The organism is Kitasatospora sp. NPDC036993 (assembly GCF_055607525.1).
On the sequence record NZ_JBVJRP010000002.1, the window covers coordinates 114,537 to 171,699 of the forward strand.

The window sequence follows — 57,163 nt, forward strand, 5'->3', positions numbered from 1 at the left end:
CCACGGCACCCGGAACATCAGCTGCCGCTCGGGCTCGCAGATCCGCTCGATGATCCGGGCGTCGAGGAGTTCGGGGCGGTGGGCGAGCACCGGGGCCAGGGTCTCCAGCACCTCGTGGACGGCCTGGTGGAACTCGTTCTCGCCCTGGTTGCGGCGGATCACGTCCGCGTAGAGCGCCGCTATCGCGCGCTGCTCGGCGGCGAAGTCTGCGGACGAGGAGGCGGGGGTGGCGGGGGTCGTCGGCATCTGATCAGGACCCTTCCGTGGTCGTCGATGGACTTGCGCAGTGCTCCCGTGGGCCGGGGGGACGTGCCCAGGGAACGGTGGAAGTCTCGCAGTGTCCACACCCCGGTTTCCGCACCATCCACATGCTGGAAGCCCTGGTGGGAACGGACGGGGCTGGTGGGGCCCTGTGGACCTCCGCAGTCGGGCCCGGTCCCACCGGCCCCTAGTTGTTCAAATTGGAACTACCTAGTACGGTCGATCTCCGACCCACCACGATCCGTCCGGGTCCGATCGACCCCACCTCGATCCGGTACGCCCCGGTCCGGCTCACATCCGACCGTTCGCCCCGGTTCGTCCACCACCGATCCACGGAGGCCCACCCATGCCGCAGCCCGGCTCCGCCACGGTGCGCTCGCGTGTGCGCATCCCGCTGACCTTCCCCGACGGCTTCCGCGCCGAGGCGGAGGTCTTCACCTTCCGCGGCCTCGCCGACGGCGCCGAGCACCTGGCGCTCGCGCTCGGTACGGCCCCCGAGGGCGGGACGCCACTGGTCCGGCTGCACTCCGAGTGCCTGACCGGCGACGTCTTCGGCTCGGACCGCTGCGACTGCGGGCCGCAGCTGCGCGAGTCGGTGGAGCGGATCAGCGAGGCCGGCGGGTACTTGCTCTACCTGCGGCAGGAGGGCCGCGGCATCGGGCTCTACAACAAGCTGGACGCGTACGCCCTCCAGGACTCCGGCCTTGACACGTACGACGCCAACACCGCGCTCGGCCTGCCCGAGGACGGCCGGGACTACACCGCCGCCGCCCAGATGCTCGCCGCGCTCGGCGCCACGGACATCGACCTGCTGAGCAACAACCCCGACAAGGCGGCGCAGCTGGCCGAGCTGGGGGTGGCGGTGCGGCACCGGGTGCCGACGGGCGTGCACCTGTCGGCGAGCAACATCCGCTACCTGCGGGCGAAGGCGGAGCGGACGGGGCACACGATCGAGCTCTCCCGGCTGGTCGGCTGAGCGGTCGTACGGTCCCGCGGCCGGCGGACCGCACGGTCGGCCGACCGCTGCCGGACGTCCGACGGCAAGCGACGGCTGACAGATGTCAACCAACAGATAACAGCTGACAGATTTCGAAATCTGTCAGCTGTCAGCTGTTATCTGATACCTGTCAGCCGCCCGCCGTCACCCGCGCCCGGCCCGCCCCCACACCGTCCGCAGCCCCCCGTACACCGCCAGCGGCAGGGCCACCAGCAGCGCGGCCCAGAACGCCCCGTGCCCCCACACCTCGGCGATCGCCCGGAACAGTCCCTCGAACACCGGGATCCGCAGCGCCTCGACCGGCCCGAGCGGGCCCGGCCACGCCCCGAGGAACAGGGTGGCCGGGATCCAGAGCACGAACAGGACCCGGGCCGTGGCCGGCGTCCCGAGGGTGCTCACCAGCGACACCACCGCCAGCAGGAGGACGAACCCGGCCTGGTAGGCCGCACCGGTCTGCCCCGTCCCCCAGGAGTCGGGCGTCCGGTGCACCCCGGTGGCCGCCAGCCGGACCTCGACCGCCGCCCACAGCAGCAGCACCAGCACCGCCGTCGTCCCGAGCGCGAACCGCACCCGGTCGCGCGCCCCCGCACCGCCCGTCCCCCACCGGCCGGACGAGCTGCTCCGCACCCGCTCAGCCCCGACCCCGGCACCAGCCCCCGCGCCGGCGGACGCGGACGACCGCGCCACGTTGCGCGCGTCCAGCCGCCGCCAGGCCTCCCGGACCTCCCTGCGGGCCTCCTGGGCGGGCTTCAGCAGCCGCCCGGCTCCCCGCTCGATCAGCGCGAGCCCCGCCACGATCGCCACCACCGCCGCGATGCCGGCCCAACTCCCCATCCCGCCCTCGAACATGACCACCCGCTCGGCCACCGGCTGCGGCGTCTCCAGCGCCGTCATCGGCGGTCCGAGCCGCAGGTAGCCGATCGCGAAGGCCCCGGCCCCGGTCAGCAGCACCGTGCCGACGCCCACCCGGGCGGGGAAGAAGGCGAGCACGGCGGCCGCGACGAAGCCCGCACCGAGCTGGCCGACCACCTGCCGGGCCGCCTGGTCGCCGGCCGTGCGCAGGTGGCCCCCGAAGGCACCGGTGGGCGAGATGTCGAGCTTCTCCCCCGCCTGGACCGGATGGCGGAGCACCGCCCCCGCCCACGACAGCAGCCCGAAGGCGAGGAGCAGCAGCACGACGGCCCCGGCCCGGCGTGGCAGCGCGGTGCGGGCGTGCGGCCACCAGGCCGCCAGCCGGCCCCGCCAGTCCACCGGCGGCCGGCGGCGCCGGTTGAGCCACAGCCGGGCCAGCCTCCCCTCCCGCCGTACCCCGGGCTCGGCCCCGGACCCGACACCGGGCTCGGCCCCGGGCTCGGAGCGTTCGGGCCGTCCCCGGCCACGCCGCCGCAGCGCCTCCGCCGCGACCAGGGCCGCCCGCCCGCCCGGCTGCGCCGGGTCGGCGCCCACCGCCCGGCGCCGGAGCGCGGACCAGCGGCGCCGCACCACGTCCCGGGGCGTGGCGGCCGCCGGGTCGGGGGCCGGTCGGCGGGCCACCGTCCGTACGGCACCGCGGGCGCCCGTGCCCGCCGTGAGCGCCCCGTCCACCACGGTGGCCGCGACCACGGCGGCGAGTTCCGACACCCGCGCGGGCAGCGGCAGCCGGTGCAGCGCGGCGGGCAGCGGTGAGAGCCGGCCGAGCAGCCGCCGGCGCTCCTCGGGCCGGATGCTCAGCCAGACCGCCTGCCGGTGCGCCTCCTCGCGCTCCTCCGGGCTGAGCCCGTCACCGCCGCGCCGGCCGCCGCCGACGGTGCGGGCCAGCCGGTCCACCTCGACCAGCACCTCGGGCAGTCCGGCCAGCGCGAGCAGCCGCGAGCAGTGCTCGCCCGCGCACTCGGGGTGGAAGCAGTCGTAGCGGGCGGCCACGGCAGGTCCCCCGCCCCGGACGAGTTCGTCGATGAACTCGGCACCGTCCGGCTCGGTGACCACGCGTTCCAGCCCGGTGGTGTCGATCGGACGGTCGCGGTAGTGCGGGACGGCGGACGGCGCGAAGGCGGCGCCGAGGGCGAGCACCGCGACCGCCGCCACGGACTCGCGCCGGGAGCCCGGCGACCTGGCCACGTCGGAGAGGTAGTGCAGATCGAAGCTGGTGTCCTCGACCTCGTCCCGCAGCCAGTCGCGCAGCCGCTCCGCTCCCCCGGTGGCGAGCCAGCGCGCCGCCGCGGCGGAGTTCCTGAGCAGCCCCTCGGTCAGCCGGACCGGATCGGTGAAGGGGTTGCCCAGGAAGGTGACCGGCCGGTGCACCCTGGCCTGGGTCTGCGGCCGGCGGCGGACCACCTCGGGGGTGCCGCCGGCCAGCCAGCTGCGGACCTGCGGCGCGGTCCAGCGGTCCTCCGGCATCTTGGTGAACAGCCCCTGGAGGAGCAGCAGTTGGCGCGGGTCGCGGACGGCGCCGAGGTCCACCTCCTCGCCCATGACCAGTTCCAGCTCCAGCTCCTGGTCGGCCGGGCGCTCGCCGTCCGCGCCGACGAAGCGGGGGCGGCCGACGAACAGTTCGTACAGCACGTTGCCGAGCCCCCACCAGGGCCCGGCCTGGTGGTTCTTGCCGGCCAGCTGCTCGGGGGCCATGTAGGCGACGGTCACCATCATCGCCGAGGTGAACCGGCGGCTGTCGGTGAGCCGGTCGACGCCGCCGAAGTCGGCGATCACGAACTCGCCGGACCCACGGCCGGGGCGCACCAGGATGTTGGCGGGCTTGAAGTCCAGCGGGTTGCGCTTGATCCGCTGCTGCCAGAAGTCGAGCAGGGCGACGAGCTCGTAGACGATCTGCTCGGTGGTCCGCCGGTCACCGTGCCCGCCCTCCCGCCACAGCGCGGCGACGTACGCGGCGAGGGTGGTCGGCAGGTACTCCATGGCCACCCAGTCGACCTGGGCGCCGTGGTGCCGGACCCGCCCGAAGTCGATCAGGTGCGGGACGTGCCGGCGGAAGCCGTCGTTGCGCAGGTGGACGAGCAGCTCGTGGTCCATCGGCTGACCTGCGACGGCGACCTTGACGGCCGCGTCGCCGTGCCCGTCGGTGCGCCGGACGTACCAGACGGTGCCCTCGGAGCCGGCCCCGGCCCGGCCGAGCGGGATGAAGCGGTCCCGCAGGGCGTCCGGGAAGACTCCCTCGAAGGGGCCCTCGGCGCCGGGGAAGTCGCCGAACCCGGCCTCAGGGCCGCCCGGCCCTGCGTGGACTCCCCCGCCGGACCCTGCGTCTGGGCCACCGGCCGGGCCCGGGCTGCCGACCGGAGCGGGGCCGCCGGGCCCGATGCTGTCCTGCCAGGAGGACGAGCCCGCCCCCGCCCCGGGCCGGACGACCTCGGTCGCCGCCTCCGGGCCGACGCCTCCCGGAGGGCCGGGGCGTGCCGGCCGGACCGCCGTCGGAGCCTGCGGGTCGAAGCGCGGCCCGGAATCGGGCCTGCGCCGCGTGGCCGCCGCCGGGTCGAAACGCGGCGCGGCCGCGGGCACCCGCCGGGTCGCGGCCTCCGGGTCCACCCGGGCCGGCGGGACGGAACCGAGCCGGGACGACCGGCCCGGTACGGCGTCGGACGCCCGCCACCGCCCCCGCGACCACCGCTCCACCCTGCTCCGCGGCAGGTCGCCCGGCTCGGCCCCGGCGACCGACCGGGGTCTCGGCCCGCCCCGGCCGCCCTCCGCCGGATCCGCGCCCTCCGTCGTGCCCATGCGACGCTCTCCTCCCCCGCTGCCCGGACCGGCGCGGGGGCCGCGACCACGGGCGCGCCGGTGCCGGGGTGGTGTTCGACGCGCCATCATCCCCCATGGCGGGCACGGGTGTCGGCCGCTTTCCCGGATCAGGACCGACCTGCCGCAGGACCGATACCGAAGGCCCCGTCCGCGACGGGGGACGAGGCCTGAGCAGGACCCGAGCGGGAGCACGGGCAGGCCTTCAGCGCTCCTCGACCGGGCGCCCCTTCGGCTCCTCCACGACGCGCCGGGCGATCTCGTCCGGCCGCACCGGGCGGCCGAAGTGCCAGCCCTGCGCCCAGTCGCAGCCCATGGTCCGCAGCCGCTGGGCGTCCCGGTGGGTCTCCACGCCCTCGGCGGTGACGGTCAGACCGAGTGCGTGCGCCATCGACACCAGTCCGCTGACGATCCGCCACCCGGTGGACTCGTCCTTGCCCGGTTCGTGCAGGTCGCCGACGAAGGAGCCGGCGATCTTCAGCCCGGAGACCGGCAGGTCACGCAGGTAGGCGAGGTTGGACCAGCCGGTGCCGAAGTCGTCCACGGCCAGCGACACGCCGAGGTCGACCAGCCCGTGCAGGGTGCGCAGCGCCTCGTCCTCGGGCCCGACCACGGTCGACTCGGTGATCTCCAGCTGCAACCGGGCCGGGTCCAGCCCGGTGTCGTCGAGGATTCGGGCGAGGTCGGTGACCAGCGCGGCGCTGCGGGCCTGCCGGACCGCCAGGTTGACGTTGAGCTGCGGGGCGGCGTCCCCGAACCGCTTGATCCAGTCCGCGGCCTGGCCGCAGGCCTGTTCCAGCACCCAGCGGCCGAGCGGCATGATCAGCCCGGTCTCCTCGGCGGTGGTGACGAACTCGTCCGGGCCGAGCACGCCGAGCTGCGGGTGGCGCCAGCGCACCAGCGCCTCCACGGCGGCCAGCCGGCCGTCCGCGAGGCGGTAGAGCGGCTGGTAGTCGATGAAGAACTCGCCGCGGTCCAGGGCCGCCGGCATCCGCACCGACACCGCGTAGCGGCTGACGGCGCGGGCGTTCTCCTTGGGGTCGAACAGCGTCCAGCGGCCGCGCCCGGCCTCCTTGGCCCGGTACAGCGTGAGGTCCGCGGCCCGTACGGCGGCGCCCGGGGTGGTGGTGGACACCCGCCGCTCCAGCACGCCGACGCTGGCGCCGACGGCGAGCTTGTGGTCACCGATCAGCACCGGCCCTGACAGGGCCTTGAGCACGGTCTTCGCGGCGGCCACCGCCTCCTGCTCGCCCCGGCACTTCTCCAGCAGGACGACGAACTCGTCGCCGCCGAGCCTGGCCACCAGGTGGCCGAGCGGGGTGAGGGCGGCCTTGAGCCGGGCGGCGACGGCGGCCAGCAGCTGGTCGCCCATGTCGTGGCCGAGGCTGTCGTTGACCACCTTGAAGCCGTCGAGGTCGACGTAGCAGAGGCCGAAACGGGCGCCCGGCTCGGGCTCCTCGAACAGCTTCTCCAGCCGCTCGAAGAAGGCCGAGCGGTTGGGCAGGCCGGTCAGCGGGTCGTGGGTGGCCTGGTAGCGCAGCCGCTCCTGGAGCCGGTACCGGTCGGTGACGTCCTCCAGCATCGCGACCTGGTACTGCGGGATGCCGTCGTCGTCGCGGATCAGCGAGACGGTCAGGTGGGTCCAGACCACCTCGCCGTCCTGGCGGTAGTACGGCTTGTCGAACTGGAAGTAGTCCCGTTTGCCACTGATCAGCTCCTCGTACGCCTCCCACACGCCCGGGGCGTCCTCGGGGTGCACGAGATCGCCGACCCGGCGGCCGATCATGTCCTCCGGGCCCGCGCCGAACAGCTCCTGGAGGGCCTTGTTGACCGCCATGATGTTGCCGTCGGTGTCGCCGATGCCGATGCCGATCGCGGCGCTCTCGAACAGTGCCCTGAACCGGGCCTCGGACGCGCGCAGCGCCCGTTCGGCCTCCTTGCGGGCGGCGTCGGCGGCGGTGCGGATCGCCTCCTGCTCGTTCAGCGTGCGCTCGCGCAGGGCGCCCGCCCAGCCGGCCGCGAAGGCGCCGGTCAGGGCGGGGCCGCGGTCGTCGTGGACGGGCTGCGCCTGGAGCAGCTCGACCGCCCTGGCCAGCAGCACCGGGTCGGTGAAGTGCGCGTCGACCAGTTCGGCGCCGGCCTGTGCGGCCAGCCGGGGCTCGAACGGGTCGTCCTCCTGGGCCCGGTGCAGCAGCGCGGCGGTGCGCGCGACCAGCCGGCCGAGCAGGCCGGGGTGGACGGCGATGCCGTGGTCGGCGGAGAGCAGCCGGGCCCAGTCCTCGTGGAACCGCTCCGCGTCGCCGCGCACCGGGGTGGTACTCATCTGCTGAACCTGGTTCCTCTGGTGCACGCGCCGGTTCCGGCGGCCGCCGCGCGGGGCGTGCGGCCGTCGGTGCCTCGTCCGTCGCGTCCGCTCAAGGGCGGATCCCCACGCCAGCCACCCCGGTCATCCGCTCGGGGTGCTCGCCGACCGTACCGGGCTGGTCCGGGCGCCACTGCGGCAGGTAGACCACGCCCGGTTCGACCAGCTCGAAGCCGGAGAACATCGCGGTGATCTGCTCGTGGGTGCGCATGGTCAGCGGGGTGGGCGTCATCCGGTAGAGCTTCTGGTGGTCCTCGGCCTGGTCGGGGCGGCCCTCCAGGGAGGCGTGCGAGAGGACCAGCGCGCTGCCGGGCGGGAGGGCGTCGCGGATCGTCCCGATCAGCTTCCACGGGTCCTCGTCGTCGCTGACGAAGTGCGCGACGGCGACCAGCAGCACGGCCACCGGCTCCCCGGCCGCGAGCAGCTCGGTGACCTCGGGGCGGGCCATCAGGTCGGCGACGTCGCGCAGGTCCGCCTGGACGACGTCGCTGTCCGGGTCGTCCTCCAGCAGCAGGCGGCTGTGCGCGACGGCGACCGGGTCGCGGTCCACGTAGACGACCTTCGACTCGGGGCGGATCGCGCGGGCGATGTCGTGCAACGCGCCGAAGGTCGGGATGCCCGAGCCGATGTCCAGGAAGCGGGTGATGCCCTGCTCGGCGAGGAAGGTCACGGCGCGACGCAGGAAGGCGCGGTTGGAGCGCATGATCTGGGGCAGCTCGGGCCACAGGGAGATCGCCTTGCGGGCCATCTCCCGGTCGACCTCGAAGTTGTGTGAGCCCCCCAGGTAGTAGTCGTAGACCCGCGCGGCGTTCGGTTTGTCCAGGTCCGTACCCTCCGGTACCCAGTTCGGTCGCCGCATGCCTGTGACTCCTTCACTCCGGTTTATGGGGCCGCAGCGCCCTGAGGGTGCTGCTGTGACTGATGAGACTACAAGCACAGAAGATCCTCCTCCGCACCCCGAACGGGTGCAAGCGGAGTGCACCCTTCCTGGCGGGCGGGCGTTTCCGGAACGTTCACCTCCGCTCCGGGCCCGGGTCGCGGACCAACTCGGCAACGGCCCACCAGCGTTCGGGCCTCGGTCCGGCCGGGCCGGACTAGGGTGGGGACGTGGACCCGAACCACTACCGATTCCGGGGCGTCTGGCGGCTCGCGGCTCCGGCATCCGCCGTGTACGCGGCGCTGGAGGACGTGCAGGGCTATCCGCGGTGGTGGCCGGAGATCCGCGAGGTCCGGCGGACCGGCGCGGACTCCGGGGACGTGGTGGTGCGCGCGCTGCTGCCGTACCGGCTGGTGATCGGACTGACGGCGACCCGGCGTGACCCGGCCGCCGGAGTGCTGGAGGTGGCCATGCGGGGCGACCTGGACGGATGGTCGCGGTTCACCGTGACGGCGGACGGACAGCCGGGCGGGGCGGGCGGGACGGGCCGCGGGGGCAGTCGGGTGCTGTTCGAGGAGGACACCCGGCCCGGCAAGCCACTGCTGCGCCGGCTGGCCCTGCCGCTGCACCCGCTGTTCCGGGCCAACCACGCGGTGATGATGTGCCGGGGACGGCGGGGGCTCGCGGCGCACCTGGCGGAGCGGGGTGACAGATGAGCGGGGTGACAGATGACAGACGACAACTTTCAGCGAACAGATGACAGATTTCGAAATCTGTCATCTGTTCGCGGCGCACCCCGACCCGCCCCCGGACCCGCCCCCGCCCCTGCCGTCCCTGCCGGCACCCCCGCCGGCACCCCCGACTTCGGCTTCGACGCCCCCTTCGACCGCACCGGCACCGGCAGCAGCAAGTGGGCCCGCGCGGACGCCCCCGGGGTGATCCCGATGGGCCTCGCCGACATGGACCTGCCCGGCCCGCCCGCCGTCGCCGAGGCACTGGAGCACCGCGCCCGCCACCGCGCGTACGGCTACACGGTCTGCGACCCGGCCGGCCGCTTGCTGGTGGCCGACTGGTACCGCACCCGGCACGGCGCCGCGGTGGACCCGGACTGGGTCCTGCTGCTGCCCTGCGGCCCGCGCACCGCCCTGCGCGTCCTGCTGGAGGCCGTACGGCCGCAGGCCCCCGTCCTCTTCCCCACTCCCGAGTGGGGCGGCTTCGCCCAGCTCTGCCGCGCGGCCCGCCTCCCGTACCGCGACCTGCCGCTGCACCTCGGCCCCGGCGGGTACCGGCTCCCGCCCGGTCCGCTCCCCCGCCCGGCCGCGGCCCTGCTGCTGAGCAGTCCGCACAACCCCTCCGGCCGGGTGTGGCCGACCGGATCGGTGCGCGACCTCGCCGCGCGGGCGGCGGAGAGCGGCACGCTGCTGGTCTCGGACGAGGTGCACGGCGACCTCACCCACCCCGGCCACCCGCACCCCGTCGCCGTCACCACCGCCGACCCGGCGCACCGCCACCTCGTCGTCACCCTGAGCTCCGTCGGCAAGACCTTCAACTGCTCCGGCATCCCCAGCAGTTTCGCGCTCGTCCCCGACCCCGGGCTGCGGGCCCGGTTCGCCGAGGCACTGGCCGGCTACGGCCTCTGGGAGGGCGGCCTGCTGGAACAGACCGTGCAGCAGGCGGCGCTGCGCGAGGGCGGCCCCTGGCTGAACGCGCTGCTCGCCCACCTCTCCGCAGCCCGCACCCGCCTGACCGACCGGCTGGGGCCCGCTGTCCGCTCCGCCCCGCAGGCCTCCTACCTGCTCTGGCTGGACGCCTCCGCACTCGGCCTGCCGCCCGCCGACGCCCGCCGGGCACTGTTGGAGCGCTGCGGCCTGGAGGCCTCCGACGGCGCCGACTTCGGCCCCGGCGGCCGGGGCTCGCTGCGCCTGAACTACGCCCTCCCCGGCCCGGCGCTGACGACCGTCCTGGCGCGCCTGGAGCGCCTGTGACCCCGGCACATGCCCCGGCCGGACGCCGCCCGTTCCCCACCCGCCGACCGCCGGAAAATCCCCGTTCTCACCCGTTCGCCACACCCCTGACCTGCAAGAACGAACGTTCACACGATTTTTGCGGGGCGCCCCCGCATGCTCCGTAGCAGACTGGGCAGGAAGACCGGGCCGCAATCGTGATCCCGAGGATGGTGAGTCCGGTGATACCGGTATCCCGCACCACTCCGCCCGACCGGCAGAGCACGCCACCACCCCCCGCGGGGGTGACCCCGTTGACCGAATCGGGGGCGCGCAGCCACGTGTCGGGCGTCTGTTTCAAGATCGGACCTCCCCGCCTGGTCGGGGTGGAGGTCGAGTGGTTCGTCCACGACGACCGATGTCCGACCCGACCCGTACGGCCCGAACTGCTCCACGCCGCACTGGAGTCGCTGCCCCTCGGCGGCTCGGACGGCACCTCGCTCCCCTCCGGTTCGCGTCTCACGCTCGAACCCGGCGGACAGGTAGAGCTCAGCTCCCCGCCCGCCACCGGCCTCGTGGCCTGCGTCGAGGACACCCGACGCGATCTGACCGCCCTGCGGGCCGCCTTCGCGGCGCAGGGCCTGCGACTCACCGGCACCGGGACGGACCCACTGGCCCGCCCCCGAGAGATGGTGCTGGACCACCCCCGCTACCTCGCGATGGAGCGTTTCTTCGACTCCGCCGGGCCCTGGGGCCGGATCATGATGACCGGTACCGCGTCCGTGCAGGTGTGTCTGGACGCCGGTGAGGCCGACGGCGCGCACGCGGTCGAGCGCCGCTGGCGGCTGGTCCACCGGCTCGGCCCGGTACTGGTCGCCGCCTTCGCCAACTCCCCCGTCCTGGACGGCCGTCCGACCGGCTACCGGTCCACCCGGCAGACCGTCTGGTCCCGGATGGATCCGACCCGCACCCTCGCACCCGAGCCCGACCACGGCGATCCGCGCGAGGCCTGGGCACAGTACGTGCTGGATGCCCAAGTGCTGTGCGTACGACGGCCCGAGGGCCTGCCCTGGACGGTGCCGGCCGGACTGACCTTCCGCGACTGGATCCGCGGCGGAGGCGAACGCCCGCCCACGCTCGACGACTTGGACTACCACCGCACCACCCTCTTCCCGCCGGTGCGCCCACACGGCCACCTGGAGCTGCGGATGATCGACGCCCAGCCCGGGGACGGCTGGACGGTGGTCACCGCGCTGGTCACCGCGCTGCTGGACGACCCGGTGGCCGCCGACGCCGCGCTGGCCGCGGTGGAGCCGCTGGAGTGCGCGGGCGGTCCACGCCCACCGCGCAGCGAGGCCTGGCACCGGGCCGCCACCCTCGCGATGGCCGACCCCGAGCTGCGCCGGGCCACCCTCGCCTGCTTCGCCGCCGCCGACGCCGCGCTGGGCCGCCTGCCCGGTGCCGGGCGGCTGCGCGCCGCCGTCGCCGACTTCGCCGAGCGCTACCCCGCGCGCGGCCGCTGCCCGGCCGACGACCAGCTGGACGCCCTGCGCTCCGGCGTCCGACCCACGCCCCCGGAGGAGGCCTCATCATGACCGACGTCCGACCCCACGGGGGTGCCGGGGCAGGCAGCACGGACCGCACCGGCGCCACCAGCGCCACCGGGTCGATCGGGTCGATCGGGTCGATCAGCGACATCGACGGCATCAGCGACATCGGCGGCCTCGACAGTGTCGGCACCGAGGCCCTGCGCGAGAGCATCGCCGCCGAGCTGCTGGCCGCCCGCGCCCGGACCGCCGCGCTGACCGACTGCGTCGACGAGGGCGATCTCACCGCCCAGCACTCCCCGCTGATGTCCCCGCTGGTCTGGGACCTCGCGCACATCGGCAACCAGGAGGAACTCTGGCTGCTGCGCAACGTCGGCGGCCGCGATCCGATGCACCCGGAGATCGACCCGCTGTACGACGCGTTCCAGCACCCGCGCGCCGAGCGCCCCAGCCTGCCGCTGCTGCCGCCCGCCGAGGCCCGCGCCTACGCCCACGACGTCCGCGGCCGGGTGCTGGACCTGCTGGCCGCCAGCCCGCTGGAGGGCGCGCCACTGCTGGAGGCCGGGTTCGCGTTCGGGATGATCGCCCAGCACGAGCAGCAGCACGACGAGACCATGCTGATCACCCACCAGCTCCGCAAGGGGGAGCCGGCCCTGGCCGCGCCCCCGCCACCGCCCGCACCCGCCGACGCCGCCACCCTGCCCACCGAAGTCCTCATCCCCGCGGGCCCGTTCACCATGGGCACGGACACCGAACCGTGGGCGCTGGACAACGAGCGCCCGGCGCACGCCGTCGACCTGCCGGCCTTCCTGCTGGACACCACCCCGGTCACCAACGCCGCCTACCAGCGCTTCATCGCGGACGGCGGCTACGACGACCCGCGCTGGTGGAAGCCGGAGGGCTGGGAGCACCGCCGGCGCGCCGACCTGACCGCCCCGCTGTTCTGGCACCTCCAGGACGGCCAGTGGCTCCGCCGCCGCTTCGGCACGGTCGAGCCGGTCGAGCCGAACGAACCGGTGCTGCACGTCAGTTGGTACGAGGCGGACGCGTACGCCCGGTGGGCCGGGCGGCGGCTTCCCACCGAGGCGGAGTGGGAGAAGGCCGCCCGGTACGACCCGGCCACCGGCCGTTCCCGCCGCTACCCCTGGGGCGACGGGCCGCCCGGTCCCGAGCACGCCAACCTCGGCCAGCGGCACCTGCGCCCGGCCGGTGCCGGAAGCTATCCGAAGGGCCAGTCCCCGTACGGTGTCCGGCAGTTGATCGGTGACGTGTGGGAGTGGACGGCGAGCGACCTCCGCGCCTACCCGGGCTTCCTGGCCTGGCCGTACCGGGAGTACTCGGAGGTGTTCTTCGGACCCGAGTACAAGGTGCTGCGCGGCGGCTGCTTCGCGGTGGCGCCGGTCGCCTGCCGGGGCACCTTCCGCAACTGGGACTACCCGGTCCGACGGCAGATCTTCGCCGGGTTCCGCACCGCGCGCGACCTGGAGACCAGCTGATGTGCCGTCATATCGCCTACCTGGGCGTGCCAGTGGCGCCCAGGGAGCTTCTGGTGCATCCGCCGCACGGGCTGTACCGGCAGTCCTGGGCGCCCCGGGTCCAGCAGTACGGAACGGTCAACGTGGACGGCTTCGGCCTCGGCTGGTACGCGGACGGGGACGAGGTGCCCGCCCGCTACCGCCGGACCGGACCGATCTGGGCCGACGAGACCTTCGCCGACCTGGCCCGGGTGGTCCGGACCCGGGCACTGCTGGCCGCCGTCCGCTCCGCCACCGAGGGCTGCGCGGCGGGCGAGAGCGCGGCCGCGCCGTTCACCGCCGACCGCTGGCTGTTCAGCCACAACGGAGCGGTGACCGGCTGGCCGGGCAAGCTGGACGCACTGGCCGCCCTGCTGCCCCCGGCCGAACTGCTGGACCTGGAGGCGCGCACCGACTCGGCGCTGCTGTGGGCGCTCACCCTGCACCGGCTGCGGGCCGGCGCCGGACTCGGCGAGGCACTGGCGGGCACCGTCGCGGACGTCGCCGCGCACACCACCGGGCGGCTCAACCTGCTGCTCACCGACGGCACCGCGATCGCCGCGACCACCTGGGGCGACACCCTCCACCACCGCACCCTGCCCGGCCTGGGCACGGTGGTGGCCTCCGAGCCGTACGACGACGCACCGGGCTGGACGCCGGTGCCGGACGGTTCGCTGCTGCTCGTGGACTCGCGAGGCGTCACCACGGGCCGGATTCCCGGCCGCGACTGACCTCACTCTCCCTTCAACTCCTGAACAGAGGAACCACCCCGTCATGGAAACCTTCGATCTCACCCGACTGCTGCCCGCCGACCACTTCAGCACCGCGCTGCGCCACGACGTGCAGCTCGGACTGACCTCCGAGCCCAAGTGGCTGCCGCCGAAGTGGTTCTACGACGCGAGGGGCAGCGAGCTGTTCGAGGAGATCACCCGACTGCCCGAGTACTACCCGACCCGCGCGGAACGGGCCATCCTGACCGCCGGGGCCGGCGAGATCGCCGCGGCCACCGGGGCCCGCACCCTGGTCGAGCTGGGCTCCGGCTCCTCCGAGAAGACCCGGCTGCTGCTGGACGCCCTGCGCGCGCTCGGCACCCTGGAGACGTACGTCCCGGTGGACGTCAGCGAGAGCGCGCTGACCGCGGCCGGCGCCGCGCTCGCCGCCGAGTACCCCGGGCTCGCGGTGCACGGCGTGCTCGCCGACTTCACCGCCAGGCTCGGCCTGCCCCCGGAGGGCGGCCCGCGCCTGGTCGCCTTCCTCGGCGGGACCCTCGGCAACCTGCTGCCCCACGAGCGCGCGGTCTTCCTGCGCGGCCTGCGCGCCGCCCTCGACCCGGGCGACTTCCTGCTCCTCGGAACCGACCTGGTCAAGGACCCGGCGGTGCTGGTCGCCGCCTACGACGACGCCTCCGGGGTGACCGCCGAGTTCAACCGGAACGTGCTGAACGTGCTCAACCGCGAGCTGGGGGCCGACTTCGACCCGGACGCCTTCGAGCACGTCGCGCGCTGGGACGCCGAGCAGGAGTGGATCGAGATGCGGCTGCGCTCGCTGCGCTCGCAGACCGTGAAGATCCCGGCCCTGGACCTGCCGGTGCACTTCGCCGGGGGCGAGGAGCTGCGCACCGAGGTGTCGGCCAAGTTCCGCCGGGAGCGGGTGGCCGGGGAGCTGGCGGCGGCCGGGCTGCGGCTGAGCCACTGGTGGACCGACCCGGAGGGCCGGTTCGGGCTCTCGCTCGCGGTGCCGGCCTGACCGCCCCGCCCGGGAAGCCCGCCCGGACGGTCCGGCCGGGCTGCCCGGGTGGGCTGCCCGGGCGGGGCGAGCCACCCCAGCCGTCCACTCGTTCGGACCGTCCACCCGCCGGGAGAGCCCTCGGGCAACCCAATTTGCTTGTTCACCTTACGAATTCTCAGAGCAAAACTTGAGCATCCTGGTGTACAAGTCTTAAACGAATAGGGGTTACGATCTCGGCGACCGAGCTCAGCGTTGAGTACCAGGAGTCAGATCGTGAGCGTCACCCAGAAGCCCTCCGGGGCGGTCGAGGCCCCCGCGCCCGGCCGCCTCGGCTTCGTCGTCTTCATCGCCGCGGCAGCGGCCCTCGGTGGCTTCCTGTTCGGCTACGACAGCTCCGTGATCAACGGCGCCGTCTCCGGAATCCAGGAGAAGTTCGCCGTCGGCAGCGGCGTGACCGGTCTGATCGTCTCCTCCGCCCTGCTCGGCTCGGCGATCGGCGCCGCGGTGGCCGGGCGGTTCGCCGACCGCTACGGCCGCATCAAGGTCATGAAGGCGGGCGCGCTGCTGTTCGCGATCAGCGCCGTCGGCTCGATGCTGCCGTTCTCCGCCTGGGACCTGGCCCTCTGGCGCGTCCTCGGCGGCGCGGCCATCGGCATCGCCTCGGTGATCGCCCCGACCTACATCGCCGAGGTCGCGCCGACCAGGTACCGGGGCCGGCTGGCCTCCTTCCAGCAGGCCGCGATCGTGCTCGGCATCGCGATATCCCAGCTGGTCAACTGGGCGCTGGCGCGGGCCGCCGGTGGCGACACCCGGGGGCAGCTGCTCGGCCTGGAGGCCTGGCAGTGGATGCTCGGCATCTGCGTCGTCCCGGCCGCGGTCTACTTCGTGCTCTCCTCGGTCATCCCCGAGTCCCCGCGCTACCTGATCCAGGCGGGACGCCTGGACGAGGCCAGGAAGGTGCTCGCCGCGGTCGAGGGCGAGGGCGTGGACGGCGACGCCCGGATCGCCGAGGTCCAGGCGCTGATCGCCTCCGACCACCGGCCCCGCTTCCGCGACCTGCTCGGCGGCCGCTTCGGCCTGCTCCCGATCGTCTGGGTCGGCATCGGCCTGTCGGTCTTCCAGCAGCTGGTCGGCATCAACGTGATCTTCTACTACTCGTCGATCCTGTGGCAGTCGGTCGGCATCGACCAGAGCAACTCGCTGCTGATCAGCTTCGTCGGCTCGGTGATCAACATCCTCGGCACCGTGATCGCGATCGTGCTGGTCGACCGGATCGGCCGCAAGCCGCTCGCCCTGATCGGCTCGGCAGGCATGGCGGTCGCGCTCGGCGCGGCCGGCTGGGCCTTCTCCTCGGCCACCGGCAGCGGCGACAACCTCACCCTGCCCGACCTCCAGGGCACCGTCGCGCTGGTCGCCGCCAACGCCTTCGTGCTGTTCTTCGCGATGTCCTGGGGCGTGGTCGTCTGGGTGATGCTCGGCGAGATGTTCCCGAACCGGATCCGCGCCGCCGCGCTCTCCGTCGCCGCCTCCGCGCAGTGGATCGCGAACTGGGTGATCACCGTCTCGTTCCCGTCCATGTCGCGCTGGAACCTGTCGGCGACCTACCTGATCTACGCCGCCTTCGCGGCGCTGTCCATCCTCTTCGTGGCGAAGTTCATGAAGGAGACCAAGGGCATCCGGCTGGAGGACATGGGCTGATCCGCCCGTCGGACCACCGGCCCCCGCACCCCGGCGCCATCGGCGCGCGGGTGCGGGGGCCGAATCGTTTCCGCAGGGCCTTGCCCGCGGAACCTTGCCCGCGGGGCACCGGTCCGTTTCGACGGGGACCGGGCCCGTACGACCCCGCCCCGCGTCAGGAACGTTCCGCCTCGCTTCGGGGCCGCTCCGCCTCGGTTCCGCGCTGTTCGGCGAGCCTGGCGTAGCGCAGCGCGAGTCCGTCGAGCAGCGCCTCCAGGCCGGTCTCGAAGGCGCCCTCGTCCACCGCCCCCCGGTGCCCGGACAGCCGGTGCGCCTCGCCGAGGTGCGGGTAGTCGGCCGCGTCGTAGACCTCGGCGTCCGCCGGGAAGCCGGCCGCGAAGGAGGCGAGGGCCGAGCCGGTGACGAAGTAGCGCATCAGCGCGCCGATCCTGGTCGCCTGGCCCCGCGGCCACCCGGCCTCGACCAGGTGGCCGAAGACCGCGTCGGCCAGCCGCAGCGCGTTCGGCCGACGCCCGGGCCCCTGGGCGAGCACCGGGACGATGTTGGGGTGGGCGGCCAGCGCGGCGCGGTAGGAGCGGGCCCAGTCGCGCAGCGCCCGCGGCCAGGGGTTCGTCACGCTCCCGAACATCGACAGGTCGACTTCGCCGATGACGCTGTCCACCACGGCGTCCAGCAGTTCGTCCTTGGTGGCGAAGTGGTTGTAGAGCGAGGGCCCGCTGACCGAGAGCTCGGTGGCGAGGCGGCGGGTGGAGAGGGCGTCCAGTCCCTCGTCGTCGATCAGCCGCAGGGCGGCGGCGACGATGCGCTCGCGGCTGAGCAGCGGGGTGCGTGGACGGGCCATCGCGGCGGGGTCCTCCGATCCTCCGGATTCATCCGGATCATCCGGCCGGGTGTGCTGGGGCCGATTCTGGCAGGTCCCCCTTCCCAGCACCGGCCGGGCGGGGCTACAGTCCCCCATAAAACTTGCAGCGCTAGTTTAATGGGTCCGGGCCTCGCCCCCAGGCCCTGGACACCGGATTCGGGAGCCGCCGTGAACCTGGAGTTGTCCGAGGAGCAGAGCGCCGTCCGGGACCTCGCCGCCTCCTTCGCCGACCGCGAGATCGTGCCGTACGCCGCCGGGTGGGACCGCGCCGAGTCCGTCGACCGCGCGATCATCGGCAAGCTGGCGAAGGTCGGCTTCCTCGGGCTGACCATCCCCGAGGAGTACGGCGGCAGCGGCGGCGACCACCTCGCGTACTGCCTCGTCCTGGAGGAACTCGGGCGCGGCGACTCGGCCGTGCGCGGGATCGTCTCGGTCTCGCTCGGCCTGGTCGGCAAGTCGGTCAACGCCTTCGGCACCGAGGAGCAGAAGCGGCACTGGCTGCCCCGGCTCACCTCCGGCGCGGCATTCGCCTGCTTCGCGCTCACCGAGCCCGGCACCGGATCCGACGCCGCCAACCTCACCACCCGGGCCGTCCGGGACGGCGACAGCTGGCTGATCAGCGGCGCCAAGACGTTCATCACCAACGGCACCTGGGCCGACGTCGCCCTGGTCTTCGCCCGCACCGGCGGCGGCGAGCCCGAACAGCGGGGCCACCGGGGCATCACCGCCTTCCTGGTCCCGACCGGCCTGCCCGGATTCACCCGCACCGAGATCCACGGCAAGCTCGGCCTGCGCGGCCAGGCCACCGCCGAACTCGGCTTCGACGGCGTCCGGGTGCCGGACGGCGCCCGGCTCGGCGAGGTCGGCAAGGGGTTCACGGTGGCGATGGCCGCGCTGGCCAAGGGCCGGATGTCGGTGGCTGCCGGCTGCGTCGGCATCGCCCGGGCCTGCCTGGAGGCCGCGGTCCGCTACGCCGGCGAGCGCGAGCAGTTCGGCAAGCCGATCGCCTCGCACCAGCTCGTCCAGGAGCTGCTGGCCGGCATCGCCGTGGACGTCGAGGCGGCCCGGCTGCTCACCTGGAAGGTCGCCGACCACATCGAGCGCGGCCTGCCGTTCGCCACCGAGTCCTCCGTCGCCAAGCTGTACGCCAGCGAGGCCGCCGTCCGGGCCGCCAACAGCGCGCTCCAGGTCTTCGGCGGCTACGGGTTCATCGACGAGTACCCGGTCGGCAAGTACCTGCGCGACGCGCGGGTGATGACCCTCTACGAGGGCACCAGCCAGATCCACCAGCTGCTCATCGGACGCGCCCTCACCGGCGTCAACGCCTTCTGACGTCGACGAGAGCGTCCTGCGCAAGAGCATCCCCGCCACCCGACAAGGAGCCCGACGACGTGCGCCCCGTCTACTTCGCCGCCGCCCGCCGCACACCCATCGGCCGGTTGCGCGGCGCGCTCGCCACGGTCCGCCCGGACGACCTCTCGGCCACCGTGCTGCGCGCCCTGCTGGCCGACGTGCCCGCCCTCGACCCGGCCCGGATCGACGACGTCTACTGGGGCGCCGCCAACCAGGCCGGCGAGGACAATCGCAACGCCGCCCGGATGGCCGTCCTGCTGGCCGGGCTGCCTGAAACCGTCCCCGGTGCCACCGTCAACCGGCTCTGCGCCTCCGGCCTGGAGGCCGTCACCCTCGCCGCCCGGGCCATCGGCTCCGGCGAGGCGGACGTGGTGCTGGCCGGCGGCTGCGAGTCGATGACCCGCGCCCCCTTCGTGCTGCCCCGGCCCGACGAGGCGCTGCCGCACCGGATGGAGACCTTCGACACCCGGCTCGGCTGGCGGCTGACCAACCCTCGGATGGCCGAACTGCACGGCGTACTCGGCATGGGAGAGACCGCCGAGGAGGTGGCCACCCGGTACGGCATCGGCCGGGAGCGCCAGGACGCCTTCGCGCTGCGCAGCCACCGGCGGGCCGGCGCCGCCCGCAAGGACGGGCACTTCGACGCCGAGCTGATCCCGGTCGAGCGACCGGACGGGGTGACGGTGAGCCGGGACGAGGGCATCCGCGAGGACACCAGCCTGGCGAAGCTCGCCGGGCTCAAGCCGGTGTTCCGCCCCGGGGGCACGGTCACCGCCGGGAACGCCTCGCCGATGAACGACGGCGCGGCCGGACTGGTCCTGGTCGGTGAGGAGGCGCTGCGCGACCTCGGGCTCCAGCCGCTCGGCCGGTACGTGGCGGGCGCCTCGGCCGGGGTGCACCCGGACGTCATGGGCATCGGCCCGGTGCCGGCGACGGCGAAGGTGCTCGCCAGGGCCGGCTGGTCGCTCGCCGACCTGGACACCGCCGAGCTGAACGAGGCCTTCGCCGCCCAGGCGCTCGCCTCCGCCGACGGCCTCGGGTTCGGCCCGGAGCAGGCCGAGGAGGTGGTCAACCCGAGCGGCGGCGCGATCGCGCTCGGTCACCCGCTGGGCGGCTCCGGCGCCCGTATCCTCACCACCCTGCTGCACCGGATGCGCCGTACCGGAGCCCGGCGCGGCCTGGCCACCATGTGCGTGGGCGTGGGGCAGGGTACGGCCGTGCTGGTCGAGAACGTCTGACGAACCGGTGGCGGGCCACCCGCCCGCCGCCGCTGATCCCGACTTCCGAGGAGTGAAGCATGACGCGGTTCGCTGGGAAGGTCGCCGTGGTGACCGGCGCTGCGCAGGGCATCGGGGCGGCCACCGCCCGCCGGCTGGCGGAGGAGGGCGCGGCGGTCGCCGTGGTCGACCTCACCGCCGAACGGGCGGCCGGGACGGTCGCCGAGATCGCCGCCAAGGGCGGCACCGCCCGGGCGTACGGCTGCGACGTGGCCGACTACGACGCGGTGGAGGCGGTGTTCGCCCGGGTCGCGGAGGATCTCGGCGGCGTGCACATCCTGGTCAACAACGCCGGGATCACCCGGGACAACCTGTTCTTCAAGATGCCCAAGTCCGACTGGGACGCGGTGCTGACGGTCAACCTGACCAGCGCGTACAACTGCAGCCACGTCGCGCAGAAGTACATGGTGGCGCAGCGGTACGGGAAGATCGTCTCGCTCAGCTCGCGCTCCGCCCTCGGCAACCGGGGCCAGGCCAACTACGCGGCCGCCAAGGCCGGCATCCAGGGCCTCACCGCGACCCTGGCGATCGAGCTCGGGCCGTACAACGTCAACGTCAACGCCGTCGCCCCCGGGTACATCGCCACCGCGATGACCGCCGCCACCGCCGAGCGGGTCGGCAGCAGCGCCGAGGACCACCAGACCGAGGTCGCCGCCCGGACGCCGCTGCGCCGGGTCGGGCAGCCGGAGGAGATCGCCTCCGTGGTGGCCTTCCTGGCCAGCGAGGACGCCTCCTACGTCAGCGGGCAGACGCTGTACGTCAACGGCGGGGCGCGCTAGCGAGCCCACTGACGGATCGTCACCGGGTCGTCCCAGGCGGGAGGTTACTTTCCCCTGGGGCGGCCTTTACCTTTTCGCGTGGCCGAGCATGACCACGACCTTGATCACATGACCCCTCCAAATGACTATGGCATGATCATGCAGCTCTCGATGGGATGGCCGGACCGACCCGACCGGACCAGGTCGGGCCCTGCGTCCCAAGGAGTCCCATGGGCAGCCCCGCCACCCTCCGTCGCGCCCTGGCTCTGCTCGCCGTGGGGGCCACCGCCCTCACGGCCGGCACCGTCGCCGTACCGGCCGCCGGCACCGCGACCGCCGCCCCCTCGCACAACCTCTCGGGCGTCCACGTCCGCCCCGCCTCCTTCGGGCACCACAACGCCCAGGGCCGCGTCGCCCCGCTGAGCACCACCCAGTGCGTCAGCCAGATCGGCATCCACTGCTACTCGCCGCTGCAGTACCGGAACGCCTACAACCTGAACCCGCTGTACCAGGAGGGCATCACCGGCAAGGGCCGCACGATCGTCATCGTCGACTCCTTCGGCTCGCCGACCATCCAGCACGACCTGGAGGTCTTCGACAAGCAGTGGGGCATCCCGGACACCAACGTCGAGGTGGTCAAGTGGGGCAACGTCCCCGCCTTCGACCCGAAGAACCCCGACCACACCGGCTGGGCCGGCGAGACCACCCTGGACGTCGAGTACGCCCACGCGATCGCCCCCGACGCGCACATCGTCCTGGTCGAGACCGGTGTCGCCGAGACCGAGGGCACCACCGGCCTGCCCGAGATGATGGACGCCGAGAAGAGCCTCGTCCAGCAGGGTCGCGGCGACGTCATCTCGCAGAGCTTCGGCGCCACCGAGAACACCTTCCCGGGCTTCGAGAAGGGCGACTTCACGTCGCTCACCGACCTGCGCTACGCCTTCAAGGCCGCCGCCGACCGCAACGTGACCGTGCTCGCCGCCTCCGGCGACAACGGCGCCACCGACGCCAAGGAGAACGGCTCCGACCTGTACCCGTACAAGGTCAACTCCTGGCCGTCCTCGGACCCGCTGGTCACCTCCATCGGCGGCACCCAGCTCACCCTGGACGACAACGGCAACCGCACCGCGGACGACAAGGTGTGGCACGACAAGTCCGGCGCCGGCGGCGGTGGCGTGTCCGGCGTCTTCGAGCGTCCGTGGTACCAGGCCAGTGTCGCCGGGACCACCGGCAACCACCGCGGCACGCCGGACATCAGCATGAGCGCGGCCGTGGACGGCGCCGCCTGGACGTACGAGTCCTACGACCCGACCTCGGTCGGCTGGCACCTCACCGGCGGCACCAGCGAGGCCACCCCGCTGTTCTCCGGCGTCGTCGCCCTCGCCGACCAGCTGGCCGGCTACCGCCTCGGCCAGATCAACTGGCGCCTGTACGGCCTCAGCCTGCTCCCGAGCCAGTGGAGCGGCATCAAGGACGTGAAGCAGGGCGACAACGGCTGGGACGGCGTCACCGGCTACAACGCCACCGAGGGCTACGACCTCGCCAGCGGCCTGGGCACCATCGACGGCGCCCGGTTCGTGCACGCGATCGCCGGTCGGTGACCGGGCGGCTCGCCGGGTGGCGGGCCGCGGGCGCTCGTGACGGGTGACGCGTGACGCGTGTCAGGTAACAGATAACAGATAACAGCGAACAGATGACAGATTTCGAAATCTGTCATCTGTTCGCTGTTTTCCGTCTGCTGTTCCCCGTCAGCCGTCGGCTGTCCGCCGCCCCTCCCCCGCCCGCCGTCAGCCGGTGGCGGCGAGCTGGGCGAGGTAGCGCTCGGCGGCGCGGAGCTTGCGGCCGTCCGGGCCGGGGAGGTGGGCGCGCAGTTCGATGATCTCCGGGGCGATGCGGATGGCCTCCGCACGGTCGGCGATCGCCCGCCAACAGGCCTCGGCGTTGGTGGCCGCGCGCTGGGTCTCCGGGTGGTCCGGCCCCTGCGAGCGGAGCAGCGTCAGCGCCACCTCGCGGTAGATCTCCGCGGCATCGGCCGACCGGCCCGCGAGCCGGCAGACGTGCGCCCGGACCTGCCGCACCTGGAGCACCGGTTCGGAGACGGCGCCGTGCTCGGCGATCGCCTCCAGTTCGAGGGCGAAGGCCAGGTCGGTGGCGGCGGCGTGGTCCCCGGCGTCGGCGCTGCGGACGATCCGTCCGATGACCTCGCGGTAGTCCGCACGGGGCCGGGCCGCCGCAGGGGTCTCGTCGGCCGACGCTTCGGCCGGCGGCGCGTCCACGGGCACGGCGTCGGCGGGCACCTCGTCCTGCGGCGCGGCGTCCTGCGACACGGCGTCGGAGGGCACCTCGTCCTGCGGCACCTCATCGGCCGGCGTCTCGACGGCCGGCGCCTCCTCCGCAGGTGCCGCGTCCGTCGGCGCGGGCTCCGCCGGGACGGCGTCCCGGGGCGCCTCCACGGTCTCGGGCTCCTCCGCGACCGCGGGCTCCTCCTCGGCCACGGGTGCCTGCCCGGGCGCCGCCTCGGCGACCTCCTCGGCCGGCTCCTCGGCCACGGAGGCCACCGGGCCTTCCTCCGACGGGAGTTCGGGCTCGGCGACGGCGTCCACGGGCTCCGGCCGGGCCTTGAGGAGCGTGACGCCCGCCGGGGTCGCGGTGTCCTCGGGTACGGCGTCGGCCGGGGCGGGCGTGTGCGGGACGGGCTTGTGCAAGGTCACGCCCGCCGCCTCGGCGGTCTCGCCCGCCTTCAGCAGGCTGACCGGCCGGGCCGGCCGCGGCGGGGTGGGCGGTACGCCCGGCTTGATCAGGCTGACCGGGCCACCGGTGGTCACCGAGGGCGCGGCGGACGGTGCGGGCACCTCGGCGGGAACCGGGGCCGGCCGCTCGGGAACGGCGTCCCGCGGCTCCGCCGGACGCGGTACCGGCGGAGCCGGGGCCGGCGGCACGTCCGAGGGCAGCGCGGCGCCGGACGGCACGGGCGGCATCTCGGCCACCGGGCCCTCACCGCGGCGGGCGGTGTTGCGGAAGAACGGGCGGTCCGGCGCGTGCGTGGCCAGGATGACCACGTCCGGCCGCAGCACCGAGTACACCTGCTGCCGCAGTTGCTCGGGTGTGAGCACCTCGCCGGCGCCGGGTCTGCCACCGTGCAGCGCCTCGATCAGGGCTCGGGTGAAGGTGCCGATCTGCTCCGGGTCCGGGCTGACGACCGCCCACAGCGGGATGCCCTCGCTGAGCGGCGACACGGTGCCCTGGAGGTACGGCCAGGCGTTCTGGTCGGCACTCAGGTCGGCGATGACGAGGGTCTGCCACTCGGCCGGACGGTGGCTCAGCTCCGCGGCGACGGCCTGCCAGGGAAGACCGTCCTGCCTGGCGTCGCGCAGGGTCAACTGGAGCTGTCCGCCGCGCTTGTCGGCGACGACGTGGCCGCCCAGGTGGATCAGCAGCGGTCCGGGGTGTCGGGAGGCGGCTCGCAGATGGGCGAGGACGGTGTGCGGGTCGCCGGCGCCGGGGAGGTGGACGGCGTCCACCGCGTCCGCGGCCAGCAGCACCTGCGGCGAGACGGCGGCGAGCATCGCCGAGAGCACCGGGGCCTGGGTCGGTCCGCCGCGGCCCCAGGTGCGGCGGCCCGAGGTGCCGTATCCGCCCTCGATCACCAGGATCCGCCCGCGCGGCGCGGCTCCCAGCCCGCCCCCGCCCCCACCGACGACGGCAGCGGCAGCGCCCGGCACCGCACTCTGGGGCACGCCCGGCACCACGCTCTGAACCGCGCTCTGGACCGGGAACGGCGGCGGGGTCACCACGGACGCGGCCCCGACGGCGGGCAGCCCGGTGAGGGTCCAGCCGGTGGGCGGAGCGGGCGGCGCGGCCGGGGGCGTGGGCGCCTGCCCTGCGGGCTGCACGCCCCCCTGCGTGCCCCCTTGCATGCCCGGCCCGAAGACCGGTGCGGCACCCGAACCGGAAGCCTCGACCGGAGGCGCGACAGCCGGACCCGGACCCGGAGCGGCCGGTGGAGCCGGCGGCGGCTCGTACAGCGCGGCCGGACCGGGCGGGTGCTCCTCGCCCGTCAGGCGCGGGGGCGGCGGCGGTACGGCGTCCCAGGGCCCCGAGTCCGCTGCCGGGTCGGGACCTCCGGAAACCGCTGTCGTCTCCGCCATCTCCTGGTCACCGCCCCGCCCCGCCGCTCGCGCGGCGTCTGATGCCCTCGCCTGCATGGTGCCTGCCACCACACTCCGTGCGCGCCACCCTACGAGATCGCGGCTCACCCGTTCCAGGCCGGGTGGTCGATCGGCGCGCCCCACGCCCCAAGGTGCCGTCATGCTCGATACCGGCCGACCCCTGCTGTTCCTGGACGTGGACGGTCCGCTCATCCCCTTCGGTGATCCACCGCCCGGCGGTTGTCCCACCCACCGCAGCCCGTACGTCCCGACCGGCGCGGTGCCGGGCGGGAACCCGCTGGTCACCGGGGTGGACCCGGAGTTGGGATCACGGCTGCTGGGCCTGCCGGCCGAGCCGGTGTGGGCGACCACCTGGCTGGAGGACGCCAACGAGTGCCTCGCGCCCTGGCTCGGCCTGCCCCGACTGCCCGTCGTGGACTGGCCGGTGGACGCCGAGGACGGGCCGGGCGGCGTGCACTGGAAGACTCGCACGCTGGTCCGATGGGCGGGCGGGCGGCCGTTCGCCTGGGTGGACGACGAGATCACCGGGGCCGACCGCCACTGGGTCGCCGCCCACTCCCCCGCCCGCGCCCTCCTCCACCGGGTGGATCCCCGACGCGGGCTCGGCGACGCGGACTTCACCGCCCTGGACGCCTGGCTGCGAGCGCGCTGACCGGCCACCAGGCCCACTCCTGCTCCTGCTCCTGCCTCGCGGTCTCCCCTGCCTCACCATCTCCCTTGCCTCGTCAACACGACTGCCCGGCCACCCCCGAGGGAGTGACCGGGCAGTCGGCGGGCCGGGTCAGGCACCCGCGAGGAGGTCCCGCAGCAGGGCGACGGTGTCGGCGTCGAGGTCCCGGCCGGTACGACGGCTGAGCGCGTCCAACCGATTGACGGCACGCAGGAGTTGGTCCCGGGCGCCGGCCGAGGCGTAGGCGTAGAACAGGTCCCGGTGCAGCAGTTCGACGTCCGGGGCGACGGCGAGGCCCCGGAACACGGCGGCCTCGGCGCTGCGGTGGTCGCCGTACTGCAGGCGGCGGGCGGCCAGTTCATGGGCGGTGTCGACGATCGCCGCGATCATGTCCTGCCGCTCGCCCTCGGCCCAGCCGTACGAGGCGGGCGGGGCCTCGGCGAACGGCGCGCCGCGGACCAGCGCCAGGGCATGGGCGAGGGCCGCGTCGGCGGTGGCACTGGTGCTGCGCATGCCGCGCCGGTAGAGACTGCGGAACTCGTCCCAGTCGCAGGTGACCGCCGGGGCGAAGGAGTAGCCCTCGGTGCCCTCCGTGGGCAGGAAGGCGCGCCCCTCGGGCGAGCTGCCGAACCAGCCGGCCAGGTCGGCGAGTTTGGCCGGCAGCGGGCTCTTGGCGTCCGCCGCGGTGGGGTGCGGGTCGAGGTGGGCCGCGCCGGGGTGCAGGTCGTGGTCGAGGGCGTGGTGGCCGGAGCCGGGGCGCAGTGCCAGGTAGACGGCCAGCTCGGTGAGCCGGGGCAGCGCGCCGGGCGCGGCCTCGCCGAGGGTTCCCGCGACGTCCACCGGGCCGAGCAGCCGGATCCGGGGGGCGTTGCGGGGGGCGTGCGCCTCCGGGGAACGGAGGATGCCGAGCAGGTCGTCGCTGTCACTGCGGCCGGACGTGGTCCTGGCGAGCGGAGCGACGGCGGCCGGACCGGGCTCGGCGGCGGGGCCGTGGTCCTCCGTGGCGACGGCCCCGGCGGAGCCGCCCGAGCCGACGGGATCGGCGGCACCAGCGGCACCGGCGGGCCCGCTCCCGGAGGCGTCCGCGCCCTCGGCGGCGGACGGCGCGGACGGATCGGCCGACGGCACCGGCTCATCGACCGGATCCGCCACCACCTGCTCCGCCACCGCCTGCTCCGCCGCAGCCGGCTGCGGCACGACGGGCTGCGGCACCACCGGCTGGACCGCGAGGACGACCGTCGACGTGGACTCCGAGAAGGCGGCCTCCGACTCCCCGGCCCCCTCGGCCGGCTCCCCGCCCTCCGGCGGGCCGGGCCGCCGCAGGTCCCGGGTGGTCTCGTCGGCGGCCGCCTGCCGCCCCTGCCCGTTGACGACGAACCGCGCCGGACCGGCCGGAGTCGGCGCCGGGACCGGAGCCGACTTCCCGGAAGCCGAAGCCTGCGCAGGAACGGAGGCCGACGCCGCCGGGCCGGGCACCACGGCCGGCAGCGGCGCCGGAGCCGGCGTCACCGGATCGGTGCCCGCGAACGGGCTCGCCCCGGTGCCGATCACCCGGGTGAGCAGCCGCGGCCCGGTGGCCGCTTCCGCGCCCTCCGCCGCCCCGCCGCCGGAGGCTCCGACGGCGGCCAGCACCGGTACCGCCACGGGCAGCTCGTGGGTGTCGGCGTCCTCGGGCCCGTCCAGTGTCCAGGCCGGGGCCGGGTGCTGGGTGGGGTCGTCGGCGACCCGGAGCAGCTCGGCGACCTGGTCGTACTGCTGTCCGCTGAGCCGTTGCAGCTCGACCGTCAGGTGCAGGCCGGGGATCGCGGCCTGGCCGGAGGTCGGCAGGGTCCAGCGAGCGACCGGACCGGTGCCCCGCTCGGGGGCGCGGGTGACGACGGCGACGCAGGTACGCGGACGGGCGTCGAGCAGCCGCCCCAGTTCGGCCGGCACCTCCCCGCCGGGCTGGTGGGCGCAGAGCACGATCTCGGGCGTCCAGGACTCGTCCGCCTGGCCCCGGCTGCGGGCCTCGCGCGGGCTGCTGACCTCGGCGGCGACCAGGGTGGCGCGCGCCTTGGCGGTGCGCGGTCCGAGGGCGGCGAGCGCGGCCTCCAGGGTCGGGTGGCGGTGCACGCGTTCGGCGGCCGGACCGCTGATCAGCACGTCCTCGGCGAGGTCCACCAGATGCAGGTGCAGCCGGTCGGCGAGCGGGCTGTGGGCCAGTTCGATGGCGAGGGTGCGCAGCACGTCGCGGGCGTCGTCCGGGTGGCCGGACAGGTGGAGCAGCCGGACGGCCTCCAGGTCGGCGAGGACCACCGAGCCGTCCGGCGAGGTGCCGAGGGTGACCAGCGCGGGGTACGGCGCGGCGGTCTTCCGGGCCTGGCCGGGGCTGAGCAGGTCGCCGGAGTCGGCGCTGCACCACCACACGTTGGCGGCGTGCGCGGCGCGGAACGGCGCGATCGGGGTGGCCGGGCCGGACAGGTGCAGCTCGACGGTCTGGCCCTGGGTGATCCGGGCGGCGACGATGGCGGGCAGCCGCTTGCCGCCGCGCACGGTGTTGCGGGCCAGGGTGCGCAGGGCGCGGTCCAGCAGTTCCAGCCCGGCCTGGTCCTGCCGGGCCATCAGCTCGTTCTCGAAGGCGGCGGCCCCGGCGTCGGGCATCGCGATGCGGTGCCGGGGGCGGCGGGCGCGCTGCTGGGTGCCGCGCTTGTGGGCGACGGTGCCGATCATGATGGCGGCGAGCAGGACGCCGACGGTGGAGGCGGTGAGGGCGACGGTGTAGTCGTCGTTGGGAGCCGGGTCGGCGTGCGCGGCGGGGCCGGGCGCCTGGGTCGGCGCATGCGTGGGCGCGGGCACCGGGGCCGACTGAGGGGCACCCTGCGAAGGGGCGCCCGGGGCCGGAGCCTGGTCGGCCGGCGCCGGGGCGGGAGCAGGCGCCGGCGCGGGGGCGGGGGCGGGAGCGGCATCCCCCGGCACCGCGAGCACCATCCCCGGCACCACCACGTCCGGGTCCGTCAGCTGCTCCCCGTCCGGAGCCCGCACCCCCTTGTTCGCCTCGAACAGCTTGGGCCACCGCTCCCCGTCCCCCAACTCCCGCTGGGCGATGGCCGAAAGGCTCTCCCCGGCCTGGACGGTGACGCTCCGCTGCGCCCCGGCACCACCGGGCCCCCCAGCCTCCGTCCCCTGCTGCGGAACGTTCTGCGGGGCCCCCTGGGGCGTCCCCTGCTCCGCGCCCCCCGAGGGGGCCGGAGCCGGGGCGGGCGTCTTCGCCTCGTCCGGCTTGGCGTCCGCCGGCATCAGCAGTTCCCAGCCGGGCTGGATCGCCCGGTCGGCGTCGAAGCGGACGCCGGAATCGCCCATCGCCCGGCCGTCGTTGAGCTTGGCGATCTCCACCCACCGCTCACCCGAGCCCAGTTGGCGCTCGGCGATGGACCACAGGCTGTCGGCCGGCCGGGAGTCCCGCACCGTGTACGTGCTCTGCTGTTCGGCGGCGGGGGTCAGGGCCGGTGCGGACTGCGCGGCGGGCAGTGCGGCACGCTGCACGCCCGACGTCAACTGCGCCTGGGCCACCGGACTGTGGGCCAGTTCGGGGACGGCGGCGAAGGCCGAGCCCGCCACTGGAACCAGGGCGAGCACCGAGCCGACCAGCCCGGCCGCGAGCCGCTGGCTCCAGCCGAAGGCGGGGATGCGGCGGGCGATCCGGCCGCGCAGCTGGGCCGGGATCTCCAGCAGGACGGAGAGCGCGAAGCAGCCCCAGGCGAGCCAGCCGACCACCACCAGCGCCCACAGGAACAGGCTTCCGTCGTCCGGGCTGGTGAGCGCCTCGCCCACCCCGCCCGAGGCGACCTCGCCCATCCCGGCGACCGCTTCGGTGCCGTACAGCAGCAGCGCGGGGACGCCGCCCAGCAGGGCGAACAGGGCGACCAGCGCGCCGAGCGCGGTGATCAGGGCGCGGCCACGGCCACGCGGTCGCCGCCCGTGCGGCGGTCGGGGCGCCGGGGCGCCGGGGCCTCGCGCACCGCCGGCTCGACGGGACGCCCCGGCCCGGCCGGCAGGGGCCTGGGCGGTACGGGCCTGGTCCTTGGCACGTGGCGCGGCCATCAGTCGGTCTCCGCTTTCTCGACTCCGTGGACGAGGGTCGCACTGCCCTTGCCCTTGACCTTCCGTTCCCCGAGGGCGCCCAGCAGGACCGGCCGGTAGTCGGCCTGCACGGTGACGGTGACGACCCTGCCGTCACCGGAGAACTCGACGTCGCCCGCCCGCAGGCCGTACAGGCCCAGGTAGGCGTCGGCGGCGTCCCGGACGTACTTCTCCTGGACCTTGAAGCCCCTGCCCTGCAGGACTGCGGCCCGGTCCAGCTGCTGACCGCCGACCCGCGCCGCCTCCAGCGCGTAGGCGTCGGTCCGCTCGGCGACCCGCAACCGGCCGCCGGCGTCGATCACCAGCGCGATGACGAGCACGACGTAGGCCGCGCAGATCGCGACGAAGAGGGCCACGGCGCCCCGGTCGGACCGGCGCGCCGACAACCGTCGCCGCAGTCGGCTCACCACTCCCATCCCGCCCCCCACTCCGCACGCTGCTCTCCCCACCGGCCCCCACCGGGCGCCACTCGGTACCGCTGTGTCATGCCCCGAGCGCTCTCCGCTTGCGTCTCCCCCGCACGGGCCGTCTCCAATCCCCTGTCCTCCCGGTGGCGTCCCCGGTCCTCCCGGTGACGTCCGCCGCCGCGGTGACGGCACCGCGCGCCGTCAGGTGCCCCGGTAACGGTCCACCACCGAAGTGAACTCGCCGACGAGGTGCTTCGTCACGGGTACGCCGGACGGTCCGCCGAGCAGGTCGGCCAGTTCCACGTCGCAGATCACCGTGACCGTCACCGTCGTGACCGGCCCGCCCGGCAGGTTCAGCTCCCCGTTGTCGACCCGGACGTCCCCGTTGCGGCAGGACACGCCCTGCTGACGCAGTGTCGCGAGGGCGGAGTCCCTGGCCGGCTGCTTCATCCCGTCCACGCTGCGCTGGAGGGAGGCGGTCCTGGCCCCGGCCCTGGCGGCGGCCTCCACGGTGCCGGCCGTGGTCTGCACCCGCCCGGCGGCGATGGCCACCAGGACCAGTGCGACCACCGCCGGCACGACGATGGCCGCCTCGATCGCGATCCCGCCCCGGTCCAGCCGGCGCTGTCGCGAACGCGGCCGCCACCGGTCCGGTGCCCGCGGCACGCGCCTCACGGCTTCACCACCGGCGGTACGAAGCGCTCGCGCGGCGCCTCGGCGAACTGGGTGAGGGCGGGCGCCCTGAGCCCGGGTATCAGCAGCGGCGGGGTCAGCCGCACGGTGACCCGGATGGTCTCCGCCGTACTGCCCTCGGTCCCCACTGTGTACTCGTGCACGCCCTGCCGGTCCAGGAAGTCCCTGGCCTGCCGCTGGGCCGCCTCGTTCTTCTCGCCGTCCGTCGCGTTCCCCTGCACCCGTCCGGCGTCCACGCCCTCGCGGGCCGCGGTGAGCGCGACCTGGCGGTCGTACCACAGCAGCGCGGCCTGGACGACGAGCATCAGGAGCAGCAGGACGACCGGGAAGACGATGGCCAGGCTCAGGCTCATCGACCCCCGGTCGCCCCTGCGGCGGAGAGCGGGACGCATCACTTGGTGGCGCCGCCCGCGCCCGCGCCGCCCGGCAGGTTCGGGTCCTGCTCGACCTTCTTGACGACCTTGTCCTTCAGCAGGTAGAGCGCGGTCGCCACGGCGCCCGCCACGAAGACCAGCGCGATGATGGCGAGGGCGAGTTCGATGCTGATCGCACCCCGGTCGCCGCGGGCGCGGGCCGCTCGCAACCGGCCCAGCCTGAAGGTGAACAGCAGCAGCGCGAACTGGACCGGCAGCAGGACGGGTTGCAGCACCCGGCCGGCCAGCCTGGCGAGTCGTACGGTCATCGGGTTCTCCCGGTTGTGACGGTGTGGTGTGGTGTGGTGGGCGGTGGGTCGGGCCGACCGCTCCGGCGTGACCGGAGGAACCGGAACAGACGCGAGGACGGTCAGTTGAGCATCTGGTGCAGTGCCGGGAAGACGATCAGGACGGTCATCAGCAGGGTGAGGGCGGCCCCCGGCGCGACCATCCGCTCGCTGTCGGCGTTCGCGCGGGCGAGGTCCTCGGCGAGCAGTTCTCCGCGCAGGCCCTTGGCGCGGGCCCGCAGGGTGTCGTACACGGCGGCGCCGTCGGTGCCGGACAGCCGCATGATGTCGGCCACGTCCTGGAGCGGGGTGAGCCCCAGCTCCTCCGCCAGCGCGTCGAGTCCGGCCCAGGGCGGGAGCCGGTCGGTGGCCGCGCGCTCCAGCGCGTCGCGGATCCGCAGGAACACCGCGCCCTGGCCGACCGACGCGGCCCGGCGCAGCGCCTCGGCGGGGCCGCAGTCGGCGGCCCGCTCCATCGCGACCAGCTCCAGGTAGGCGGCGATGCCGTGCAGGTACTCGGTGCGGGCCTCCTTGGCCTCGCCCCGCACGACGGCGTCCGGGACGAACCAGAGCAGTCCGGCCAGCAGCGGCCCGGCGACCAGCGGCAGCGCGAAGGGCAGGCCGGCTCCCATCAGCACGGCCATCGCGCCCAGGTAGGCGGGCAGCACCAGGCCGAGCGCGGCGAACAGCAGCTTGTGCACCATGAACCGGGCCGGGGCACGGCCGATCAGGGCGAGTTCGCGGCGCGGGAGCGAGACCCCACGCAGCCGGACGGACCGCTCGCCGATCCGGTCGTACCAGCGCGGCCGCTCGTCCGGGTCCTGCTCGCGGTCGGCGGGGGTGGCGTGCAGCCGGTCCAGCGCCTGGTGCAGGTCCGGTGGGGCCGGCCGCAGTTCGGCGACCAGCAGGGCGATGCCGCCCGCCGCGGCGGCGCCGGCCAGCACGGACCAGGGGGAGATCACCGGACCTCCCCGAGCTGCTCGGCCGGCGCGGGCTCGTCGGCCGGTGCGGCGGACCCCCGCCGGCCGCTCCTGCTGCGCCGGTCCGGCGTCAGCAGCCGGGGCACCGGCGGGTGGGAGGCCAGCGCCCGCATCCAGGCGATGATCGCCACGAACAGGACGGCGACCACGGCGAGCACCAGCTGGCCGAGGACCGTCCCGTAGGGCCGGGTGTACTCGGTGTTGAAGGAGCCGATCGTGACGACCAGCACGATGATGCCGACCAGCCAGCGGATGGTGGTCCTGTGCTTGGCCCGGTCGGCCTCGATGGCGCGGCGCTGGCGGACCTCCTCGCGCACCGAGTCGGCCATGTCGGAGAGCGTGCGGGCCAGGCCGGGGCCGCTGTCGCCGGCCCGCAGCACCAGTGCGGCGAGCACCTTGTCGGCGGTGGCGTCGGCGAGGCTGTCGGCGAAGGCGCGCAGCGCCTCCTCGGGCCGCCAGCGGGCCTGCAAGCGGGCCGCCAGCTCGCCGACCTCGTCCTCCAGGGCGGCCGGGGCGGTCCGGCGGCTGGTGACGATGGCCTGGTTGAGGCCGACGCCGAGCAGCAGCACGTCGGCGATCCGCTGGGTCCACTCGGACAGCGCCTCCAGGCGCTCGATCCGGTGGGTGTCGGGGCGGGTGGTGTCGAACAGCCAGGGCAGGCCGAAGACGACCAGCGGCACCAGCAGCGCGGTCAGCGGGATGCCGGTGAACAGCCAGGCCAGCGGCCCGCCGGCGAGCGCGAGCGGCAGCTGGACGCGGCGCAGCCGCACCATCCGGTGCGCGGCCGTGCCCGGGGCGCCGTACCAGAACACGTGGAGGCGGCCGGCCAGCGGGTTGGCCGCCTGCTCGGCGCCGTCCTCGGCCTCGTCACCGGCGGCGGGCTCGCCGCCACGGGCCCAGGCCACCAGGGCGATCAGGCCGCCCGCGACCGCGAGACCGCACAGGGCGAACAGCAGCATCACCGTGCGCCACCGCCGATCCGCAGCTGGAGCGGGACGGCCCAGCCCCCGTACCGGGAGCCGAGCAGCGAGGCGTCGAAACCGGCCCGGCGCAGGTCGTCCAGGCACTGCGGCGGGGTGTGCGGGACGGCCCGCGGCTCACCGAGGTCCGGCCGGGGGCCGAAGACGGTGTTCAGCGCGGGCCGGCCGCCCTCGCCGAGGCCGGTGACCTCCAGGACGTGGGAGACGAAGCGGTGCCGACGGCCGCCGACGGCGGTCTCGTCGACCATGGTGACGTGCACGATGAGGTCCAGGGCGTTGGCGGTGAGCCGGTAGGCGAGTGAATCGGTCATGTGCGAGCCGTACTCCAGGCAGAGTTCGGCGATCCGGTCGACGACCATGTGCGGTCCGCGGGCGTGCAGGGTGCACATCGAGCCGCCCTCGCCGTTGGTCATCACCCGCAGCATCGGGACGACCTCGCCGGAGCGGACCTCCCCGACGATGATCCGGGAGAGCGTCATCCGCAGTGCGGCCGGGATGAGGTCGCCGATGGTCAACTCCCCGGCCAGGCGCCCCTCGACGCGCTCGCCGTTGCCCTCGCGGGCCTCCATCGGGACGACCTGGCGCAGGTGGCCGAGGGTGTGCAGCCAGAGTTCGAACTCCGACTCCAGGGTGCCGATCCGCTCGTCCGGCGGGATCTCGGCGGCCATCGCGCGCAGCAGGCTGGTCTTGCCGACGCCCTGGGTGCCGGTGATCATCACGTTCTTCCTGGCCCGGATCGCGGAGGCCAGGAAGGCGGCCAGGGTGGCGTCCAGGGTGCCGAGTTCGACCATCTCGGGCAGAGTCGCCGAGGCCACCCGGTGGCGCCGGATCGCCACGTACGGGCGGGGCGTCACCTCGGTGAGCGCCTGGAGGCGCATGCCGCCCTCCAGGCGCAGCGCGAGGGTCGGGCTGGCGGTGGACAGGCTGCGCTCGCCGCCGCCGTGCTGGCGGGCCAGGTCCTGGAGCAGCTCGATGAGTTCGGCGTCGCTGTCGGCCACCGGCGGTACCTGGCGCAGGGGTTGGTGCACCCTGGAGACCCAGACGTCGTCGCAGCCGTTGATCAGGATGTTCTCGATCTCCGGGTCGTCCAGGTAGGGCTGGAGCCGGCCGGCCCGGAACAGCAGGTCGAAGACGGCCTCGGCGAGGGCCCTGTCCTGCTCCCGGGTGGGCGGGATGCCGTGGGTCTGCGCGTAGGCGTCGGACCACCGGGCGACGGCCTCCTCGATCAGCGCCCGGCCCCGCTGGCGGCGGGTGGCACGGTCCGGATCGGAGCCGGAGGTGGCAGTCAACCGGGTGATCTGCTGGTGCAGTTCGGCCGCGACCTGACGCTTGAGCTCACGGGCGACCTGCGGGTCGACGGCCGGCCGGGTGGCGGAGCCGCGCAGGTCGAGCGAGGGCAGCTGGGAGGGTACGGCGGTGGGCCCGGCCGCGCCGGGCGGGACGGGCTGCGCCGCGACGGGCTGGGGCGCGACCGGGCCCGGCTGGTAGCCGTACGGCGGCGCGACCTGCCCCGGCGCGGGCGCCGGTGCGGTCACCGGCCCGGGCGTGGGCGCGGCCCAGGGCAGCGCGGCCGGGTCGGCGGACGGACGCTGGTGCAGGGGGCTACCGCGCACGGAGCACCTCCCCGGGGTTGTGCGGATACGGGCCGTTCGGATCGTCCTGACGGTCCGTCACCATCGGCTGCTGGAGCGGGTACCGGTCGTCCGTCTCGCCGTGCGGCGCGGACTGGACGTGCGCCGGGAACGGCGCCGGCGCGGCCGGATGCGGGGCCAGCCCGGCCAGCGGCGCCACCGGGCCCGTGGTGATCACCGGCGGGACGGGCTGGGGCGGGGCGTACGAGGGCTGCTCGGCCTCGGCCGTCCCGTAGCCGGAGCGGCCGGGGGCCGCCTGGCCGTACACCGGCTGACCGGGGACCGGCTGGCCCTGTGTCGCCGAGCCGTAGCCGCCCTGCCCGTACCCGCCCTGCTCGTACGGGGTCCGGCCGTACGGGGACTGCACGTAGCCGCCCTGCTGCCCGTATCCCTGCTGCCCGCCCTGCCCGTACCCCGGCTGCCCGTACGGCCCCGGCGAGGGCACGGACGGCGGCACGGACGGCGGCACGGAGGAAGACGCGGGCGAGGGCACCGGCGGCTGCGGTGCCGTCGACACGGGCGGGCTCGGTATCGGCGGTGCCGGCACCGGAGACGCCGCTCCCGCGGGCGTCGGCCCGGCCGCCGCGGCCGGACCCCCCGCCGGGCCGCCCGCCGCCAGCTGAGCCGGCGCCGCACCCTGCGCGGCACCCGGCCCGAGCCGCTGGCGACGGCGGCGGACCAGTGCCTGCACCTCGTCCGCCGCCGACCGCGCCGTCCGCATCAGCTCCGAGCGGATGAACCGCCGGTCGGTGGTGTCGCCACCGTCGGAGAGCACCTTCGCCGTCCGGGTGGCGTGCGGCAGCACTCCGAGCACCGGCAGCCCGAGCTCGCGGGACACCTCCGCCCGCGAGTACGGCCCCTCGTCGACCAGCAGCAGCCCGAGCGCGTCCGCCCCGGTGCCGGCCGCGGCCAGGTCCTCGGCCAGGGCGGCGATCCTGGGCCGGACCGAACTCAGCCCGCGCAGCGTGGTGCGGACGGTGGCCACCACCACGTCGGCACGGCGGGCCAGCACCGCGCTGTGGCCGGTGGCGCCGGAGCGGCCGAGGTCCACGATGACGTCGTAGCCCTGCTGCTCCACGCCGTGCAGCAGTTCGGCGAGCGGCTCCCAGGTGTAGGCGAGGCCGGGCGCCTGGGTCGGGTCGGTCAGCCCGGGCAGCAGCAGCCGCTCGGCGCCGCCCTCGGGCGAGAGGTCGATCAGCTGCTCCCAGATGGTCTGCGCGAGCAGCCCGCGGCGGTCGGCCACGGCCAGGTTGCGCAGCCCGTAGACCGCCTCGACCCGGCCTTCCAGGGCGCCGGCGAGCACCGCGCCACCGTCCGGGTCGGCCTCGACCAGCAGGATCCGCCGGCCCGGCGGCAGCGGCCAGGACAGCAGCAGAGCCAGGGCGGTGGTGGTCGCCCCCGGTGCGCCCGGGCCGCCGACCACCGCGATCACCGCCATCAGGCGCCGCCCGTCGGGGCCGGGGCCCCCGGCGTCGGGGTGCCGGGAGCGGCGGCCCCGGAGGCGGTGGCCCCCGGGGTGGCGCCCGAGGGCGCGCCGCTCGGCGCCTGGCTCGGTGCGGTGCCGCCGGGGCCGCCCGCCGCCGCACCGCGCGGCGCGAGCAGCACCTGGATCCGTCCGCTCGCCACCCACTGCGCGAGCCGGGGCCCGTCCGCCGTGCCGACCGCGACGTCGATCACCTGGCTGCCGTCGGTGTCCACCCGGCCGACGGTGATCACCGTGGCGGGCAGCGAGTCGGCCCGGCCGTTGTCGGGCGTGAACACGACGACAATCTGCACGCCGGGCTGGAGCCGGCTGGCGGGCAGCTGGCTGCGCTTGGCCGACACCCCGACCACGATCTGCCCTGGCTGCACCGACAGCCCCTGCGCCAGGTCGGTGCCGGTGAGCATCGCGCCGCGCTTGAGGTCGGTGGCGGCCCGCATGCCGACCGCCTTCGCCCGGTCCTGGGCCGACACCGGGTGCAGCGCCGGGTCCCCCGCGATCCGCGCGACCACCAGGTCGTCCTCGGTGATCACCTGTCCCCACGGCACGTCCCTGGACAGTGCCAGCACCGCGACCCGCTGGCCGGTGCTGTTGTAGAGGACGGCTCCGCCCAGCCCGCCGGCCGCGATCAGCGCGACCGCCATCGCCAGCACCGCCGGGCGCCGCCGCCGCGCCCGCATGGTCCGCCCGGGGGCGTGCGGTGCCCCCCGGCCCCGGCCCTTGCCCGCGCCGCCCTGCTCCTGCTGCTCCGGGAGCACCACGGATGCCGCGGCGCCCGCGGAGGTGCCGGATCCCGGCGTCGCGAACGTACGGTTCTCCACCGGGTTCCGCCCTTCCCTCGTTCGTCTCTGGCTGGTCTGGCTGGCCTGGTTGGTCCGGCTCGTCCGGCTGGTCAGTGCCGACGGTCAGGACCGGCCGGCCGGTCGGTGTGCGGATCGCCGCGCCGGCGCGATCAGTTGAGCACCTGCATCTCGGCGACCCTCAGCTCGAAGGGCGCGCTGCTCTGGTTGATGCCGGGGATGGTGAACGTCCGCGGGTTGGGCCCGCCGGTGACCACGACCCTGACCTCCCAGCGCATCGTCACCGTGGCGCTGAACACGCCGTTCTTCTCGCCGGCCGAGCCGGTCCTGAACTCGTAGCCGCAGTCCGGGGACTTCGCGTCGCCGTACTTGGGGTCGTACGGCGTGCCGGGGGTGGCGCAGGAGGTCTGGAGGTGGTCCCCGAAGCTCCAGTCCGCCTTGACCAGCCGGGGCGTGGCCGTGACCGAGATGCCCGCGACCGACGCGTTGCCCGGTGTGGGCAGTGCGGCGCCGTCCGCCCAGAGCCAGACCGGGGCGTTGACCACCGCCGTGCGCTGCGGCGCGGCCCGGCCCACCGGCGGCTTGAAGCGGACCCGGTCGTAGGCGCTCTGGATGGCCGTGGCCTCGGCGTTGACGTTCTGGCCGTCCGGCGAGCCGGCTTCGAAGACGATCTCGGCACCGCCCATGCCCCCGCCGGTCTGCGGGCAGACCTTCGTGTAGAGCGTGCCGTCCTTCGGGTCGTGGCCGCCCCAGGCCGGATCACCCGCGGCCGGCGGGTTGTCCAGCGGGCGGTAGTAGCAGCCCTTCTCGTTGCTGAACCAGCCCAGCTCGGGGTCGTGGCAGGCCCACGGGACCTCGTGGTAGCCGCACAGCTGGGGGCCGGTGGAGGAACCGCCGCCGCCACCGCCCGGCTTGGAGCCGCCGGGCGCCGGGGTCTTCCCGCCGGACGTGACGTCCACGCAGATCACGTTCGGGGCACACTGTTCGGCCCCGCCGCCCGACGGGTCGTCCGCGGTCGCGCTCACCGCCGAGGACAGCAGCAACCCCGCCGACATCGACGCGACGAATGCGATCCGCCGGGCCGGATTCCGTGCGTTCAGCATGTCCGGTCCACCTCCCGTTTGAAGTCGTGGATCAACCAGTGCGCTTGGAACCAGCGCAGCGACGCGGTTCCGACGTATCGGTTCAGCCGTCCTGCGGGATCCTTGGCGGCCCCGGTGACGGCATCGACGCGGTGCCAGCCCGACAGGTCGACGCAGTCCTCGATCACGGCGGTCTGCGGATCGGCATTCAGATCAACGGCCTTGACCACCGCGGAATTGCGCGGCGTGCCGGTCATCACCACTTTGGCGTCGCGCAGTTGCCGGAGGCTGACCAGACTGTCGGACAGCGCCCGTCCCGACGCGTACTGCTCCAGTCCGTACCCGTCCGAATCCGGCCGCCCGAAGACCTCGGCCTGGGTCTGCCACCAGTCCTGATACGTCTTCAGGGCCAGCCGCCCCATCGCCCCTTCCGGACCGCTGGTCGGCGCGATCGAGCCGTTTACCGAACCACCCGAAGGAGGGACCGGGTTCACTCCCGCGACGGTGGGCGCAGTCGACCCGAGACGATCGACGGAACCGCCGGCACCGCCGCTCGCACAACCGCCGAGCAGCAACACCAGGGCCGCCCCGGCGCCCCCAACCACCCCAGGGCGCACCATGTTTCCGCGCTGCCGCATGGCCCCACCTCGTTGCGACCGACCCGATCCGTGATCCACGGCCGCCAGGAGAATTCCGCCGTCCCGCCGATGTTTCCGCTGGGGATCGATTCTTCGCCAACCCACCCCATCACGGCAACACCTCAGGCCCCCTGACCTTACGTGGAAGGCGGTTCCGTCGGGGCTCTATCCCGCCACAGAACGGCCAACAGTTCTTCGGAAAGCGACAATCCGGCCAATGCGCCCCGAACCGCGGCCCGATTGCGCATCAGGAGCCGCCCGGCGTGCGACGGAACGAGCAGGCGCGCGCCAGGCGCACCCGAACTACCGGCCGGTTCCCCACCGTCCGTCAGCGCGGCCACGGCCGGCTGGAGATCGAGCGGGGCGACGGCCGCGGGGGCACCCGGAACGCCCTGGCGCAGGACGGTGGTCAGGGCCCGGCTGAACGAGCCCTCCCCGCCCGGCCGGACGGCGTCCCGGCCGCGTCTGCCCGGGGTGTAGCGGCCGGCCGGCGCGTAGCGGCCGATCCTGCCCCACAGCGGGACCCGCGAGTAGCTCAGCAGTTCGCCCGCGCCGTCCTCGCCGCGCTCCAGCGCCGCCCAGGCGTCCCGGTCGACCACCGCGTCGACCAGCAGCAGCGCCTCCTCCTGGTCCCCGTGCACCATCGCGCTGACCACCCAGTCCCAGGCCAGGCCCCGCCGGTAGGCGTTGTCCGGCGTGCTGCCGGCGGTGACCAGCGCGAGCCGGCGCCCGCGCGGGTCGGCCACCAGCTGGCCGACCAGGCAGACCAGCAGCCAGCGGCCCGGATGCTGGGCCGCGTCCCGGACGGCGGTGAGCATCGCGTTCGCGTCCGCGTCCGGCGCCACCGTGGTGACCCGGCAGCCGGCCGCGCCGGTGTCGAAGCACATCCCGGGCAGCACGTCGGCGAGCAGCCCGGCACCGTCCGGCGCCAGCGCCGCCCCGCCGAAGGCCCGGTCGGGCCCGCCGTCCGCCCCGATCACCACCAGATCGACCCCGCCCGCCATCCGGCCGTCCCCCCTCCTCCACCGTTCCTCCACCCGCCGGGCAGGCTACCGCCCCGGACCGACGCGGACGGGGCTCCCGGCCCGTCCGCTCAGGGACCATGGGCCCTATCGGTGTGCGCACCGACCGGGGACCATCGGACGCATGGAGCGTGAGGACCGTGTGGAAACCCTGAGCGAGGCCGAGTGCCTGCGGCTGCTCAGCACCGTGCCCGTCGGGCGCGTGGTGTACACCGAGCACGCACTTCCGGCCGTCCTGCCGGTCTCCTTCGAGGTCCTGGACGGGCGGCTGGTGCTCGCCGTACGCCGGGGAAGTGCCACCGCGCGGGGGCTGGACGGCACCGTGGTGGCCTTCCAGGCCGATCTGCTGGACCCGGTCACCCGTACGGGATGGAGCGTACTGGTGCACGGGCGGGCCGACGTGGTGAGCGACCCCGACCAGGTACGCCGGGTGCTGCGCTCCGGCCTGCGGCCCTGGGTGGGCGACCCGGAGCCGCTGTTCGTCGCGCTGGTGCCGGAGCTGGTCAGCGGCCGCCGGCTGTTCCCGACCGGCCCCGGCGGCCCGGGCCGGGCGGCGCTGCGCCCCATCGGCACCGGGCCCTGGAACAGCGGATCTCCGTTCGGCTCCTGACAGATACCGGTGGGTAGGCATACGCTTCCGGCGTCCTGATCCCTCCCCGGGCCTGTCCCCCACCAGGAGCGCACCGTGACGACCTTCGCCTCCCTCGCCGAGCTGACCGCCGCCGTCGGCACCGAGCTGGGCACCAGCCGTTGGCACACCGTCGACCAGCGGCGGATCGACCTGTTCGCCGAGGCCACCGGTGACCACCAGTGGATCCACGTGGACCCGGAGCGGGCCAGGGACAGCCAGTTCGGCTCGACCATCGCGCACGGCTACCTGACCCAGTCGATGATCCCGGTGCTGGCGAAGGAGTGCTACGCCGTCGAGGGCGTGCGGATGGCGCTGAACTACGGCTCCGACAAGGTGCGCTTCCCGGCCCCGGTGCCGGTGGGCACGGCGATCCGCGCCACCGCCGAGCTGCTCTCGGCCACCGAGGTGCCGGGCGGGGTCCAGGCGGTGGTGCGGTTCACCGTCACCAGCGAGCGGAGCGCCAAGCCGCACTGCGTCGCGGAGACGATCACCCGCTTCTACGCCTGACCGGGCTCGCTTCGAGCAGGGAACGGGCAGGGAGCGGGCGCTGCCCGAGCCCGGACCGAGGGGACACCGAGGGGACGCCGAGGGAGCCGGGCCGCGCCCGGGCACCGGTCCGCGACCGCCGTCCCGGGTACTCCGATTGGCCCCGGGCGGGCCTCCCACCAGGTCCGGACGGCCCACGGCGAGTAACCTCCGACGAGATGGTTGTCGCACCGCAGCAGCCCCACCCGCCGCTGCACCGCGCGCCCCGGCATGCCCGGTAGCCGTGACCGTCCCAGGAGGAGCCGTGCCCCGCCCCGCCCCGTGGTTCTCCCGCCTCGCCGGTCTGTCCTCGCTGCTCGCCCCGCCCGCCACCGGACCCGCCGCCGAGCGCGCCGTCCCCGGCCTGGCCGGGCTGCCCCGGGCCGCCTGGCACCGGGTCCGCACCGACGCGTTCGGCGCCGAGCCCCGGGGCGAACGGCTGGCCCGGATCCGCCGCTCCCCGCAGTTCGCCGACGGCGCCTTCCGCAACCCGGTGCCGACCCGCCGGCTGGTGTACGAGCGCAGCCCGCTGGAGATCACCCGCGCCCAGCTGACCGGGGACAAGACCCACCGGGTACCGGCCGCCGCCGTGCCGGTGCACCGGCTGCTCCCGGCCGACCTGGCCGCGCCGCCGGAGTCCGGGCTGCGGCTGACCTGGCTCGGGCACGCGACGGTGCTCGCCGAGATCGGCGGACGGCGCGTACTGCTCGACCCGGTCTGGGGCGAGCGCTGCTCCCCGTTCTCCTGGACCGGGCCCAAGCGGCTCCACCCGGTGCCGCTGCCGCTGTCCGAACTCGGGCCCGTGGACGTCGTCGTGGTCTCCCACGACCACTACGACCACCTCGACATGGGGACCGTCCGGGCGCTGACCGGGACGGACGCGGTGTTCGCCGTCCCGCTCGGGGTCGGGGCGCACCTGGAGCACTGGGGGGTGCCGGCCGGGCGGATCGTCGAACTGGACTGGTGGGAGTCGGCCGAGGTCGCCGGGCTGACGCTGACCGCCACACCGGCCCGGCACTACTGCAGCCGGGGCCCGCGCACCAGCGCGCTGTTCCTGTGGGCGTCCTGGGTGGTTTCGGGCGGCGCGCACCGGGTCTTCCACAGCGGGGACACCGGGTACTTCCCCGGCTTCGCCGAGATCGGCCGCCGGCTCGGACCGTTCGACGCGACCATGATGCAGGTCGGCGCGTACAGCGACTTCTGGCCCGAGGTGCACATGACGCCCGAGGAAGGCGTACGGGCGCATCTGGACCTGGGCGGCGAGCTGTTGCTGCCGATCCACTGGTGCACCTTCAACCTCGCGCCGCACCCCTGGGACGAGCCAGCCGAGCGGGTGGTCACCGCGGCCCAGGCCCTCGGCGCCCGGCTCGCGGCGCCCCGTCCGGGCAAGCCCTTCGAACCGGTCGCGCCACCCGCGCTGCGGCTGTGGTGGCGCGCCGTCGCCGCCACCTCGCGCGGCATCCCGCCGCTGGCCGGCGAGCGGGGCGCCACGACGGCCGCCGGCGGGGAGGGAGCGGGGCGCGAACAGGCGACGACGTTCAGCGAACAGATTTCAAAGTCTGTTCGCTGAAAGTTGTCGTCTGAAAGTTGTCAGCTGAAACCCGTGGGTCGTCACCTGTTCGCCGCCTCGGACCCCGCCCGTCGACGCCGGATCAGCGCCCAGGCCCGCTGCTGCACCAGCAGGGTCAGCACCCCGGCCAGCACGATCCCCAACAGGTTCAACAGCAGCTGGACACTCGACCCCCAGAACTGCCTGACGTCGCCGTAGCCGAGAGCGACCGCCGCGTTGGCCGCGGCGGGAACGGTGGTGACCGAGATCGCCACGCCGACCAGGGTCCCGGCCTTCGCGGAGGTGAGCGAGAGCAGCCCGGCGATGCCCGCCAGGAAAGCGACCACGAAGGAGGTCGCGTCGGGCTGCCAGATGAAGGAGGTGTTCGGCCGTGCCGCGTCGAACTTCGCCTGGCTGAACAGCCCGAGACCCTCCATCAGCAACCCGAAGCAGACGGTCAGCGCCATCGCCACCGCAAAGCCCGTCACCAGCGCGTTCAGCGAGCGCAGCGCCGGGCGCAGCCGCCGCTGGACGACGGCCACGCAGAACCCGGCCAACGGCCCGAACTCCGGCCCGACGGCCATCGCGCCGACGACCAGGATCGCGCTGTCCAGCACCGCGCCGCAGGCCGCGAGCATGGTGGCGACGGTGAGGAAGGCCAGGAACACCCAGGTGAGGGTGGACTCCTCATGGGTGATCTCGGAGACCGACTCCCAGACCAGCGCGTCGGCCCCCTCCCCGGGAGCCAGCCGCTCGGCCTCCTCGGCCGCCGCCGAGAGGGTCAGATCGATCGACGAGACGTCGATCGCACCGCGCTCGGTCAGTCCCGTCCCGCGCAGCGCGGCCAGGACCTCGTCCGCCGCCTCACGGGCCACGTCACAGAGCACGACGTCCCCGGCGGGCCGGACGGCCGCGTCCGGGATCAGCACGACGTGCGTCACCCCGACAACCTCGTCCAGGCAGCCGAGCACGGCATCCCGAAGGTCGGGCGGGACGATCAGGCGAAGGTGCAGCACGGACGCTCCGGCGGGAAGGGTGGGAAGGACGGGAAGGACGGGCGGAAGTCCCGCCCACCCTAGGGCCACCAGCCTCGGCCTCACCGCCCGGGCCTCACCACCCCTCGGCCTCACCACCCCGCGAGCCCCTCGCCCCGCACCCCTCAGCCCGCGAGGACGTCCCGCAGCGCCCGGGCCTCCTTGACCACCCGACCCGAGCCGGCCCGCCCGGCCGCCGCCGTCACCTCGGCGACCGGCCCGCGGGCCCCGGTGCGCCGGGCGCAGTCGGTGGCGAGCCCGATCAGGTCGCCCAGTCCGCGCGTCGCCTGGTCGGCCTCGCCCAGCAGAGCGGGCAGCGCCGGCCCGAGGACGGACCAGACCGTCGCCCGGGCGCCGGTCTCCGCCGCCATGGTGAGCGCCGACCCCAGCCGGCCGGCCATGACCGTGCCGCACACCACCAGGGCCCCCAGCTCGCGGCCGAGCAGTTCGCCGTCCAGGTCGCCGCGCGCGGCGAGCACCAGCAGGGCGTCCACCGCCGCCGTCCGGTCCTCGGCGTGCCGGGCGCCCAGGCCGTACGCCAGCGCCAGGTGCAGCGCGAGCCCGGCCGGCCCGCCGGCCTCGGCGAGCTGCGGGAGGTGGCAGGCGGCGCCGCGCTCGCCCTGGTCGGCGCCCTCGGCGAAGGGGTCGAGCCAGAGCGCGGCCAGCTCCTCCCGGTGCCAGGGCAGCATCGCGAACCAGTGCGCGACGGGCCGCCAGTTCCAGTTGTAGACCGTGCGGGCGCGGGCCACGCTGGGCTCGGTACCGTCCAGCAGCGCCCGGAACTCGGGCGTGAGCCGCTCGCCGCCCGGCCCCTTCGGCCCGGCACCGACGCCCGGCTGGGCGACGAGGATCCGCTCGACCTCCTCCCACCAGCGGTTCCCGTACTCGTTCACCCGGCGCAGCCCCTTGCCGGGCGCGAACAGCACCCGTTCGGACGGCTGGGCCGGCAGGCCTCCGGTCCGCAGCCAGTGCGCCAGCCGGCGCCCGGCCGGGGAGGTGAGCGCCTCGGCGGCCGTCAGCACCGTCCCGTCGACGGCCACGCCGACCCGCAGCAGGGCCTGGGCGAGGTCGGTCTTCCCCGGCGTGGCACCCGCCGCCTCGTACCCGGCGATCCGCTGGACCAGGACGGCCGCGTCCAGCGCGCCGGTGGTGTCCGTCGGGGTGGCGAGCAGGTACGGCGGCGGATCCCGGAACAGCTGCCGGGACGCCTCCTCCAGCCGGGCGGCGAGGACGGCCCCGTGCACGGTCGTGCGGTCGCCGCGCAGCGCGGAGCGGCCCTTGCCGCCGAGGTAGTCCCAGAGCTTCCACGGGGGCGTCTCCCCCGCCACCGCGGCCACCACGTAGAGGACGTCCCGGGGCGCGCAGTCCCCCCAGCTGCCGGCGCCGCTCCACCGGTGCACCCGGCGGACCGGCTCCACCGCCTCGGCCAGCGCGGCCCGGTCCAGGTGGCTCAGGCGGACCAGCCCGTCCAGCACCCGCTCGAAGACCGCGACGTCGGGTTCGCGCGCGGCGAGCAGCGCGGACAGCTCCTCCGCGAGCTCGGCCGCCGAGCCGATCGGCGCGCCGAGCGGGCGCGGTTGGGGCGCCGGCGGGAGGAAGTCCTGGCTCTCGATGTCCTGCCCGTCGCCGCCGACCCGCGCGCCGAACAGCTCGCCCGCGCGCTCGTGGTGGACCGGGCCCAGCGTCTCGGCGGCGGCCCGCAGCTCCGGCAGCACCGCCTCCCCCGCCGCCTTCAGGTGACGGGCCACCACCTTCAGCGCCCGCTCCTGGAGGGCCGCGTCCGGGTGCCCGAAGGCCTCGGCCGCCGCCAGCACCACCGGGCCGGAACGCGCGGGGGCGCGCCGGGCGGCCTTGTCCAGCCAGGACAGCTGGGCGCGGACCAGCTTCTTCTCGCTCCGGAACAGCAGCACCGCCGAGGCCTCGGCGAGCACCTCGGGCTCGATCAGCCCGGCCTCGTCCAGCCCGACGAGCACCTCCTGGGCGTGTCCGGCGAGCACCGACAGGCCGTCCAGCAGCGCCACCACGTCGCGCAGCCGGGCCGCGTACTCCTCGGGTGTGGGGGCGAGCGCCCGCAGCACCTCCAGGAAGGCCCGCTGGTCGGCCGGCTTGCCGCCGCGCAGCAGCCGGGCCAGGCAGCGGTCGAGCAGGTCGGTCCGGTCCACGACGCCGGCCGCGGCCAGCTCGCCGATCGCCTCGGTCCAGACGTCGCCGGGGCGCGGGCTGAGCCGGAAGGTCAGCGCGTAGCCGATGTCGGCTAGTTCGAACAGCTCGGGCAGCAGCACCGGGGTGAAGGCGTCCTGGCGCAGCGTCTCGACCAGCGGCGGACGCGCGCCGCCCAGGCTGTCCCAGCGCTCCGACCAGCGGCGGACGAAGAGTTCGCCACGCGGCACCTCGCAGCCGGTGCGCCTGACCACGGCCTCCATCACCGGGTACATCGACCAGCCGTCGTTGCGCACCGGCCGGTCGGCGAGCCTGGTGACCACCTCGACCTGCCACTCCTCCGGCTGGGCCTCGATGACCTGGTGCAGTACGGAGTTCCTGGCCCAGTCGCGGACGGCGAAGTCGCGCCCGCCCAGCCAGGCCGCGGCTCCGGCCGGGCCCGCGTGGCACACCGCCCCGGCCACCAGCAGCCGGCCCTTGGCCGCGCCCGCCTCCCGCGACCACTCCGGGCGCAGCTCCTTGCGCAGCTGCTTGAGGCCGGGCAGGCACGCCCGGCGCTGGGCCGCGTCCAGCCCGGCCAGCAGCTCGGGCAGCTCTGCCAGCCGCCCGGACCGGACGGCCGTCAGCAGCTCGTCGACCGGCCCCTGCCGGTCGGCCTCCACCGTCGTGTTCATGCCGCGGCTCCCTTCGCCGGCCCGGCCGCGGCGGCCGACTCCCGCACCATGCCGACCGCCAGCGCATGCTTGCACGGCCCGCGTCCGCCCCGGTACTTGCCCCACCAGAGGCAGGTGCAGCTCATCCGCCCCGACTCGTCCGTCCGCACCCGCTGGAGGTGGTCGTCCACCGTCACGACGGCCGTCGCCCCGCCCTCCTCCAGCCGTACCGCGCCCGCCTCGACCAGCGCCCGGGCGGCCCGCAGCCGGGGGTTCGCGGCCTCGGCCCGCCCCGAGCCGTACGGGAGCTGCCGGTGGAAGTACGCGGCCTCGGCGGTGTCGTAGCCGATCTGCCCCGCGGTGCCCAGCCTGGTGAGCGCGGCGCGGACCCGCTCGGGGCTCAGCCCGGACTGTGCGGCGAGGTCCCCGACCTCGATCCGGGGCTCCCAGGCGAGCAGCACGGCGATCAGCTCGGCGTCCCGCTCGGCCGTCCCGGTGGCCAGCGCGTCGAGCACGCCGCCCTCGCCGGAGAAGCCGCGGGCGGCGTTCGGCGAGAGCGTCAGGGTCAGCCGCATGCCGGGCAGCACCGCCTCCCAGGCGGACGCGGTCGGCTCGCCGGCCGCCACCGGCCCGTACACCCGCAGGGCGAGCGCGTGCCGCAGCACCCGCTGGAGCGCCACCAGCCGCTCGGGCCCGGGCAGGCAGACCGCGCCCGGCACCGGCCGGGTGGTGGGCCGCAGCGTCTTCCCGGCCGGGACGACCCAGCCGGCGCCGGCCCGCCCGCCGCGCCCGGCGCGCGGGAGCGAGCGCAGGAACCGGACCGCCTCGGCGGCGGGCAGCTCGGCGCGCAGCTCGAAGCCGGCCGCGACCACCTGGGTCTCGGCGAATCCGCGCAGCCAGCGGTCCGGCAGCGGCACCTTCTTCTCGACCAGCGGGCCGTCGAAGGTGGTGACCTCCAGCGCGTCCGGCCCCACCGCGAGGTGCAGCGGATCGGCCGGGCCGATCCTGGTCAGCGCCTCGCGCAGCGGGTTGTTGACGTCCACGTTGGTGGTGCCGTGGCCGATCTCGTCCCCGTCGAGCCCGGCCTGGAGCACGTCGAGCCTGGCGTAGACGCCGCAGCAGCCCGAGAAGGACTCGAAGCGCAGCCGGTCCCCGTTGGCGGTGACCACCGGGTCGAGCGAGGCGCGCAGCTGCGGCTGGTAGTAGCGCGCGGCGGCGACGTCCGCGACCGCGAGCAGCGCGGCGGCGGCCGGCGCCGGATCGGCCAGGAAGCCCGCGAAGAAGCGCGGGTTGGCGGCGGCGCCGAGCGGGGTCGCGCCGCCGGAGGTGGCCAGGTCGAGGTGCCGGCCGTCGGCGCCGTCCAGGACGGCCGACGGGCGCAGATAGGCATACGCGTGTGCGGATTGCGTCATGCCGGGCACGCTAGGTGAGAGGTCTGACACATCCGCGGGGACGGCCCCGGAGTGGAACACGTTCCACCTCGCGGGACGGCCGAGGGGGGGCGTTACCCAGGTCACACCACCGGACGGTTGGCTTCTGCCACTATGGCTTCGTGACCGACCTGACGGACCTGACCGAACCGCGCGCCCGGGCCGAACGGGCCGCCCGCCCGGCCTCCCCGTTCGCCGAGCTGCTGGAGCTGGAGCGGCTGGACGAGAACACGTTCCGGGGCTTCTGCCACGCCGGTGCCCCGATGCGTGCCTTCGGCGGCCACGTAGCCGCGCAGGCGCTCGTCGCCGCCGGGCGCACCTGCGAGGAACGGCGCTCGGTGCACTCGTTGCACGGCTACTTCCTGCTCCCCGGCTCGCCGTCCCGCCCGATCGACTACGTGGTCGAGCGGGTCCGCGAGGGCATGTCGTACGCCACCCGCCGGGTGACGGCGCTCCAGCTGGGGAACGAGATCTTCACCCTCTCGGCCTCCTTCAAGCACTCCGAGCCGACCGCCGACCGCCGGCGCGAGGTGCCGCCGGTGCCAGGACCGGACTCGCTGCCCGACCCCGTCTCCCAGGGGTCCGAGCAGGTCCGCCGGGCGATCGCCGCGACCGGCGGCTTCCGCGACCTCGACGTGCGGTTCGTCCCGCCGGACGCCCCCGGCCTGCCGCCGGCCGTCCCCGGCCTGCTCCGGCAGTTCGTCTGGATGCGCACCGCCTCCCCGTTGCCGGACGGCGACCCGCTGCTGCACTCCGGCGCGCTCGCCTACCTTTCCGACCTCACCCTGGCCTCCACGGCCGGGCTGGACGTGCAGCCGAACTTCTTCCAGCGCACCGAACCGCCCCGGCTGCTGATGGCCTCGCTGGACCACGCGATGTGGTTCCACCGGCCGTTCCGGGCCGACGAGTGGCTGCTGTTCGCGCAGCGCAGCCCGTCCTCCTCGGACGGCCGGGGCCTGGCGCACGGCGAGTTCTACGACCTGGACGGCCGGCTGGTCGCCTCCGCCGTCCAGGAGGCGCTGATCCGCGACCAGTCGTAGCGCCCCGGGCAGGGGCGGCGGGTACGGGCCCCGGGTACGGGCTCCTGCCGCACGGCCCCGGCCGTGACACCCCTGCCGTACGCCCCGGTCGCGGGGCCCCTGCGCCCCGGTGGCCTCCGGACGAACGGAAGGGGGACGGTCGGCGTCATACTCCTGAGCGGCCCCGGCCCGTATCATGGTGCGGGTGACCAAGGTTGACCTGTCACCACGGCCGGTGGAGGCGATGTCTCCGCGTCAGCTCGAACGCCGCGAAAGCCTGATCGCGGCTGCGCTCGCCCTGGTGAACGAGATCGGCGTCGAGCGGATGCAGATGAAACAGGTCTGCGAGCGGTCCGGAGTCGCCCTGGGGACGGCGTACCGCTACTTCTCCTCCAAGGACCACCTGCTGGCGGCGGCGATCGCCGAGTGGCACCGCCTGCTGCTGACCGACCTAGTGGCCGAGCTGCGCGGGCCGCGGGCCGGGCTGGGGGCCACCGACCGGGCGGTCCGGTTCGTGCGGGGAGGGATGCGGGCCTACCAGCGGCAGCCCGAACTCGCCCGGCTGCGGGTGGCCGTGGCCGCCTCCACCGATCCGTTCGCCAGCGAGGCGCTGCAAGGCATGGCCCGGGCCGACAGCACCGCCCTGCAAGCGGTGACGACCGAGGTGCCGGCCGCCGCGAGCGACCTGGTGCGGCACATCGTCGCCCACGCCTGGCAGGGCGAGCTGACCGCCTGGGTGACCGGCCGCACCACCCTCGGGGACGCCCGGCGGCGACTGGAGGACGTGGTGCGGCTGGTGCTGAACCCGTACGAGACGCGTTACCCCGCCCCGTACGAGGTCCAGTCCACCGGCTGAACCCGCGCCGGCCCGCCCGCCGGCTCAGACCACCGTCACCGGGTGGGCCACCACCGCGCCGAACAGGTAGCCCTCCCGGTTGAACACCGCCCGCTCGGGCTGGGTGTTGCCCCGGCGGTCCGTCGCGCGGGCGCGCAGCTCGTACCGGCCGGGCCCCTCGGGGCGCCAGTCGACGGTCCAGCGCGTCCAGCCGTCGGCCCGCGGCTCGTCGCGCAGTTCGGCGCGCCGCCAGGTCCGGCCCCCGTCAGTGCTCACCTCGACCCGGCGCACCGCCGCCGTTCCCGACCACGAACGCCCGTGCAGCCGGTGCTCGCGGTCCGCCGCCAGCCGCGCGCCCGCGGCCAGCTCGAAGGCGCTCTTGACCACCTGGGTGGTGAGCGGGTCGCTGCCGCCGGCCGGGTAGTCCGGGCCGAACATCCGGTAGAACACGGTGTTCCACGGCGAGTGCAGCGGATGGTCGGCGACCTCGATGCCGCCCACCCACTTGATCGAGGCGATGCCCACCCAGCCCGGCACCACCAGCCTGACCGGGGCGCCGTGGTCGGGGGTCAGCGGCTCGCCGTTCATCTCGTACGCGAGCAGCACGTCGTCCAGCGCCTTGGCGATCGGCAGCGGGCGGCGCACCGGGCCGTAGTTGACGCCGCCCGAGACGAAGTCCGGGTCCAGGCCGGTCGGCAGCACGTCCACCGCCGCCCCGGTCAGCCCGGCGGCCCGCAGCACCTCGGCCAGCCGGACGCCCCGCCAGCTCGCCGAGCCGACGCCGCCGAGCGCCCACGGCGTGCCGGGGACGGGCTGGTTCTGCTGCCCGGGGAAGTAGCTGCGGCCGTTGCCCGCGCACTCGATCAGCGCGCTGATCCGAGTGGACGGCAGCTCCCGCAGGTCGTCCAGGCCGAACTCGACCGGGCTCCCGGCCGTCGGGGCGCCGCGCAGGCCGCTGCCGAACAGCTTGAGGCTCCACGCCTCGGGGTCGATCAGCGGAGTGCTGGTGTGGTTGCGGACGAAGAACCGTTCCACCGGCACGTGCCGGCCGACGGCGGCGGAGCCGTCGGCGTCGCGGAAGGCGTCCCAGCGCGTCTCCGCGTTGGTGCCGTGCGGCACGAACCACTCGGCGGGCAGCGGCTTGAGGACTCCGGGCACCGGCCCGGGCACCTGCGCGGCGGCCACCGGGGCCGGTGCCGGGGCGGCCGGCACCTCCCCGGCCGCCGCCGGAACCGGAGCGAGCACCGGGACGGCGGACAGCGGCGTGGCGAACACCCCGGCGGCGGAGACCATCCGCACCACCGTCCGGCGGTCCACGCCGTCGGCGTGGGCGGCGTCCCGGGCGGCTCGCTTCGGGCCTGCTTCGTTCGAGGTGCGGACCTCGTCGTCCATGAACGGCGTTCCTTCCGTTTCTGCGTGGGCGGTTCGGCGGTGCGCGCGGCCACGGACGGGAGCCCGAACGCTGCCCCGGCCGGGCCGCTCACCCCCGACATGACCTTGTCATCGGAGTGAACTCCTACCGTTCCCGCTGTCGGCGAAACCCCGGGCCGGACAGGAGCGACCCACGTCACCCGCCCCGCCGCCGAGGACGGGGAGGGCCCGGACACCTGTCCGCCCGGCCGAACTCACCGGCGGGCAGCCGCCGGTGATCGAGGCTCCACCCGAACTGAGCGACGCACCACCGGAGTTCCTCCCCGTCCGGGCCGGGGACGCGACCCGGGCACGACTCCGGCGAGGAGCGAGCGGCCTGACGGGACGTAGGTCCCGACCCGCACTTCCCCGGCGCGCCGTCCCGCCGCTCGCGGAGCGAACTGGACATAGTGCGACATACAGCTTGAATCCGAGCACGCCGAGCGTGCCGAGCACGTCGAGGGGTCCGCCTGATGAGCAGCCAGCCGCCGCAACCCGACCAGCCCGAGAAGGAGCCCGACGAACCCGCCGCGACCCTTCCGGCCGACCGGGCGGTGTTCGGCATCGGTGCCGCCCTGGTGCTGGCGGTGGTCGCCTGGGGCGTCTTCGCCGAGGACTCGCTCGGCCGCACCTCCGACACCGCGCTCGGCTGGGTGCTGCACAACTTCGGCTGGCTCTTCGTGGTGGCCGCCGACGTCTTCCTCGTGCTCAGCGTGCTGCTCGCGTTCAGCCGCTTCGGCCGGATCCGGCTCGGCCGCGACGACGACGAGCCCGAGTTCTCCACCCTCGCCTGGATCGCCATGATGTTCAGCGCCGGCATGGGCATCGGCCTGATGTTCTACGGCGTCGGCGAGCCGCTCCAGCTCTTCGCCACCCCGCAGCCCGGCTCCGGCCTGGAGCCGCAGAGCGCGGCCGCCGCCCAGCAGGCCCTGGAGTTCTCGCTCTTCCACTGGACCCTGCACCCGTGGGCGATCTACGCGGTCGGCGGCCTGGCCCTCGCCTACACCACCTTCCGCAAGGGCCGGGGCAACCGGATCTCGGCCGCCTTCGTCCCGCTGATCGGACAGCGCGGCGCCGACGGCTGGGCCGGGCGGACGATCGACCTGCTGGCCGTGTTCGCCACCGTCTTCGGCTCGGCGACCAGCCTCGGCCTCGGCGCGCTCCAGGTCGCCGACGGGCTCGGCTACATCTCCTCCGTCCGCAACACCCAGAACGCCCAGCTGATCATCATCGCCTCGCTGACCGCCGCGTTCGTGGTCTCCGCGTTCTCCGGGGTGCACAAGGGCGTGAAGTGGCTCTCCACCGCGAACGTCGTGCTGGCCTCGCTGATCATGGTCTTCGTCTTCGTGTTCGGCCCGACGGTCTTCGCGCTGGACGCGATCCCCTCCTCGGTCGGCGGCTACCTCTCCGACCTGCTCGGGATGTCCACCCAGACCGGCGCCTTCACCGACGAGAGCTGGCTCGGCTCCTGGACGATCTTCTACTGGGCCTGGTGGCTCTCCTGGGCGCCCTTCGTCGGCACCTTCATCGCGCGGATCTCGCGCGGCCGCACCATCCGGCAGTTCCTGCTCGGCGTGCTGCTGGTGCCCAGCGGGGCGACGGTCATCTGGTTCTGCGTGATGGGCGGCACGGCGATCCGGCTGGCCACCACCGGCGCGGCCGACCTGGTCTCGACCATCCCGCAGGGCCCGGAGGCCTCGCTGTTCGAGATGCTGCGCTCGCTGCCGCTCGGCTCGGTGACCAGCGTGGTAGCGGTGCTGCTGGTGATGACCTTCTTCATCACCAGCGCCGACTCCGCCTCCCTGGTGCTCGGCTCGCTCTCCAGCCGCGGCTCGCTGCACCCCCGCACCTGGCTGGTGGTGGTCTGGGGCGTGCTGATGGGCGGGGTCGCGGCGGCCCTGCTGCTGGCCGGCGGGCTCACCGCGCTCCAGAACGCGACGATCCTGGTCGCACTGCCCTTCGTCGTGGTGATGCTGCTGCTGTGCGTCTCCCTGGTGAAGGAGCTCCGCGAGGACCCGGCCGCCGCCCCCTCCCGCCTCCACCCGCAGCACGGCCTGCGGGACGCCGTCCGGACAGCCGTCGGCGACCCGGACACACGCCGCTGACCAGCGCGTACGCCCCGCCCGGGGACGGGTGGGGCGTATGCGGCCAACCGACGTCCAACCCCCGCCCGGACTTCACCCGTGCGTACCGACCGTTCACGCCGCCCTGGGACTCTCCCTGTCATGAACGCCAACCCTCAGGCGCCCTACCAGGACCCGCGCTTCCCCCTGCCCCAACGGCACCGGCGGCTCCTCGCCGTCACCGCCGTCCTCGCCTCCATCGCCCTCGGCACCCTGGGCGTCGGCGCCACCGTGGAAACCGTCGAACACGGCCCCCTCGCCAGCGTCTCCGCCCGCAAGTAACGCCCGCCCCACCCGGCACCGCGATCCCCACCCCGGACGCGGTGCTTCTTGCTTTCCCGTCCGGCCCGTCCGGCCGGACCTGCCCGCGCGCGGGGCCGCCCCCGCTACGTGCGGGGGCCGGCCGGGGGCGGGATCAGCAGGGCGGGGCGGGAGTGGCGGCCGGAGCCGGGGGTGGGGTGGAGGTCGGGGGCCGGGGCGTAGCGGGCGGCCGGGGGGCGGAGGCGCCAGGCCGGCGGGCGGGTGGGGTGCGGGGTGGGGGTCATCAGGGCGAGGCGGTGGAGCAGGTCGAGGGCGTCGCGCCGCAGGGCGGTGCGGTCGGCGAGGTAGCGGGCGGGGAGGCCGTACTCGTCCGCGATGTCGCCGAGGACCCCGTCTATCAGCGCGTCCGGGATCGGGACGTCGCCGGCGACCGCCTCCCCGGGCAGCGGGCGGACCTCCTCGACCAGCCGCTCGACCAGCAGCAGCGCGGCCTGGGCGAGGGTGCTCACGCCGGGGAGGGCGAGGTCGGTGAGTTCGGCGGCCGGGTCGAGCAGGGCGACGCCCTCGGCTCGCAGTTCGGCCTCCAGACCGAGGAAATCGGCGACCGCCGCCGGGTCGCGGAGCCGGTGCTCGTGCAGCCAGGCCCGGTGGTCCTCGGGAAGGTCGGCGGCCAGGACGGCGGGCGTCTCGGCCAGCAGGCGGCGGACGGCGGTGGCGGGTTCGGCCTCGGCGGCGCGGCGGATCAGGTCGGCGGCGTCGTCGGCGAGGGCGGGCGGGCCGGCCGGGACGGCGCGGGCCAGTTCGCGGTCCACGGTCAGGACGAAGGAGTCGTCGGCCGGGTCGGCGGGCAGCTCGCCGAGCACCTGCCAGTCGGCCAGTGCGGCCAGCGCCATGGCCAGGTCGGCCGGTTCGGCGGTGAGTTCGGGGGCGGCGGCGCGCATCGCGTCGAGCAGTCTCCGGTAGCCGAGCTTCTCCGGGGAGTCGACCAGCAGGGCCAGCGCGAGGGCGAGTTGGGCGTACCCGGCCGGGGTGAACGGCGCCCCGGTGGCGGGGTGTTCGAGGCGGCGGGCGGCGTCGGGGCCGAGGCCGGCCTTGCAGAGCCTGGCGTGCCAGGGGCCGACCACGAGGCGGTAGCCGAGCAGGGCGTCGAAGCGCTCGGCGAGCCAGTCGCGGTGACGGCGGATCAGCGGGAAGCCGTCGGCGTGCGGGCCGGAGGCGGTGACCAGCGGATGGGCGAGCAACAGCCGTGCGGCGATGCGGCGTTCGGCGGCCGGGAGTTCCCCGCCGGAACGGTCCGGGGTGACCACGGGAAGCGGCGCCACCCGCGTGCCCTCGGGCCTGCGGTGCCGTCCCGGCCCGCCCGGCTTGGCACCTGACCGGACGACGGGCAGCGCGGCGTCGTCGCGCCGGGCGCGGCGCAGACCGCCCTCACCGCGGTCCTCTCGGTCCTCTCGGTCCTCTCGGGAGCGTACGGGCGCGGCGCAGTGCGCGGTGGGGCCGTGCCACCAGCTGACGCCGGGATCGGCGGCGGGCTCGGCGGCGGCGCCGAGGTGGCGGGCGGGGTAGAGGCCGAAGGAGGCGGTGCAGAGGTCGTCGGCGGTGCCGGGGGTGGCGGCGGCGAACCAGTGGGCCAGCCGCAGCAGCCCCGGGTCGGGCGAGAGCATCAGATCGGCGGCCGGAGCGTCCGGCGCCTGCGCGTCGTCAGCACCGCCCCCCGCAGCCTTCCCAGGTGCCCTGTCAGCGGGACCGGCTCCGCGTACGGCGAGGACGGCGGCGGCGGTTCCCCGTCCTGCCCCGCCCGTTCGTCCGTCCGGCCTGCCGGCGGCCACCCGGGTGGCGCCGACCGCGTAGTCCTGCTGATCCATGTCAGGGTCCAGCCTAGACGGTGCCCGGGTCACCCGACGGCAGCAACCGCCCTCCCGCGGAACTCTCCGCAAGAGCCCTCGAAGCGGCCGCCCGCCCCCCGTTCACCAACCGCCCCGTCATCCACCGTGCCCCACCGGGGTTACGCACCGGTAACCGACCCTTCCGCCGCCGGTCCGGCTCCCTTAAGGTCGATCGGGACCGACGCGACGACGGAGAGGCCCATGAGCGAGCGCAGCGAGGGAGTCATCGAGAGGTGCGAGTGGGCGGATGCCCCTGCCGGGCACGGCGAGGCGGGCGCATGAGCATCCGGACCACCACCCGGGCCGTCCTCGGGGCGCGGCTGCGCTCGGCCACCGGCCTGCTGGGCGGGTTCGCGGCCACCTCGGCGGCACACCTGGGTGCGATCGTCTCGGGCGCCTCGGTGCTCCAGAACGCCACCAAGCCCGCCCTGATGCCGCTGCTGGCCGCGCACAGCGTGGCGGCGGCCAGGACGGCCGAGCGGGAGGCGCCGAAGCTGCTGGCGCCGGCGCTGCTGCTGAGCGCGGGCGGGGACGTGCTGCTCCAGCTGAGGAACGACACCGCGTTCCTCGCCGGCATGGGCTCGTTCGCGGCGGCGCACGTCTGCTACGTGACGATGTTCGTCCGGCGCGGCGCGCTCACCGACCGCCGCCGGGCCCTGGTGGTCGCGGCCGCGTACGCGACGGCCTGGGCGGCCCTGGTCGGGCAGCTCTGGCCGGACCTCGGGGACCTGCGCGTCCCGGTGGCCGGCTACAGCCTGCTGCTCGCCTCGACGGCCGTCACCTCGGCAGGACTGGGCTGGCGGACCGGGCTGGGCGGAGCGCTGTTCCTGCTCTCCGACACGCTGATCGCCACCCAGCTGGCGAAGTGGCGGGAGCTGCCCGGCCACCAGTTCTGGATCATGGCGACGTACGTGCTGGCCCAGTACCTGCTGGCCGACGGCACCCTGCGGGACCAGGCGCGCGAGGAACGGACGGAGCCGCGGACCGCCTGACGCGGCACCGCGCCGCCGGTCCGATCGGGTCCGGCGGCGCGGCACGGGGGCGTGCGGGCGGTGAGGCCGTCAGACACCGCGCCGCCGCAGCAGCCAGAAGCCGCCGACGCCGCCCGCGACCAGCGCGAGACCTCCGGCAAGCTCCGCCGGGCTGCTCGCGACCGAGCCGCCGAGGCCGGTCTGCACGGAGCCGTGCGGGGCGACCTGCTGGCTGCCCGCGCCGGACTGTCCGAGCGAGCCGGCCCACTCCCCCGCGGCCTGGCCCCAGTCGCCGAGGCCCTTGTCGGCACCCTTGTCGGGGGTGGTGGCGGCCACGGTGGTGACCGTGACGCTGGTGGCGAAGGCCCCGCCGTCCGGGCAGGAGCCGTCGACCTTGCTGTCCCCGGC

General features: G+C 75.0%; 46 protein-coding genes (2 of these 46 only partly in view). 21 read left to right on the forward strand and 25 right to left on the reverse strand.

Annotated elements, in window-relative coordinates; genetic code table 11:
- Window positions 1–246 carry the start of an NADP-specific glutamate dehydrogenase gene (gene gdhA / locus ACZ7C5_RS03930; protein WP_401087911.1) on the reverse strand. It extends 1,146 nt beyond the left edge of the window, so the window shows 246 of its 1,392 coding nt (coding positions 1–246); it begins with the start codon at window positions 244–246; its stop codon lies off the left edge, out of view.
- A 361-nt stretch (window positions 247–607) separates the two neighbouring features.
- Between gdhA and ACZ7C5_RS03935 the strand changes: the two genes are divergently transcribed.
- Window positions 608–1,237 carry a GTP cyclohydrolase II gene (locus tag ACZ7C5_RS03935; RefSeq protein ID WP_401087913.1) on the forward strand — a complete coding sequence of 210 codons (630 nt, stop codon included), beginning with the start codon at window positions 608–610 and terminating at the stop codon, window positions 1,235–1,237.
- A 165-nt stretch (window positions 1,238–1,402) separates the two neighbouring features.
- On the opposite strand, the gene ACZ7C5_RS03940 is transcribed toward ACZ7C5_RS03935, so the two are convergent.
- The 3 genes from ACZ7C5_RS03940 to ACZ7C5_RS03950 form a co-directional block, all read right to left on the reverse strand.
- Entirely contained in the window at window positions 1,403–4,960 is a 3,558-nt protein-coding gene (locus ACZ7C5_RS03940) for a protein kinase domain-containing protein (protein ID WP_470321907.1), read from the reverse strand.
- Window positions 4,961–5,183: 223 nt separating this feature from the next.
- The gene (locus ACZ7C5_RS03945; protein ID WP_401087919.1) at window positions 5,184–7,301 is read right to left on the reverse strand and encodes a putative bifunctional diguanylate cyclase/phosphodiesterase; all 2,118 of its coding nucleotides are present in this window, start codon (window positions 7,299–7,301) and stop codon (window positions 5,184–5,186) included.
- Window positions 7,302–7,392: 91 nt separating this feature from the next.
- Window positions 7,393–8,199 carry an SAM-dependent methyltransferase gene (locus ACZ7C5_RS03950; RefSeq protein ID WP_470321908.1) on the reverse strand — a complete coding sequence of 269 codons (807 nt, stop codon included), beginning with the start codon at window positions 8,197–8,199 and terminating at the stop codon, window positions 7,393–7,395.
- A gap of 248 nt (window positions 8,200–8,447) precedes the next feature.
- On the opposite strand from ACZ7C5_RS03950, the gene ACZ7C5_RS03955 reads away from it, so the two are divergent.
- The 7 genes from ACZ7C5_RS03955 to ACZ7C5_RS03985 all read left to right on the forward strand — a co-directional run bounded on the left by ACZ7C5_RS03955 (window position 8,448) and on the right by ACZ7C5_RS03985 (window position 16,647).
- Window positions 8,448–8,933, forward strand: a complete 486-nt coding sequence (locus ACZ7C5_RS03955) for an SRPBCC family protein (protein ID WP_470321909.1) — start codon at window positions 8,448–8,450, stop codon at window positions 8,931–8,933.
- Window positions 8,934–8,945: 12 nt separating this feature from the next.
- Entirely contained in the window at window positions 8,946–10,202 is a 1,257-nt protein-coding gene (locus tag ACZ7C5_RS03960; RefSeq protein ID WP_470321910.1) for a MalY/PatB family protein, read from the forward strand.
- Window positions 10,203–10,465: 263 nt separating this feature from the next.
- Complete coding sequence (gene egtA / locus ACZ7C5_RS03965; protein WP_401087927.1) at window positions 10,466–11,755, forward strand: ergothioneine biosynthesis glutamate--cysteine ligase EgtA; 1,290 nt, start codon at window positions 10,466–10,468, stop codon at window positions 11,753–11,755.
- Window positions 11,752–13,203 carry an ergothioneine biosynthesis protein EgtB gene (egtB, locus tag ACZ7C5_RS03970; RefSeq protein ID WP_470321911.1) on the forward strand — a complete coding sequence of 484 codons (1,452 nt, stop codon included), beginning with the start codon at window positions 11,752–11,754 and terminating at the stop codon, window positions 13,201–13,203. The genes egtA and egtB overlap by 4 nt, the downstream gene beginning before the upstream one ends.
- The gene (egtC, locus tag ACZ7C5_RS03975) at window positions 13,203–13,952 is read left to right on the forward strand and encodes an ergothioneine biosynthesis protein EgtC (protein WP_401087930.1); all 750 of its coding nucleotides are present in this window, start codon (window positions 13,203–13,205) and stop codon (window positions 13,950–13,952) included. Before egtB ends, egtC begins: the two co-directional genes overlap by 1 nt.
- A 43-nt stretch (window positions 13,953–13,995) precedes the next feature.
- Entirely contained in the window at window positions 13,996–14,967 is a 972-nt protein-coding gene (egtD, locus tag ACZ7C5_RS03980; RefSeq protein WP_401087932.1) for an L-histidine N(alpha)-methyltransferase, read from the forward strand.
- A gap of 252 nt (window positions 14,968–15,219) precedes the next feature.
- Complete coding sequence (locus tag ACZ7C5_RS03985) at window positions 15,220–16,647, forward strand: sugar porter family MFS transporter (protein ID WP_470322093.1); 1,428 nt, start codon at window positions 15,220–15,222, stop codon at window positions 16,645–16,647.
- A 154-nt stretch (window positions 16,648–16,801) separates the two neighbouring features.
- On the opposite strand, the gene ACZ7C5_RS03990 is transcribed toward ACZ7C5_RS03985, so the two are convergent.
- Entirely contained in the window at window positions 16,802–17,488 is a 687-nt protein-coding gene (locus ACZ7C5_RS03990) for a TetR/AcrR family transcriptional regulator (protein WP_470321912.1), read from the reverse strand.
- Between the two features lie 189 nt (window positions 17,489–17,677).
- Between ACZ7C5_RS03990 and ACZ7C5_RS03995 the strand changes: the two genes are divergently transcribed.
- The 4 genes from ACZ7C5_RS03995 (at window position 17,678) to ACZ7C5_RS04010 (ending at window position 22,498) form a co-directional block, all read left to right on the forward strand.
- Complete coding sequence (locus ACZ7C5_RS03995; RefSeq protein WP_470321913.1) at window positions 17,678–18,841, forward strand: acyl-CoA dehydrogenase family protein; 1,164 nt, start codon at window positions 17,678–17,680, stop codon at window positions 18,839–18,841.
- Window positions 18,842–18,900: 59 nt separating this feature from the next.
- Window positions 18,901–20,100, forward strand: a complete 1,200-nt coding sequence (locus tag ACZ7C5_RS04000; RefSeq protein WP_401087937.1) for a thiolase family protein — start codon at window positions 18,901–18,903, stop codon at window positions 20,098–20,100.
- Between the two features lie 59 nt (window positions 20,101–20,159).
- The gene (fabG, locus tag ACZ7C5_RS04005; protein ID WP_401087939.1) at window positions 20,160–20,918 is read left to right on the forward strand and encodes a 3-oxoacyl-ACP reductase FabG; all 759 of its coding nucleotides are present in this window, start codon (window positions 20,160–20,162) and stop codon (window positions 20,916–20,918) included.
- 209 nt (window positions 20,919–21,127) lie between these two features.
- Window positions 21,128–22,498, forward strand: coding sequence for a S53 family peptidase (locus ACZ7C5_RS04010; RefSeq protein ID WP_401087940.1), 1,371 nt, complete (start codon window positions 21,128–21,130; stop codon window positions 22,496–22,498).
- Between the two features lie 186 nt (window positions 22,499–22,684).
- On the opposite strand, the gene ACZ7C5_RS04015 is transcribed toward ACZ7C5_RS04010, so the two are convergent.
- Window positions 22,685–24,790 (reverse strand): hypothetical protein, encoded by a 2,106-nt coding sequence (locus ACZ7C5_RS04015; protein WP_470321914.1) that lies wholly within the window; start codon window positions 24,788–24,790, stop codon window positions 22,685–22,687.
- A gap of 415 nt (window positions 24,791–25,205) precedes the next feature.
- Here ACZ7C5_RS04015 and ACZ7C5_RS04020 point away from each other — a divergent pair, with 415 nt between their 5' ends.
- A complete protein-coding gene (locus ACZ7C5_RS04020; protein ID WP_401087944.1) occupies window positions 25,206–25,718 on the forward strand; it encodes an HAD domain-containing protein in 513 nt (170 codons plus the stop codon).
- Between the two features lie 129 nt (window positions 25,719–25,847).
- Here ACZ7C5_RS04020 and ACZ7C5_RS04025 read toward each other — a convergent pair whose 3' ends face one another.
- From ACZ7C5_RS04025 to ACZ7C5_RS04085, 13 genes are all read right to left on the reverse strand, one after another.
- Window positions 25,848–29,816: a LysM peptidoglycan-binding domain-containing protein gene (locus ACZ7C5_RS04025; RefSeq protein ID WP_470321915.1), complete on the reverse strand. Its 3,969-nt coding sequence runs from the start codon at window positions 29,814–29,816 to the stop codon at window positions 25,848–25,850.
- Entirely contained in the window at window positions 29,816–30,211 is a 396-nt protein-coding gene (locus ACZ7C5_RS04030) for a hypothetical protein (protein WP_188298298.1), read from the reverse strand. The genes ACZ7C5_RS04025 and ACZ7C5_RS04030 overlap by 1 nt, the downstream gene beginning before the upstream one ends.
- Window positions 30,212–30,463: 252 nt before the next feature.
- Window positions 30,464–30,937: a TadE/TadG family type IV pilus assembly protein gene (locus tag ACZ7C5_RS04035; RefSeq protein ID WP_401087950.1), complete on the reverse strand. Its 474-nt coding sequence runs from the start codon at window positions 30,935–30,937 to the stop codon at window positions 30,464–30,466.
- Entirely contained in the window at window positions 30,934–31,308 is a 375-nt protein-coding gene (locus tag ACZ7C5_RS04040) for a TadE/TadG family type IV pilus assembly protein (RefSeq protein WP_401087952.1), read from the reverse strand. Before ACZ7C5_RS04040 ends, ACZ7C5_RS04035 begins: the two co-directional genes overlap by 4 nt.
- A gap of 38 nt (window positions 31,309–31,346) precedes the next feature.
- Window positions 31,347–31,637, reverse strand: coding sequence for a hypothetical protein (locus tag ACZ7C5_RS04045; RefSeq protein ID WP_188298295.1), 291 nt, complete (start codon window positions 31,635–31,637; stop codon window positions 31,347–31,349).
- A gap of 101 nt (window positions 31,638–31,738) precedes the next feature.
- Window positions 31,739–32,617, reverse strand: a complete 879-nt coding sequence (locus ACZ7C5_RS04050) for a hypothetical protein (RefSeq protein ID WP_401087954.1) — start codon at window positions 32,615–32,617, stop codon at window positions 31,739–31,741.
- Window positions 32,614–33,594 (reverse strand): type II secretion system F family protein, encoded by a 981-nt coding sequence (locus ACZ7C5_RS04055; RefSeq protein WP_401087956.1) that lies wholly within the window; start codon window positions 33,592–33,594, stop codon window positions 32,614–32,616. The genes ACZ7C5_RS04050 and ACZ7C5_RS04055 overlap by 4 nt, the downstream gene beginning before the upstream one ends.
- Window positions 33,594–35,228, reverse strand: a complete 1,635-nt coding sequence (locus ACZ7C5_RS04060) for a CpaF family protein (RefSeq protein ID WP_470321916.1) — start codon at window positions 35,226–35,228, stop codon at window positions 33,594–33,596. Before ACZ7C5_RS04060 ends, ACZ7C5_RS04055 begins: the two co-directional genes overlap by 1 nt.
- Window positions 35,218–36,684, reverse strand: a complete 1,467-nt coding sequence (locus ACZ7C5_RS04065; RefSeq protein ID WP_470321917.1) for a CpaE-like family protein — start codon at window positions 36,682–36,684, stop codon at window positions 35,218–35,220. The genes ACZ7C5_RS04060 and ACZ7C5_RS04065 overlap by 11 nt, the downstream gene beginning before the upstream one ends.
- Complete coding sequence (locus ACZ7C5_RS04070) at window positions 36,684–37,547, reverse strand: SAF domain-containing protein (protein WP_470321918.1); 864 nt, start codon at window positions 37,545–37,547, stop codon at window positions 36,684–36,686. Before ACZ7C5_RS04070 ends, ACZ7C5_RS04065 begins: the two co-directional genes overlap by 1 nt.
- Before the next feature lie 131 nt (window positions 37,548–37,678).
- Complete coding sequence (locus ACZ7C5_RS04075; RefSeq protein WP_401087964.1) at window positions 37,679–38,629, reverse strand: hypothetical protein; 951 nt, start codon at window positions 38,627–38,629, stop codon at window positions 37,679–37,681.
- Window positions 38,623–39,246 (reverse strand): hypothetical protein, encoded by a 624-nt coding sequence (locus ACZ7C5_RS04080; protein WP_401087967.1) that lies wholly within the window; start codon window positions 39,244–39,246, stop codon window positions 38,623–38,625. Before ACZ7C5_RS04080 ends, ACZ7C5_RS04075 begins: the two co-directional genes overlap by 7 nt.
- Window positions 39,247–39,383: 137 nt before the next feature.
- On the reverse strand, window positions 39,384–40,250 hold the full coding sequence (locus ACZ7C5_RS04085; RefSeq protein WP_401087969.1) for a hypothetical protein: 867 nt from the start codon (window positions 40,248–40,250) through the stop codon (window positions 39,384–39,386).
- A 142-nt stretch (window positions 40,251–40,392) separates the two neighbouring features.
- Between ACZ7C5_RS04085 and ACZ7C5_RS04090 the strand changes: the two genes are divergently transcribed.
- The 3 genes from ACZ7C5_RS04090 (at window position 40,393) to ACZ7C5_RS04100 (ending at window position 42,994) form a co-directional block, all read left to right on the forward strand.
- Window positions 40,393–40,878, forward strand: a complete 486-nt coding sequence (locus ACZ7C5_RS04090) for a pyridoxamine 5'-phosphate oxidase family protein (protein ID WP_470321919.1) — start codon at window positions 40,393–40,395, stop codon at window positions 40,876–40,878.
- 75 nt (window positions 40,879–40,953) lie between these two features.
- Window positions 40,954–41,406, forward strand: a complete 453-nt coding sequence (locus ACZ7C5_RS04095) for a MaoC family dehydratase (RefSeq protein ID WP_401087974.1) — start codon at window positions 40,954–40,956, stop codon at window positions 41,404–41,406.
- Between the two features lie 382 nt (window positions 41,407–41,788).
- Window positions 41,789–42,994, forward strand: coding sequence for an MBL fold metallo-hydrolase (locus ACZ7C5_RS04100; RefSeq protein WP_401088185.1), 1,206 nt, complete (start codon window positions 41,789–41,791; stop codon window positions 42,992–42,994).
- Window positions 42,995–43,035: 41 nt separating this feature from the next.
- Here ACZ7C5_RS04100 and ACZ7C5_RS04105 read toward each other — a convergent pair whose 3' ends face one another.
- From ACZ7C5_RS04105 to ACZ7C5_RS04115, 3 genes are all read right to left on the reverse strand, one after another.
- Complete coding sequence (locus ACZ7C5_RS04105; RefSeq protein ID WP_470321920.1) at window positions 43,036–43,989, reverse strand: DUF389 domain-containing protein; 954 nt, start codon at window positions 43,987–43,989, stop codon at window positions 43,036–43,038.
- A 143-nt stretch (window positions 43,990–44,132) separates the two neighbouring features.
- Window positions 44,133–46,841, reverse strand: coding sequence for a DUF7824 domain-containing protein (locus ACZ7C5_RS04110; protein ID WP_470321921.1), 2,709 nt, complete (start codon window positions 46,839–46,841; stop codon window positions 44,133–44,135).
- Window positions 46,838–48,232 (reverse strand): SWIM zinc finger family protein, encoded by a 1,395-nt coding sequence (locus tag ACZ7C5_RS04115; protein ID WP_401087980.1) that lies wholly within the window; start codon window positions 48,230–48,232, stop codon window positions 46,838–46,840. The genes ACZ7C5_RS04110 and ACZ7C5_RS04115 overlap by 4 nt, the downstream gene beginning before the upstream one ends.
- 140 nt (window positions 48,233–48,372) lie before the next feature.
- Between ACZ7C5_RS04115 and ACZ7C5_RS04120 the strand changes: the two genes are divergently transcribed.
- Together ACZ7C5_RS04120 and ACZ7C5_RS04125 are read left to right on the forward strand one after the other, a co-directional pair.
- Window positions 48,373–49,290 (forward strand): acyl-CoA thioesterase, encoded by a 918-nt coding sequence (locus tag ACZ7C5_RS04120; RefSeq protein WP_470321922.1) that lies wholly within the window; start codon window positions 48,373–48,375, stop codon window positions 49,288–49,290.
- Window positions 49,291–49,474: 184 nt separating this feature from the next.
- Window positions 49,475–50,125, forward strand: a complete 651-nt coding sequence (locus ACZ7C5_RS04125) for a TetR/AcrR family transcriptional regulator (RefSeq protein WP_401087984.1) — start codon at window positions 49,475–49,477, stop codon at window positions 50,123–50,125.
- Window positions 50,126–50,149: 24 nt separating this feature from the next.
- Here the strand turns inward: ACZ7C5_RS04125 and ACZ7C5_RS04130 are convergent, their stop codons facing one another.
- Complete coding sequence (locus tag ACZ7C5_RS04130) at window positions 50,150–51,496, reverse strand: sulfite oxidase (RefSeq protein ID WP_401087985.1); 1,347 nt, start codon at window positions 51,494–51,496, stop codon at window positions 50,150–50,152.
- A 491-nt stretch (window positions 51,497–51,987) separates the two neighbouring features.
- Here ACZ7C5_RS04130 and ACZ7C5_RS04135 point away from each other — a divergent pair, with 491 nt between their 5' ends.
- Together ACZ7C5_RS04135 and ACZ7C5_RS04140 are read left to right on the forward strand one after the other, a co-directional pair.
- Window positions 51,988–53,619, forward strand: coding sequence for a BCCT family transporter (locus ACZ7C5_RS04135; RefSeq protein ID WP_470321923.1), 1,632 nt, complete (start codon window positions 51,988–51,990; stop codon window positions 53,617–53,619).
- A 120-nt stretch (window positions 53,620–53,739) separates the two neighbouring features.
- A complete protein-coding gene (locus ACZ7C5_RS04140) occupies window positions 53,740–53,919 on the forward strand; it encodes a hypothetical protein (protein ID WP_188300651.1) in 180 nt (59 codons plus the stop codon).
- A 104-nt stretch (window positions 53,920–54,023) separates the two neighbouring features.
- Here the strand turns inward: ACZ7C5_RS04140 and ACZ7C5_RS04145 are convergent, their stop codons facing one another.
- The gene (locus ACZ7C5_RS04145) at window positions 54,024–55,763 is read right to left on the reverse strand and encodes a DUF2398 family protein (protein ID WP_470321924.1); all 1,740 of its coding nucleotides are present in this window, start codon (window positions 55,761–55,763) and stop codon (window positions 54,024–54,026) included.
- Window positions 55,764–56,062: 299 nt separating this feature from the next.
- Between ACZ7C5_RS04145 and ACZ7C5_RS04150 the strand changes: the two genes are divergently transcribed.
- On the forward strand, window positions 56,063–56,776 hold the full coding sequence (locus ACZ7C5_RS04150; protein WP_401087991.1) for a lysoplasmalogenase: 714 nt from the start codon (window positions 56,063–56,065) through the stop codon (window positions 56,774–56,776).
- A 69-nt stretch (window positions 56,777–56,845) separates the two neighbouring features.
- On the opposite strand, the gene ACZ7C5_RS04155 is transcribed toward ACZ7C5_RS04150, so the two are convergent.
- Window positions 56,846–57,163, reverse strand: the 3' portion of a protein-coding gene (locus ACZ7C5_RS04155; protein WP_401087993.1) for a hypothetical protein. 282 nt of this gene lie beyond the right edge of the window; the window shows 318 of its 600 coding nt (coding positions 283–600); its start codon lies beyond the right edge, outside the window; its stop codon occupies window positions 56,846–56,848.

What these genes read in the sequence shown, in the direction of transcription:
- ACZ7C5_RS04135 (WP_470321923.1), top strand. Translation starts at nt 51,988, where the DNA reads ATGAGCAGCCAGCCGCCGCAACCCGACCAGCCCGAGAAGGAGCCCGAC.
- egtC (WP_401087930.1), top strand. Translation starts at nt 13,203, where the DNA reads ATGTGCCGTCATATCGCCTACCTGGGCGTGCCAGTGGCGCCCAGGGAG.
- ACZ7C5_RS03960 (WP_470321910.1), top strand. Translation starts at nt 8,946, where the DNA reads ATGACAGACGACAACTTTCAGCGAACAGATGACAGATTTCGAAATCTG.
- fabG (WP_401087939.1), top strand. Translation starts at nt 20,160, where the DNA reads ATGACGCGGTTCGCTGGGAAGGTCGCCGTGGTGACCGGCGCTGCGCAG.
- egtD (WP_401087932.1), top strand. Translation starts at nt 13,996, where the DNA reads ATGGAAACCTTCGATCTCACCCGACTGCTGCCCGCCGACCACTTCAGC.
- ACZ7C5_RS03945 (WP_401087919.1), bottom strand. Translation starts at nt 7,301, where the DNA reads ATGAGTACCACCCCGGTGCGCGGCGACGCGGAGCGGTTCCACGAGGAC.
- ACZ7C5_RS04020 (WP_401087944.1), top strand. Translation starts at nt 25,206, where the DNA reads ATGCTCGATACCGGCCGACCCCTGCTGTTCCTGGACGTGGACGGTCCG.
- ACZ7C5_RS04150 (WP_401087991.1), top strand. Translation starts at nt 56,063, where the DNA reads ATGAGCATCCGGACCACCACCCGGGCCGTCCTCGGGGCGCGGCTGCGC.
- ACZ7C5_RS04145 (WP_470321924.1), bottom strand. Translation starts at nt 55,763, where the DNA reads ATGGATCAGCAGGACTACGCGGTCGGCGCCACCCGGGTGGCCGCCGGC.
- ACZ7C5_RS04110 (WP_470321921.1), bottom strand. Translation starts at nt 46,841, where the DNA reads ATGAACACGACGGTGGAGGCCGACCGGCAGGGGCCGGTCGACGAGCTG.
- ACZ7C5_RS04065 (WP_470321917.1), bottom strand. Translation starts at nt 36,684, where the DNA reads ATGGCGGTGATCGCGGTGGTCGGCGGCCCGGGCGCACCGGGGGCGACC.
- ACZ7C5_RS04045 (WP_188298295.1), bottom strand. Translation starts at nt 31,637, where the DNA reads ATGACCGTACGACTCGCCAGGCTGGCCGGCCGGGTGCTGCAACCCGTC.
- ACZ7C5_RS04010 (WP_401087940.1), top strand. Translation starts at nt 21,128, where the DNA reads ATGGGCAGCCCCGCCACCCTCCGTCGCGCCCTGGCTCTGCTCGCCGTG.
- ACZ7C5_RS04115 (WP_401087980.1), bottom strand. Translation starts at nt 48,232, where the DNA reads ATGACGCAATCCGCACACGCGTATGCCTATCTGCGCCCGTCGGCCGTC.
- ACZ7C5_RS04025 (WP_470321915.1), bottom strand. Translation starts at nt 29,816, where the DNA reads ATGGCCGCGCCACGTGCCAAGGACCAGGCCCGTACCGCCCAGGCCCCT.
- ACZ7C5_RS04130 (WP_401087985.1), bottom strand. Translation starts at nt 51,496, where the DNA reads ATGGACGACGAGGTCCGCACCTCGAACGAAGCAGGCCCGAAGCGAGCC.
- ACZ7C5_RS04085 (WP_401087969.1), bottom strand. Translation starts at nt 40,250, where the DNA reads ATGGCGGGCGGGGTCGATCTGGTGGTGATCGGGGCGGACGGCGGGCCC.
- ACZ7C5_RS03940 (WP_470321907.1), bottom strand. Translation starts at nt 4,960, where the DNA reads ATGGGCACGACGGAGGGCGCGGATCCGGCGGAGGGCGGCCGGGGCGGG.
- ACZ7C5_RS04080 (WP_401087967.1), bottom strand. Translation starts at nt 39,246, where the DNA reads ATGCGGCAGCGCGGAAACATGGTGCGCCCTGGGGTGGTTGGGGGCGCC.
- ACZ7C5_RS04040 (WP_401087952.1), bottom strand. Translation starts at nt 31,308, where the DNA reads ATGAGCCTGAGCCTGGCCATCGTCTTCCCGGTCGTCCTGCTGCTCCTG.
- ACZ7C5_RS04055 (WP_401087956.1), bottom strand. Translation starts at nt 33,594, where the DNA reads ATGCTGCTGTTCGCCCTGTGCGGTCTCGCGGTCGCGGGCGGCCTGATC.
- ACZ7C5_RS03990 (WP_470321912.1), bottom strand. Translation starts at nt 17,488, where the DNA reads ATGGCCCGTCCACGCACCCCGCTGCTCAGCCGCGAGCGCATCGTCGCC.
- ACZ7C5_RS03935 (WP_401087913.1), top strand. Translation starts at nt 608, where the DNA reads ATGCCGCAGCCCGGCTCCGCCACGGTGCGCTCGCGTGTGCGCATCCCG.
- egtB (WP_470321911.1), top strand. Translation starts at nt 11,752, where the DNA reads ATGACCGACGTCCGACCCCACGGGGGTGCCGGGGCAGGCAGCACGGAC.
- ACZ7C5_RS03950 (WP_470321908.1), bottom strand. Translation starts at nt 8,199, where the DNA reads ATGCGGCGACCGAACTGGGTACCGGAGGGTACGGACCTGGACAAACCG.
- ACZ7C5_RS04075 (WP_401087964.1), bottom strand. Translation starts at nt 38,629, where the DNA reads ATGCTGAACGCACGGAATCCGGCCCGGCGGATCGCATTCGTCGCGTCG.
- ACZ7C5_RS04090 (WP_470321919.1), top strand. Translation starts at nt 40,393, where the DNA reads ATGGAGCGTGAGGACCGTGTGGAAACCCTGAGCGAGGCCGAGTGCCTG.
- ACZ7C5_RS04140 (WP_188300651.1), top strand. Translation starts at nt 53,740, where the DNA reads ATGAACGCCAACCCTCAGGCGCCCTACCAGGACCCGCGCTTCCCCCTG.